This is a genomic window from Streptomyces sp. NPDC005811 (assembly GCF_040630405.1).
Lineage (GTDB): Bacteria > Actinomycetota > Actinomycetes > Streptomycetales > Streptomycetaceae > Streptomyces.
Genome location: NZ_JBEXXK010000024.1, coordinates 57,672 through 111,820, shown reverse-complemented (window position 1 = coordinate 111,820; position 54,149 = coordinate 57,672). Strand labels below are relative to the sequence as shown.

At 72.4% G+C, this 54,149-nt stretch carries 57 protein-coding genes and 2 pseudogenes (2 of these 59 cut by a window edge); 24 read left to right on the top strand and 35 right to left on the bottom strand.

Annotated elements, in window-relative coordinates; translation table 11 throughout:
* The 3 genes from ABZ490_RS25695 to ABZ490_RS25685 all read left to right on the top strand — a co-directional run.
* Positions 1–600 carry the 3' portion of a hypothetical protein gene (locus ABZ490_RS25695; protein WP_358994221.1) on the top strand. It extends 303 nt beyond the left edge of the window, so 600 of the gene's 903 nt are visible here — the last part of the coding sequence; the start codon falls outside the window, past its left edge; the stop codon is at positions 598–600.
* 66 nt (positions 601–666) lie between these two features.
* A complete protein-coding gene (locus ABZ490_RS25690) occupies positions 667–1,728 on the top strand; it encodes a hypothetical protein (RefSeq protein ID WP_358994218.1) in 1,062 nt (353 codons plus the stop codon).
* Positions 1,729–1,808: 80 nt separating this feature from the next.
* Positions 1,809–3,113: an MFS transporter gene (locus ABZ490_RS25685; RefSeq protein WP_358994216.1), complete on the top strand. Its 1,305-nt coding sequence runs from the start codon at positions 1,809–1,811 to the stop codon at positions 3,111–3,113.
* 12 nt (positions 3,114–3,125) lie between these two features.
* Here the strand turns inward: ABZ490_RS25685 and ABZ490_RS25680 are convergent, their stop codons facing one another.
* From ABZ490_RS25680 to ABZ490_RS25670, 3 genes are all read right to left on the bottom strand, one after another.
* Positions 3,126–3,917: a fused MFS/spermidine synthase gene (locus ABZ490_RS25680; RefSeq protein WP_358994371.1), complete on the bottom strand. Its 792-nt coding sequence runs from the start codon at positions 3,915–3,917 to the stop codon at positions 3,126–3,128.
* A 108-nt stretch (positions 3,918–4,025) separates the two neighbouring features.
* Complete coding sequence (tuf, locus tag ABZ490_RS25675) at positions 4,026–5,195, bottom strand: elongation factor Tu (protein ID WP_358994214.1); 1,170 nt, start codon at positions 5,193–5,195, stop codon at positions 4,026–4,028.
* A gap of 281 nt (positions 5,196–5,476) precedes the next feature.
* Complete coding sequence (locus ABZ490_RS25670; RefSeq protein WP_358994212.1) at positions 5,477–6,205, bottom strand: DNA alkylation repair protein; 729 nt, start codon at positions 6,203–6,205, stop codon at positions 5,477–5,479.
* A 49-nt stretch (positions 6,206–6,254) separates the two neighbouring features.
* Here ABZ490_RS25670 and ABZ490_RS25665 point away from each other — a divergent pair, with 49 nt between their 5' ends.
* Entirely contained in the window at positions 6,255–7,037 is a 783-nt protein-coding gene (locus ABZ490_RS25665) for a TVP38/TMEM64 family protein (protein ID WP_358994209.1), read from the top strand.
* 46 nt (positions 7,038–7,083) lie between these two features.
* Here ABZ490_RS25665 and ABZ490_RS25660 read toward each other — a convergent pair whose 3' ends face one another.
* Positions 7,084–8,253 carry a thiolase family protein gene (locus ABZ490_RS25660; protein ID WP_358994206.1) on the bottom strand — a complete coding sequence of 390 codons (1,170 nt, stop codon included), beginning with the start codon at positions 8,251–8,253 and terminating at the stop codon, positions 7,084–7,086.
* A gap of 114 nt (positions 8,254–8,367) precedes the next feature.
* Between ABZ490_RS25660 and ABZ490_RS25655 the strand changes: the two genes are divergently transcribed.
* Positions 8,368–8,847 (top strand): helix-turn-helix domain-containing protein, encoded by a 480-nt coding sequence (locus tag ABZ490_RS25655; RefSeq protein WP_358994203.1) that lies wholly within the window; start codon positions 8,368–8,370, stop codon positions 8,845–8,847.
* Positions 8,848–8,954: 107 nt separating this feature from the next.
* On the opposite strand, the gene ABZ490_RS25650 is transcribed toward ABZ490_RS25655, so the two are convergent.
* Genes ABZ490_RS25650 through ABZ490_RS25630 form a run of 5 tightly spaced genes read right to left on the bottom strand, consistent with a single transcriptional unit; the run spans position 8,955 to position 13,297 of the window.
* On the bottom strand, positions 8,955–9,743 hold the full coding sequence (locus ABZ490_RS25650) for an alpha/beta hydrolase (RefSeq protein WP_358994201.1): 789 nt from the start codon (positions 9,741–9,743) through the stop codon (positions 8,955–8,957).
* Positions 9,744–9,790: 47 nt separating this feature from the next.
* Positions 9,791–10,486: a hypothetical protein gene (locus tag ABZ490_RS25645; protein WP_358994198.1), complete on the bottom strand. Its 696-nt coding sequence runs from the start codon at positions 10,484–10,486 to the stop codon at positions 9,791–9,793.
* A gap of 29 nt (positions 10,487–10,515) precedes the next feature.
* Positions 10,516–11,223 (bottom strand): cupin, encoded by a 708-nt coding sequence (locus ABZ490_RS25640; RefSeq protein WP_358994195.1) that lies wholly within the window; start codon positions 11,221–11,223, stop codon positions 10,516–10,518.
* Positions 11,217–12,146, bottom strand: a complete 930-nt coding sequence (locus tag ABZ490_RS25635) for a PmoA family protein (RefSeq protein WP_358994192.1) — start codon at positions 12,144–12,146, stop codon at positions 11,217–11,219. The genes ABZ490_RS25640 and ABZ490_RS25635 overlap by 7 nt, the downstream gene beginning before the upstream one ends.
* Entirely contained in the window at positions 12,143–13,297 is a 1,155-nt protein-coding gene (locus ABZ490_RS25630; protein ID WP_358994189.1) for a Gfo/Idh/MocA family oxidoreductase, read from the bottom strand. The genes ABZ490_RS25635 and ABZ490_RS25630 overlap by 4 nt, the downstream gene beginning before the upstream one ends.
* A gap of 322 nt (positions 13,298–13,619) precedes the next feature.
* Here ABZ490_RS25630 and ABZ490_RS25625 point away from each other — a divergent pair, with 322 nt between their 5' ends.
* Positions 13,620–14,495: an undecaprenyl-diphosphate phosphatase gene (locus tag ABZ490_RS25625; RefSeq protein ID WP_358994186.1), complete on the top strand. Its 876-nt coding sequence runs from the start codon at positions 13,620–13,622 to the stop codon at positions 14,493–14,495.
* A 157-nt stretch (positions 14,496–14,652) separates the two neighbouring features.
* Entirely contained in the window at positions 14,653–14,835 is a 183-nt protein-coding gene (locus tag ABZ490_RS25620; protein ID WP_358994183.1) for a hypothetical protein, read from the top strand.
* A gap of 34 nt (positions 14,836–14,869) precedes the next feature.
* Here the strand turns inward: ABZ490_RS25620 and ABZ490_RS25615 are convergent, their stop codons facing one another.
* On the bottom strand, positions 14,870–16,006 hold the full coding sequence (locus ABZ490_RS25615; protein WP_358994180.1) for an AI-2E family transporter: 1,137 nt from the start codon (positions 16,004–16,006) through the stop codon (positions 14,870–14,872).
* A 64-nt stretch (positions 16,007–16,070) separates the two neighbouring features.
* Between ABZ490_RS25615 and ABZ490_RS25610 the strand changes: the two genes are divergently transcribed.
* The 9 genes and pseudogenes from ABZ490_RS25610 to lnt all read left to right on the top strand — a co-directional run bounded on the left by ABZ490_RS25610 (position 16,071) and on the right by lnt (position 25,647).
* Positions 16,071–16,280, top strand: a complete 210-nt coding sequence (locus ABZ490_RS25610; RefSeq protein WP_358994178.1) for a hypothetical protein — start codon at positions 16,071–16,073, stop codon at positions 16,278–16,280.
* Positions 16,281–16,329: 49 nt separating this feature from the next.
* Positions 16,330–16,787 (top strand): annotated as a pseudogene (locus ABZ490_RS25605) (TmrB-like protein).
* Positions 16,788–16,957: 170 nt separating this feature from the next.
* On the top strand, positions 16,958–19,018 hold the full coding sequence (locus ABZ490_RS25600; RefSeq protein ID WP_358994175.1) for a restriction endonuclease: 2,061 nt from the start codon (positions 16,958–16,960) through the stop codon (positions 19,016–19,018).
* Positions 19,019–19,367: 349 nt separating this feature from the next.
* Positions 19,368–20,687 carry an aminotransferase class I/II-fold pyridoxal phosphate-dependent enzyme gene (locus tag ABZ490_RS25595; protein WP_358994172.1) on the top strand — a complete coding sequence of 440 codons (1,320 nt, stop codon included), beginning with the start codon at positions 19,368–19,370 and terminating at the stop codon, positions 20,685–20,687.
* A 68-nt stretch (positions 20,688–20,755) separates the two neighbouring features.
* Positions 20,756–21,484 (top strand): hypothetical protein, encoded by a 729-nt coding sequence (locus ABZ490_RS25590; RefSeq protein ID WP_358994169.1) that lies wholly within the window; start codon positions 20,756–20,758, stop codon positions 21,482–21,484.
* Positions 21,485–21,524: 40 nt separating this feature from the next.
* Positions 21,525–22,499 (top strand): pyridoxal-phosphate dependent enzyme, encoded by a 975-nt coding sequence (locus ABZ490_RS25585; RefSeq protein WP_358994166.1) that lies wholly within the window; start codon positions 21,525–21,527, stop codon positions 22,497–22,499.
* 58 nt (positions 22,500–22,557) lie between these two features.
* Positions 22,558–23,415 carry an alpha/beta hydrolase-fold protein gene (locus tag ABZ490_RS25580; RefSeq protein ID WP_358994162.1) on the top strand — a complete coding sequence of 286 codons (858 nt, stop codon included), beginning with the start codon at positions 22,558–22,560 and terminating at the stop codon, positions 23,413–23,415.
* A 59-nt stretch (positions 23,416–23,474) separates the two neighbouring features.
* Positions 23,475–23,942: a nuclear transport factor 2 family protein gene (locus ABZ490_RS25575; protein ID WP_358994159.1), complete on the top strand. Its 468-nt coding sequence runs from the start codon at positions 23,475–23,477 to the stop codon at positions 23,940–23,942.
* 82 nt (positions 23,943–24,024) lie between these two features.
* On the top strand, positions 24,025–25,647 hold the full coding sequence (lnt, locus tag ABZ490_RS25570; RefSeq protein WP_358994156.1) for an apolipoprotein N-acyltransferase: 1,623 nt from the start codon (positions 24,025–24,027) through the stop codon (positions 25,645–25,647).
* On the opposite strand, the gene ABZ490_RS25565 is transcribed toward lnt, so the two are convergent.
* Both ABZ490_RS25565 and ABZ490_RS25560 read right to left on the bottom strand, forming a co-directional pair.
* Entirely contained in the window at positions 25,565–26,476 is a 912-nt protein-coding gene (locus tag ABZ490_RS25565) for a Gfo/Idh/MocA family oxidoreductase (RefSeq protein ID WP_358994153.1), read from the bottom strand. The genes lnt and ABZ490_RS25565 overlap by 83 nt on opposite strands.
* A gap of 11 nt (positions 26,477–26,487) precedes the next feature.
* Positions 26,488–26,799 (bottom strand): annotated as a pseudogene (locus ABZ490_RS25560) (monooxygenase); the annotation flags it as partial.
* 134 nt (positions 26,800–26,933) lie between these two features.
* On the opposite strand from ABZ490_RS25560, the gene ABZ490_RS25555 reads away from it, so the two are divergent.
* Together ABZ490_RS25555 and ABZ490_RS25550 are read left to right on the top strand one after the other, a co-directional pair.
* Positions 26,934–27,446, top strand: a complete 513-nt coding sequence (locus tag ABZ490_RS25555; RefSeq protein WP_358994150.1) for a DinB family protein — start codon at positions 26,934–26,936, stop codon at positions 27,444–27,446.
* 112 nt (positions 27,447–27,558) lie between these two features.
* Complete coding sequence (locus tag ABZ490_RS25550) at positions 27,559–28,050, top strand: hypothetical protein (protein WP_358994147.1); 492 nt, start codon at positions 27,559–27,561, stop codon at positions 28,048–28,050.
* 27 nt (positions 28,051–28,077) lie between these two features.
* Here the strand turns inward: ABZ490_RS25550 and ABZ490_RS25545 are convergent, their stop codons facing one another.
* From ABZ490_RS25545 to ABZ490_RS25515, 7 genes are all read right to left on the bottom strand, one after another.
* A complete protein-coding gene (locus tag ABZ490_RS25545) occupies positions 28,078–28,542 on the bottom strand; it encodes a hypothetical protein (RefSeq protein ID WP_358994144.1) in 465 nt (154 codons plus the stop codon).
* 144 nt (positions 28,543–28,686) lie between these two features.
* Positions 28,687–29,373, bottom strand: coding sequence for a uracil-DNA glycosylase (ung, locus tag ABZ490_RS25540; protein WP_358994142.1), 687 nt, complete (start codon positions 29,371–29,373; stop codon positions 28,687–28,689).
* 90 nt (positions 29,374–29,463) lie between these two features.
* Positions 29,464–31,047 (bottom strand): ABC transporter substrate-binding protein, encoded by a 1,584-nt coding sequence (locus ABZ490_RS25535; protein ID WP_358994139.1) that lies wholly within the window; start codon positions 31,045–31,047, stop codon positions 29,464–29,466.
* A gap of 199 nt (positions 31,048–31,246) precedes the next feature.
* Positions 31,247–32,002, bottom strand: coding sequence for an SDR family oxidoreductase (locus ABZ490_RS25530; protein WP_358994136.1), 756 nt, complete (start codon positions 32,000–32,002; stop codon positions 31,247–31,249).
* Positions 32,003–32,014: 12 nt separating this feature from the next.
* A complete protein-coding gene (gene fabG / locus ABZ490_RS25525; RefSeq protein WP_358994133.1) occupies positions 32,015–32,776 on the bottom strand; it encodes a 3-oxoacyl-ACP reductase FabG in 762 nt (253 codons plus the stop codon).
* Positions 32,777–32,901: 125 nt separating this feature from the next.
* Entirely contained in the window at positions 32,902–33,351 is a 450-nt protein-coding gene (locus ABZ490_RS25520) for a DUF3037 domain-containing protein (protein WP_358994130.1), read from the bottom strand.
* A complete protein-coding gene (locus ABZ490_RS25515) occupies positions 33,348–34,112 on the bottom strand; it encodes a HipA family kinase (RefSeq protein ID WP_358994126.1) in 765 nt (254 codons plus the stop codon). Before ABZ490_RS25515 ends, ABZ490_RS25520 begins: the two co-directional genes overlap by 4 nt.
* Before the next feature lie 191 nt (positions 34,113–34,303).
* Between ABZ490_RS25515 and ABZ490_RS25510 the strand changes: the two genes are divergently transcribed.
* Entirely contained in the window at positions 34,304–34,804 is a 501-nt protein-coding gene (locus tag ABZ490_RS25510) for a Rieske (2Fe-2S) protein (RefSeq protein WP_055635521.1), read from the top strand.
* Here ABZ490_RS25510 and ABZ490_RS25505 read toward each other — a convergent pair.
* Positions 34,791–35,438: a cysteine hydrolase gene (locus tag ABZ490_RS25505; RefSeq protein ID WP_358994123.1), complete on the bottom strand. Its 648-nt coding sequence runs from the start codon at positions 35,436–35,438 to the stop codon at positions 34,791–34,793. The genes ABZ490_RS25510 and ABZ490_RS25505 overlap by 14 nt on opposite strands.
* 110 nt (positions 35,439–35,548) lie before the next feature.
* On the opposite strand from ABZ490_RS25505, the gene ABZ490_RS25500 reads away from it, so the two are divergent.
* A complete protein-coding gene (locus tag ABZ490_RS25500) occupies positions 35,549–36,016 on the top strand; it encodes a pyridoxamine 5'-phosphate oxidase family protein (RefSeq protein ID WP_358994120.1) in 468 nt (155 codons plus the stop codon).
* 40 nt (positions 36,017–36,056) lie between these two features.
* Here the strand turns inward: ABZ490_RS25500 and ABZ490_RS25495 are convergent, their stop codons facing one another.
* The gene (locus tag ABZ490_RS25495) at positions 36,057–36,959 is read right to left on the bottom strand and encodes a LysR family transcriptional regulator (protein ID WP_358994117.1); all 903 of its coding nucleotides are present in this window, start codon (positions 36,957–36,959) and stop codon (positions 36,057–36,059) included.
* Positions 36,960–37,033: 74 nt separating this feature from the next.
* Between ABZ490_RS25495 and ABZ490_RS25490 the strand changes: the two genes are divergently transcribed.
* The gene (locus tag ABZ490_RS25490) at positions 37,034–37,960 is read left to right on the top strand and encodes a DMT family transporter (protein ID WP_358994114.1); all 927 of its coding nucleotides are present in this window, start codon (positions 37,034–37,036) and stop codon (positions 37,958–37,960) included.
* A 76-nt stretch (positions 37,961–38,036) separates the two neighbouring features.
* Here ABZ490_RS25490 and ABZ490_RS25485 read toward each other — a convergent pair whose 3' ends face one another.
* The gene (locus ABZ490_RS25485) at positions 38,037–39,368 is read right to left on the bottom strand and encodes an aminotransferase class I/II-fold pyridoxal phosphate-dependent enzyme (RefSeq protein ID WP_358994111.1); all 1,332 of its coding nucleotides are present in this window, start codon (positions 39,366–39,368) and stop codon (positions 38,037–38,039) included.
* A 36-nt stretch (positions 39,369–39,404) separates the two neighbouring features.
* Between ABZ490_RS25485 and ABZ490_RS25480 the strand changes: the two genes are divergently transcribed.
* Positions 39,405–40,088, top strand: coding sequence for a pyridoxamine 5'-phosphate oxidase family protein (locus tag ABZ490_RS25480; RefSeq protein ID WP_358994108.1), 684 nt, complete (start codon positions 39,405–39,407; stop codon positions 40,086–40,088).
* 37 nt (positions 40,089–40,125) lie between these two features.
* Here ABZ490_RS25480 and ABZ490_RS25475 read toward each other — a convergent pair whose 3' ends face one another.
* Together ABZ490_RS25475 and ABZ490_RS25470 are read right to left on the bottom strand one after the other, a co-directional pair.
* Positions 40,126–41,130, bottom strand: coding sequence for a DMT family transporter (locus tag ABZ490_RS25475; RefSeq protein WP_358994368.1), 1,005 nt, complete (start codon positions 41,128–41,130; stop codon positions 40,126–40,128).
* 64 nt (positions 41,131–41,194) lie between these two features.
* Positions 41,195–41,740: a Clp protease N-terminal domain-containing protein gene (locus tag ABZ490_RS25470; RefSeq protein ID WP_358994105.1), complete on the bottom strand. Its 546-nt coding sequence runs from the start codon at positions 41,738–41,740 to the stop codon at positions 41,195–41,197.
* A 236-nt stretch (positions 41,741–41,976) separates the two neighbouring features.
* Between ABZ490_RS25470 and ABZ490_RS25465 the strand changes: the two genes are divergently transcribed.
* On the top strand, positions 41,977–42,405 hold the full coding sequence (locus tag ABZ490_RS25465) for an SRPBCC family protein (protein ID WP_358994102.1): 429 nt from the start codon (positions 41,977–41,979) through the stop codon (positions 42,403–42,405).
* 107 nt (positions 42,406–42,512) lie between these two features.
* On the opposite strand, the gene ABZ490_RS25460 is transcribed toward ABZ490_RS25465, so the two are convergent.
* Complete coding sequence (locus ABZ490_RS25460) at positions 42,513–43,157, bottom strand: PadR family transcriptional regulator (protein WP_358994099.1); 645 nt, start codon at positions 43,155–43,157, stop codon at positions 42,513–42,515.
* 95 nt (positions 43,158–43,252) lie between these two features.
* On the opposite strand from ABZ490_RS25460, the gene ABZ490_RS25455 reads away from it, so the two are divergent.
* Positions 43,253–44,044, top strand: coding sequence for an SDR family oxidoreductase (locus ABZ490_RS25455; RefSeq protein ID WP_358994096.1), 792 nt, complete (start codon positions 43,253–43,255; stop codon positions 44,042–44,044).
* A 39-nt stretch (positions 44,045–44,083) separates the two neighbouring features.
* Here the strand turns inward: ABZ490_RS25455 and ABZ490_RS25450 are convergent, their stop codons facing one another.
* The 10 genes from ABZ490_RS25450 to ABZ490_RS25405 all read right to left on the bottom strand — a co-directional run.
* Complete coding sequence (locus ABZ490_RS25450) at positions 44,084–44,923, bottom strand: class II glutamine amidotransferase (RefSeq protein WP_358994093.1); 840 nt, start codon at positions 44,921–44,923, stop codon at positions 44,084–44,086.
* A gap of 32 nt (positions 44,924–44,955) precedes the next feature.
* Positions 44,956–45,369 (bottom strand): hypothetical protein, encoded by a 414-nt coding sequence (locus ABZ490_RS25445; protein WP_358994090.1) that lies wholly within the window; start codon positions 45,367–45,369, stop codon positions 44,956–44,958.
* Positions 45,370–45,409: 40 nt separating this feature from the next.
* Positions 45,410–45,853: an SHOCT domain-containing protein gene (locus ABZ490_RS25440; protein ID WP_358994087.1), complete on the bottom strand. Its 444-nt coding sequence runs from the start codon at positions 45,851–45,853 to the stop codon at positions 45,410–45,412.
* A 121-nt stretch (positions 45,854–45,974) separates the two neighbouring features.
* On the bottom strand, positions 45,975–46,568 hold the full coding sequence (locus ABZ490_RS25435; RefSeq protein ID WP_358994084.1) for a DUF308 domain-containing protein: 594 nt from the start codon (positions 46,566–46,568) through the stop codon (positions 45,975–45,977).
* Between the two features lie 56 nt (positions 46,569–46,624).
* The gene (locus tag ABZ490_RS25430) at positions 46,625–46,822 is read right to left on the bottom strand and encodes a hypothetical protein (RefSeq protein WP_067256180.1); all 198 of its coding nucleotides are present in this window, start codon (positions 46,820–46,822) and stop codon (positions 46,625–46,627) included.
* A gap of 126 nt (positions 46,823–46,948) precedes the next feature.
* Complete coding sequence (locus tag ABZ490_RS25425; protein ID WP_358994081.1) at positions 46,949–47,467, bottom strand: hypothetical protein; 519 nt, start codon at positions 47,465–47,467, stop codon at positions 46,949–46,951.
* A gap of 19 nt (positions 47,468–47,486) precedes the next feature.
* Complete coding sequence (locus ABZ490_RS25420; protein WP_358994078.1) at positions 47,487–49,094, bottom strand: MFS transporter; 1,608 nt, start codon at positions 49,092–49,094, stop codon at positions 47,487–47,489.
* A 164-nt stretch (positions 49,095–49,258) separates the two neighbouring features.
* The gene (locus ABZ490_RS25415) at positions 49,259–50,719 is read right to left on the bottom strand and encodes a DUF6519 domain-containing protein (RefSeq protein WP_358994075.1); all 1,461 of its coding nucleotides are present in this window, start codon (positions 50,717–50,719) and stop codon (positions 49,259–49,261) included.
* A gap of 38 nt (positions 50,720–50,757) precedes the next feature.
* Complete coding sequence (locus ABZ490_RS25410) at positions 50,758–52,962, bottom strand: hypothetical protein (RefSeq protein WP_358994073.1); 2,205 nt, start codon at positions 52,960–52,962, stop codon at positions 50,758–50,760.
* Positions 52,959–54,149 carry the 3' portion of a putative baseplate assembly protein gene (locus ABZ490_RS25405; protein ID WP_358994070.1) on the bottom strand. Its footprint extends 2,577 nt past the window's final position, so 1,191 of the gene's 3,768 nt are visible here — the last part of the coding sequence; its start codon lies off the right edge, out of view; its stop codon occupies positions 52,959–52,961. Before ABZ490_RS25405 ends, ABZ490_RS25410 begins: the two co-directional genes overlap by 4 nt.

Here is a 54,149-nt window from a genome sequence, read left to right as displayed (position 1 = left end):
GGGCCGACCGTCGCGGGCTGGAAGGTCGTGGTGAACCCGGAGCGGGGCATCGCCTTCGACGTACCGGCGGACTGGGCCCTGAAGTCGACGAGTTGGGTGTCGTACGTCGCGGAGGACGACGATCCGGACGACACCCCGCTGGTCGGGATGAAGGCCCCGGCCGTGCTCCGGGAGAAGTGGTGCACGTCCGACGACGACCGCGACGGCAAGGCGGACGACACCTCCCTGGCCAGCGCGGGCAGCCGGGGCAACGACGGCGCGAAGAGCACCGGGCAGATCGCGAAGGCCGACTCGGCGGCGTGGGTCTACGGCGCCTACGCCCAGCCCGACCACGCCAAGGTCACGACCGGTCCGGTGACGTCCTTCACCACCGCCTCGGGGCTCGAGGGCTCGGTCGCCACCTCCCGTTCCTCCGGCGTGGACCGGAAGGGCACGTGCGATTCGGACGGCAAGGCCACCACCTTCGCCTTCCGGACGCCGGACGGGGACCTGGCCTCGTGGTCGTTCGTCGGCGCGAGCGGGGTCGACGAGGAGGTCCCGGACGCCACCGTCCGGAAGATCATGGGCACGGTGCGCGTCTTCGAGCCGTCCGGTTCCTGAGGCGGTACGGCCCCGTCGAGGGGCGGTGACCACACCGCGCCCCGGACGGCACTAGGGTTTCAGGCCATGTGGCCAGGAAACCAGCCGCCCGGGGGAGAGCAGAACCCGCAGGCGCAGAACAATCCGTATCAGCAGCCGGGATACCAGCAGCCGAATCCGTACCAGCAGCCCGGCTACCAGCAGACCGGTCAGCCGGGGCAGCCCGGACAGCCCGGCCCCGGACAGCCCAACCCCTATGGTCAGCAACCCCAGTGGGGTGCGCCGACGGCCGTGGGCGGACCCCAGCCCGCACCCGGCGGCGGGGGTGGCGGCGGCGACCGCACGAAGCTGGTCGCGATCATCGCCGCGACGGCGGTGGTCGTGGCCGCCGGTGTCACCGGCTATCTGGTGCTGGGCGCCAAGGACGACGGCAAGGGCGACGTGGCCAAGGGCAGCGAGAGCGCGTCGGCGTCGGCGTCCGCCTCGGCGTCCACCGGCGGCGGCACCGACGACAACCCTCGTGACAACGAGGAGGAGAAGGCGACGATCTCGGGCTGGAAGGTCGTGGTGAACCCCAAGTGGGGCCTCGCCTTCGACGTGCCGGCCGACTGGGAGGTCGAGAAGCCGGGCGTCGGCCGGGGCTTCGAGTGGGAGGACAAGAAGGAGCCCAGCGGCTACGGCTCGATCCTGATGTCGGGGGTGGCCGAGTACAAGTCCAAATGGTGCGGCACGGACAGCGACAAGGACGGCAAGACCGACTACACGGCGCTGGCGATGGTCGGCACCAAGGGCGCCGAGGGTGCCAAGAACACCGACGAGATCGCCGTCAACACCCCGGCGTGGTGGGTCTTCGGCGGCTACACCGAGCCGGACAAGAAGAGCCTCACCTTCGACGAGAAGGCGACCCCGTTCACCACCGCCTCCGGCATCGAGGGCAGCTACGCCTGGGCCCAGTCGACGAACACGCCCCAGAAGGGCACGTGCGACAGCGACGGCAAGGCGATCACGTTCGGCTTCAAGAACTCCAAGGGCGACTACGTGTCGTGGAACTGGTTCGGCGCCAAGGGCGTCAAGGACGAGGTCCCGAAGGCGACGGTCATGCAGATCCTGAGCACCGTGCGCTGGCACGGGGAGCCCACGGCGAACTGAGCGGACGGCCGGATCCCCCGGGATGCGCCCGACGGACAATCCGTTTGGCACACCGGGGGCCGGGCGGGGATAGTCGGCCGGTGACCCCATCCGCCGACACCCCCCGCCGCCTGCGCAGACCCGCCTGGGCGGGCCGCAACTACAGCCTGCTGACCGCCGCCGCGTTCGTGACGAACCTGGGCAGCCACGGCGCGCTCATCGCCGCCGCGTTCGCCGTCCTGCAGTCGGGCGGCGACGGCGGTGACGTGGGGCTGGTGGCCGCCGCCCGCACCCTGCCGCTGGTGCTGTTCCTGCTGATCGGCGGCGCGGTCGCCGACCGGCTGCCCCGGCACCGGGTGATGGTCGCCGCCAACACTCTGAACTGTCTCTCGCAGGGCGCCTTCGCGGCCCTGGTCCTGCTCGGCGAGCCCCGGCTCTGGCAGATGATGCTGCTGACCGCGCTCGGCGGCACCGGCCAGGCGTTCTTCTCGCCCGCGGCCGAGGGCATGCTGCTCTCCTCCGTCCGGGGCGAACAGGCGGGGCGGGCGTTCGCGGTGTTCCGGATGGCGATGCAGGGCGCGGGCCTCGGCGGTGCCGCCCTCGGTGGGGCGCTGGTCGCCGTGATCGGCCCCGGCTGGGTCCTCGCGGCGGACGCGGCCGCCTTCGCGCTCGCGGGCTCCCTGCGCTCCTTCCTCGACGTACGGGACCTGCCCGCGCGCGAGGCGGGCGGCGGGATGCTCGCCGACCTGCGGGAGGGCTGGCAGGAGTTCCGGAGCCGGCCCTGGCTGTGGGGCATCGTCCTGCAGTTCTCGCTCGCGAACGCCGTCGTGGCCGCGGCGGACGCGGTCTACGGCCCCCTCGTCGCCCGGGACCACCTGGGCGGGGCGGGCCCCTGGGGACTGGCCCTGGGCTGCTTCGGCGCCGGCACGGTGGTCGGCGCTTTCCTGATGACCCGCTGGAAACCCCGCCGCCTCCTCCTCGTCGGCACCCTCTGCGTCTTCCCCCTGGCCCTCCCCTCCGCGGCCCTCGCCGTCCCCGTACCCATCGGCGCCCTGTGCGCGGTGATGTTCGCGACCGGGGTGACGCTGGAGGTGTTCGGGGTGTCGTGGATGACCTCGCTGCACCAGGAGATCCCCGAGGACAAGCTCTCCCGGGTCTGTGCCTACGACTGGTTCGGGTCGGTGGCGATGGTGCCGGTCGCGACGGCGCTCGCGGGGCCGGCCGAGTCCGCCTTCGGGCGTACGGCCGCCCTGTGGGGGTGTGCCGTCCTGGTCGTCGTGGTCACCGCGGCGGTGCTGTGTGTGCCGGACGTACGGAACCTCACCCGACGGGGCGGGAAGCCGGTGACGGGCGGGAGCGCGGCCGTGGACAGCGAAGCGGACGGCGACCGGAGTCCGGTGCGCTGAGGCCGGCCGGGCTCAGCCGATGCCGAACGCCCCGTCCGGCGGCTCGGGGGACGGTACGGCGTCCTCGTCCCGCACCGGACGCGCGTCGCCGACGAACCGCCGTACCCCGGGGCCGTGTTCCACCCGGGCGGGGAACGCGTCGGAGGCGGTACGGCGGGCCAGGGCGGTCACGTCGACGGGGTGGTGCGCGGCGACGAGGACGGCGTTGCCGAAGCGGCGGCCCCGCAGCACGGCCGGTTCCGCGATGAGCACGAGCTCCTCGAACACGGCGGCGAAATTGGCCAGTTGGGAGCGGAGGAAGCCGAAGGGCGCCGCGTCGGCGAGGTTGGCGAGGTAGACGCCGTCGTGGCGCAGGACCCGGCCGGCCTCCCGGGCGTAGTCCAGGGAGGTCAACTGCGCGGGAACCCGGGAGCCGCCGAACACGTCCGCCACCAGCGCGTCGGCCGAGTCCCCCGGCGCCGCCTCCAGCCAGGCGCGGGCGTCGGCCGGGTGCAGCGCGACGCCCGAGCCGGCCGGGAGCGGCAGCTGTTCGACGACCAGCTCCAGCAGCCCCCGGTCGGCCTCGACGACGTCCTGCCGGGAGCCCGGCCGGGTGGCGGCGACGTACCGGGGCAGGGTGAGCGCGCCGCCGCCGAGGTGCAGCACGTCCAGCGGCCGCCCGGGCTCCGCCATGACGTCGAGCACATGCCCGAGCCGCCGCGCGTACTCGAACTCGAGGTGCTCCGGCTCGTCGAGATCGACGTACGACTGCGGCGCCCCGTCGACCGTCAGCAGCCAGGCCCGCTGCCGGTCGACGTCGGGCATGAGCTTGGCGGTGCCGTGGTCGACGGCGCGGCTGACGGGTAGGGACTCCACCCGTTCATTGTGCCTGGTGGGCGGAGCCCCCGAACGGGCCCGGGCGACGGGCTCCGCTCACAGCACGGCCGTCACCGTGCCCGCCCCCACGGTCCGTCCACCCTCCCGGATCGCGAACCCCAGTCCCGGCTCCAAGGGCACCTCGCGCCCCAGCTCGACGGTCATGTCGATCCGCTCCCCCGGCCGCGCGACCCCCGCCGCCCCCAGGTCGACGTCCCCCACGACGTCCGCCGTGCGGATGTAGAACTGGGGCCGGTAGCCGGTGGCGATCGCCGTCGTACGGCCCCCCTCGCGCGCGGAGAGCACGTACACCTGCGCGGAGAACCGCCGTCGCGGCACGACGCTGCCCGGCGCCGCCACCACGTGCCCGCGCCGTACGGCGTCCCGTGGCACGCCCCGCAGCAGCAGCGCCACGTTGTCCCCGGCCTGGGCCTCCTCCATCGGCTTGCCGAAGGTCTCCAGGCCGGTGACGACGGACTCCAGGCCGGCGCCGAGCACGTCGATCCGGTCGCCCACCCGTACCGTGCCCCGCTCGACGGCACCGGTGACGACGGTCCCGCGCCCGGTGATGGTGAGCACGTTCTCCACGGACAGCAGGAACGGCGCGTCCAGATACCGCTCCGGCATCGGCACGTACGTGTCCACCGCGTCGAGCAGCGCGTCGACCGACGCCGTCCAGCGCGGGTCGCCCTCCAGGGCCTTCAGCCCCGACACCCGTACGACGGGGGCCGCGTCGCCGCCGTAGCCATGCGCGGTGAGCAGGTCGCGGACCTCCAGCTCGACGAGTTCGGCCAGTTCGTCGTCGGCCCGGTCGGCCATCGTCAGGGCGACGACGATGTGGTCGACGCCCACCTGGCGGGCGAGCAGCACGTGTTCGGCGGTCTGCGGCATGATCCCGTCGAGCGCGGAGACGACGAGGATCGCCCCGTCGAGCTGTGCGGCGCCGGTGACCATGTTCTTGACGTAGTCGGCGTGGCCCGGCATGTCGACGTGCGCGTAGTGCCGGGTGTCGGTCTCGTACTCGACGTGCGCGATGTTGATGGTGATGCCGCGGGCGGCCTCCTCCGGGGCGCGGTCGATGCGGTCGAAGGGCACGAACGTGCCGGCGCCGCGGTCGGCGAGGACCTTGGTGATGGCGGCGGTCAGGGTGGTCTTGCCGTGATCGACGTGGCCCATGGTGCCGATGTTGAGATGCGGCTTGGTGCGTACGTACGCGGTCTTGGACATGGCGGTACCTCGAAGCGTCTGCGTGGAAGATCTCCGATGGGAGAGGGGACCCCGGGGAACCGGCCGACCCTCCCCCTGCGGGGTCCGCCGGACGATCCGGGGAGGGTCAGCTTCGGGCGCCGTCGAAAGCGGCCGGGTACAGCGGGACGGCAGCCTTCGGAGCATCCGCGACGGCGAATGCTGCGACGACGAAGGCGTACCGGAACATGGTCCCGATCCTCGCCGATGGTTCGTTCGGCGTCGAATGGTTTTCGGGCGGGGGGGGAACGCTCCCCGGTCGGCTAGCCCGCCGCGCCGATGTTCTTCAGCGCCTCACGGACCGTCAGCGGGGCGAAGCGGCCCCGCTCGCGGGCGAGGAAGGCGCGGACGGCGTCCGGGTCGGTCTTGGCGTACTCGCGCAGGCACCAGCCGATCGCCTTGCGGATGAAGAAGTCCGGGTGGCCGGACTGGCGCAGGCAGTAGGCGAAGAGGCGCTCGGTGTCGGTGCGGTCCTTGTAGCGGAGCTGGTGGAGCAGGGCCGTGCGGGCGACCCAGAGGTCGTCGTCGGCGATCCAGTCGTCCATGGCGGCGGTGAGCCGGGGGTCGGCCTCGACGAGGGCGCCGACGACATGCGCGGCGAGCAGGTCGACCGTGTCCCACCAGGAGGTCGTGGTGATCAGCCGGCGGGCGACGGGGAGGAACGCGGACGAGCAGCGTCCGGCGTGCCGGCGCAGATAGTCGACGGCGAAGTAGTGGTACTCGCGCTCCGGCAGGGCCCAGCAGCGCAGGGCGACGGCCGCGCAGTCGGCCTCGGCGGGCCGGGGCGTGCCCGCGAGGACGGTCCGGGACAGGGCGCGGCGCTCGGGCGTGGGCAGGCCCAGGAAGGGGGCCACGTCCTTCATGTACGCCTTCATGGCGGCGGCCCGGGCGGGGTCGGCGGCGCCCGCGTACACGGCGGTGAGGCGTGCCAGCACGGTGTCGGCGAGGGCGCTGTGCGGTACGTCGACGGGGCCCGGGCCGGTCACGGTCATGAGACGAACCATACGGCGATCACACATGTTCTTCGGTTACTGTCGCGGAATGCTCGATGCCACCACCCGCTCTGGGGGCACCGCCGCGGCCACTCCCCGGGCCGTCGCCACGGAGCTCATGGTTCCCGTGCCCCTCGTCACCGCCACCGCGCCCGCCCCTCCCCTGGCGCGCCTCGGCAGAGTGCTGCTGTCGCCCTGGTCGCGGTTCTCGCTGCTCGTCGCCCTGCTCGCGCTGGCCGGTTCGAGCGTGCTGCTGTTCGAGCCCCAGAAACTCCTCGCGGACGGCTGGCCGCCGCAGGTGGGCGGGGTGACGGCCGCCGTGGTGTTCGCGGGGGCGTACGGGCTGTGCACGGTCGCGTTCGTGCCCCGGCCGCTGCTGAACCTGGCGGCGGGGGCGGTGTTCGGCTCGGCCGTCGGGCTCGGCGCGGCGCTGGCCGGCACCGTGCTGGGCGCGGGGCTCGCGTTCGGCCTCGGCCGGGTGCTGGGTCAGGACGCGCTACGGCCGCTGCTGCGCGGCCGGCTGCTGAAGGCGGCGGACGGTCAGCTGAGCCGGCACGGGATGCGGTCGATGCTGGGGGCACGGCTGTTCCCGGGGCTGCCGTTCTGGGGCGTGAACTACGCGGCGGCCGTCTCGAGGATGCGCTGGACGCCGTACCTGGTCGCGACCGCGCTGGGCTCGATCCCGAACACGGCCGCGTACGTCGTCGCCGGCGCCCGGGCCTCGACCCCGACGTCCCCGGTCTTCCTGATCGCGCTGGCCTCGATCGCCCTGCCGACGGTGGCGGGCGCGGTGATGGCCTGGCGCAAGCGCCACCACCTGCGCCGCCCGTGACCCCGTCGGCCGCGGCACCGCCGGGCCCGTCCTCCTACACCGCCTCCTACACCGCCTCCAGGATCATCGCGTTGGCCAGTCCGCCGGCCTCGCACATCGTCTGGAGGCCGTAGCGGGCGCCCCGTTCGCGCAGGGCGTGGACGAGGGTCGTGGTCAGGCGGGTGCCGCTCGCGCCGAGCGGGTGGCCGAGGGCGATCGCGCCGCCGTGGACGTTGACCTTGGCGAGGTCGGCGCCGGTCTCCTGACGCCAGGCCAGGACGACACTGGCGAAGGCCTCGTTGACCTCGAAGAGGTCGATGTCGTCGAGGCGCAGTCCGGCGCGGCGCAGCACCTTGTCGGTCGCCGGGATCACGCCGGTGAGCATCAGCAGCGGGTCGGAGCCGGTGACGGCGAAGCTGTGCAGCCGGGCGAGCGGGCGCAGGCCGAGGCGGGCGGCGGTCTCGGAGGAGGTGATGAGCACGGCGGAGGCGCCGTCGTTGACGGGGCTGGCGTTGCCCGCGGTGATGTTCCACTCGATCTGGGGGAAGCGGGCGGCGAACGCCGGGTCGTGGTAGGCCGGCCTGAGCCCGGCGAGGATCTCCGGGGTGGTGCCGGGCCGTACGCTCTCGTCGCGCGAGACGCCGTCGACAGGGGCCACCTCGGCGTCGAAGAGGCCCTGCTGCCAGGCGTCGGCGGCCCGGTGGTGGGAGGTCGCGGCGAAGGTGTCCAACTGCTCGCGGGTGATCGACCACTTGGCGGCGATGAGTTCGGCGCTGATGCCCTGTGGGACGAGTCCGTCGGGGTAGCGCTCGGCGACCCCGGGGCCGAAGGGGTCCTTGCCGGGCGGCACGTTGGACCACATCGGGACCCGGCTCATCGACTCGACCCCGCAGGCGACGACGAGGTCGTAGGCGCCGGCCAGCACGCCTTGCGCGGCGAAGTGCACCGCCTGCTGGGAGGAACCGCACTGGCGGTCCACGGTGGTCGCGGGGACCGACTCCGGGAAGCCCGCCGAGAGGGCGGCGTAGCGGGTGATGTTCATGGCCTGCTCGCCGACCTGGTCGACGGTGCCGCCGATGACGTCGTCGATCAGCGCGGGGTCGACGCCGGAGCGTTCGACGAGGGCGCGCAGGGTGTGGGCGAGGAGTTCGACGGGGTGGACGTGCGCGAGGGAACCGTTCGGCCTGCCCTTGCCGATCGGGGTGCGTACGGCTTCGACGATGACTGCGTCCCGCATGGACGGCCTCCGCGACTACTGGTGAGTAGGAAATTCAAACTCACCATAACCCTGTGAGTTTGAAAATCCAACTCACTGAGTCTGCTTTTCCAACCCTCCCCTAGACTGAGCGGCATGGCCGCCTCCCCGAGCTCCAGAGACCCGCGCCCCTGCTCGATCGCGGACGCCCTCGCCCTCGTCGGCGAGAAGTACTCCCTGCTCGTCCTGCGGGAGGTCTGCCTGGGCAACGGCCGCTTCGACCAGCTGGTCCGCAACATCGGCGCCCCGCGCGACGTCCTGGCCACCCGGCTGCGCCGGCTCGTCGACGCCGGGATCCTCACCAAGGAGGCCTACAGCGAACGCCCGCAGCGCTTCGCGTACCGGGCCACACCGGCGGGGCTGGAACTGGAGCCGGTCCTGATGACCCTGATGGCCTGGGGCGACCGCCACCTGCGCCGGGACGACGACCGGCCGATGGTGATCGAGCACATCTGCGGCCACGAACTGCTCCCGGTGGTCACCTGCCCGGCCTGCGGCGGTGAGGTCCGCCACGAGGACCTCACCGCCCATCCGCAGGCCCCGGGGTGGACGGTGTCGGGCCCGACGGCGGCCTAGGTCCCCGGGCACGGTCCCCCACGACGCCGCAGGGCCCGCCCTTCGGACGGACGACGGGACCTTGCGGACACGGCCCGGCGTCCGGGCGGGCGACCGGGGCGGTCGGTTCACGCGTGCGCGTGGCAGAACGCGCGCACGGCCCGGTTGAAGCGCTCCGGCGTCTCCAGGTTCGCGAGATGGCCCGCGCCCGGGAGTACCACCAGTTCACTGTGGGGCAGGGCCGCCCGGAAGGCACGGGCGACTCCCAGGGGTGAGCGCGCGTCGCGTTCGCCCCACACCAGCAGCACGGGCACGCCGATCGCGGGCAGCAGGTCGCGCTGGTCGGCCTCGGCCATCAGGGCCAGCTGCGCCCGAAGCGTCCCGGGCCGGACGTCCTCCGCCATCGCGTCGAGCAGCGGGACGGCGGCGGCGGGCGGGTCACCGGCGAACAGCCCCGGCACCGTCGGATCGAACCGCTCCGGAGGCATCGCGAGCATCCGCCGGACGCCCTCGACGCGGGCCGCGACCTCCTCGGGCGGCAGCGACCCCTTCCAGCCCGCGTAGGTGTCGGCCAGGATCAGCGCGCCGACCAGGTCCGGATGGTGCCGGTACAGCTCCAGGACGACCGTGCCGCCCCAGGACAGCCCCGCGACCGCGGCCGGGCCGAGCGCCAGCTCCTCGATCAGCGCGGCGAGGCAGTGCGCGAAGTCCGCGAGCCCGAAGCCGGCGGGCAGCTCGGAGGACCGCCCCGCGCCCGGTTCGTCCCAGGCGACGACCGTGAACGCGTCGGCGAGAGCGTCGAGTTGCGGCCGCCACATCCGCCCGTCGAGCCCCGCCCCGTGGACGAGCACGAGCGGCGGCCCGTGCCCCCGCCGCTCATAGGCCACCTCGACGCCACCGATCAGCACCGTCGCCATGGGACCAGGCTAGGACCCGGCCCCGCGCGACGCCCTCCGGGAAGGCGTCAGGCCCGCGCGGCGCTCTCCGCGAGGTCGAAGACCGTCTCGCACTCGGCGCACGTCACCCGGCCGAACAGACGGGCCAGCCACTCGGCCGCCTCGTCCTGCCCGGCCCGCAGGGCCATCGCGTGCAGCCGCGCGCCGATGCCGGTCAGCAAGCCGGGGTCGGCCGGATGGAACACGGCCGTGCAGTCGTCCAGGTACTCCCCCACCATGACCTCGGTGAGGGCCTCGCACTCCGGGCACTCGGCCTCGAACTCGTCGACGAGCCGCTCCAGTTCCGCTCCCCAGAACGGCACCCCCTCGAAGGCGAGCAGGAACTGCACGAAGTAGACGAACTCCTTCGGGTCGTCGGCCGGCACCTGCGCCATGCACTCCCGGCACACCGTGAGCAGCTCGGCGATCTCGTCCTCGTGCCGGCGCCGGTCCTCCGGCTCGGCCTCGCCGACGATGAACCCGGCCAGCGACACCGCGTCGACGCGGTCGCCGGCGGACCGCCCCGTGGCCACGTCCGCGAGCAGGGGCAGCGCGGCGAAGCTCGCCCCGTACACACTCCCCTGGTGGTACAGGTCGGACCAGATGGCGTCCCAGATCTCCTTGTCGCCCGGCCCGCCGTCGAGCCGCGCGAAGAGCGCCGGTATGTCGTCCGCGGGTCCGGCGGCGTGACTGAGCGTCGACCAGTCGGTCGTGGGGTGCGTCATGGCCGGCATTGTGCACCGGCGAGATGACGTCAGCCCTGCGGATACACGTCCAACCGCCCGCACATTCCGAACTTCCCGTGCTGGGAGGGCTGTTCCGCCCGTACGACGGCGTCGGCGAGGTGGGTGGCGTCGCCCCGCGCCAGCCGGTCGAGGTGCTCCCCCGTGTCCTCGGCCGCCGCCAGTGCACCGCGCCGCCAGCGTTCCCGCCATGCGTCGATCCGGGGCCGTACGAGCGCGGCGGCGGCCCGGTGGAAGGCGGCCAGCCCCTCGGGGGCCTCCCGCAGCGCGCGGTATCCCTCCAGGGCGAGGTCGCGCCGGGCCAGGGCGATCCGGGCCTGCTCCTCCTCGGGGGCGTCGGCCGGGATCGTGGTGGCGGCGGCGTACGCCCGCGGGTCGGCCAGGTACTCCGGGGGCAGGGTGAGGACCGCGTCGCCCGCCTCCGGCAGGCCGCCGTTCTGCATCAGCACGGTGATGCGCAGTTCGCCCTCGTCGACCAGCCGGTGGACGGTGCCCGGCGTGAACCAGGCGACGGTGCCGGGCGCGAGCGGCGTGACCTCGTACCCGGACGAGGTCAGCGTCTGCACGGCACCCCGGCCGCCCGTGACGACGTACGCCTCCGAACAGGCCAGATGCAGATGGGGGGTGCCGCCGCGCAGGCCGTCGGCGGCCGGCCAGTCGTACACGCACAGTTGCGAGAGCCCGACCCCGCCGGGCAGACCGCCGTACGCGGTCACCACGGGTGGGTGTCCAGGTACTTGGCGATCTCCTCCCGCTCCCAGGCGCCGTCGGCCACGACCACGCGGTAGCGGCGGGTGAGGGTGTCGCCCGGGGCGAGTTCCAGCTCGTCGAAGTAGGACCAGGACGGGGCGATGCCCGCGAAGGGCTCGTTGCGGACGAACCAGTGCGCGGGGTGGGCGCCGTGCGTGCCCGCGTGGTCGTTCTCGGGGGCGTGCGCGAAGACGACCGTGGCGTGGCCGTCGGTGCCGTCGTGCTCGCCGGAGAGGGCGAGCCAGGGGCTCTGCGAGGCCATGAGGCCGGGGCCCTCGCCGGCGGGGCCGATGATCCGGCCGTCACGGAAGGCCCGCGGCCCGCGCCAGAACAGGCCGGTGTAGCCGGCCAGCTCACGTCCGGCGGTGGTCGGGCTGCCGAAGCGCAGCGGCTCCTCACGCCGGTTGGTGATCGCGCTGGTCCAGGTCAGCGCCCAGGACCCGGACTCGGCGTCCACGTCGTGGATCTCGATCCGGCGGCTCTCCTCGGCCCACAGCTCGCCGCTGTACGGGTGCCAGGTCAGCCGCTCGGCGATCACGGCGCGTCCCTCGGCGGCGGAGACCTCGTCGAACCCGACGTGCGCCATCGAGCCCACCCGCTCGGGGATCGCGACGTACCCCTCCCCGTGGACGTACGAATTGCCGCCCCACAGGTTCGCGCCGGAGAGGTGCGAAGCGGTCAGCGACAGGCCCTTGTGCCAGCGGTGGTCGTTGGGCCGGTAGTCGGTGACGACGTCACCGGCGAGGGTGCGCAGCGGGTGCAGATAGGGCCGCGGCGCCTCCCAGGCCGCCTCCGGGCGGTAGACGTAGGCCAGCAGCTGGACGCCGGTGGCCGGGTCGGTCACCGTGATCCGGTCGCCGTGGGCGTGGACGAGACGCAGGGCGCCGCTCATGCGGGTACCTCCGCGTCCACCGCGGCCGTGCGGGGCGCCCAGCCGGGGGCTCCGCCGTGCAGGGCCGTGTAGTACGGGTCGCCGGGGCCGATCTCCCCGCGCCGGACCGTGGTGTCCGTGAAGGCGGACTTGTACAGCGCGGTGATCAGCTCCAGGCTGGTCCGCCCGTCCGCGCCGCTGCTGCGCGGCCGCTCACCGGCGCGCATGCTGGCGACCAGCTCCCGCAGCTGCGCCAGGTGCGAGCTGGGCACGTCGGTGCCGAAGTCCTGCCAGGCGGCCACCTCGTCACCGCTCACACCCGGGGCCGGGGTGATGCGCCAGTCGGCGTTGGAGTGGCCGTAGAGGTGGGTGAGCTCGACGGTGGCGCGCTCGCAGTCGATGCGGATGCGGCTGACCTCGTCCGGGCTCAGGACGCTGTTGACGACCGTCGCCATGGCGCCGTTCTCGAACCGGAGCAGGGCCGTCGACACGTCCTCGGTCTCGACGTCGTGGACGAGCCGGCCGGCCATGGCGCGCACCTCGCTCCACGGCCCGAGGATGTCGAGCAGCAGATCCATCTGGTGGATCCCGTGGCCCATCGCGGGACCGCCGCCCTCGGTCTGCCAGCGGCCCCGCCAGGGCACCGCGTAGTAGGCGGTGTCGCGGTACCAGGTGGTCTGGCAGTGCGCGACGAGCGGCCGCCCGAGGGCGCCGTCGGCGAGGAGCCGCTTCACATGCCGGGTGCCGGAGCCGAACCGGTGCTGGAAGACGATCGAGGAGTACGGCCCGTGCTCCACGCCCTCCTCGGCCTGGACGGCGTCGTAGTCGGCGAGGGTCGGCACCGGCGGCTTCTCGCACCACACCCAGGCACCGGCCCGCAGCGCGGCGACGCTCTGCTCGCGGTGCAGGGTCGGCGGGGTGCAGATGGTCACCAGATCGGGGCGCTGCTCGGCGAGCATCCGCTCCAGATCGGTGTAGCCGTGCGGAACCCCGCCCTCCGCGCAGAACGCCTCGACCGCCGCGGCATCGATGTCAACGGCCGCGACCACCTCGGTCTCCCCCTCGGCGGCGAGCTGCCTGAGGGCCGAGAGATGGGAGCCGCGCCCGATGGCACCGGTCCCGACGACGGCGGCCCGGACGGGACGGCCGGAGAGCGGTGTGGTGGGGGACATGGGCGTGATCAGCACTCCTCCGAGGTACGGCCCGAAGGACCGGTGAGCGGCAAACGGAGCAGCAAGCACGCTCAGCAAGCGCTTTCCGCTCGGCAGCAACGTATGCGGCGCCCCTGGGGGCGGTCAACCATCTGCGGTTCCGGTCGCCTCCTGGCGAGGGGGTGATCTGCCGGAACTCCTCCCCCGGGCGCCTACGAAACCCCTGTGGCGGTGCTGTCTTCCGGGACCGCTACGCTTCCCCCTGGCACACCCTTGATCACCGCGCGCGGGCGGCCGTCGCCCCGTCGCCTCGCTCCGATCGGCGCTTGGACTCCTTAACCTCATGTCTTGGTTTGAATCGCTCATCCTCGGACTCGTCCAGGGGCTGACCGAGTTCCTCCCCGTCTCCTCCAGCGCACACCTGCGGCTCACCGCAGCCTTCTCGGGCTGGAAGGACCCCGGCGCCGCCTTCACGGCGATCACCCAGATCGGCACGGAGGCAGCCGTGCTGATCTACTTCCGCAAGGACATCGGCCGGATCATCGCCGCATGGTCGAAGTCCCTGTTCGACAAGACGATGCGCAAGGACCACGACGCCCAGATGGGCTGGCTGGTCATCGTCGGCTCGATCCCGATCGGTGTGCTGGGCCTCACGCTCAAGGACCAGATCGAGGGCCCGTTCCGCGATCTGCGGGTCACCGCGACCATGCTCGTGGTGATCGGCATCGTGATCGGCATAGCCGACCGGCTGGCCGCGCGGGACGAGACGGGCGGAAAGCACCGCGCGCCCAAACAGCGCAAGCAGCTGGAGAACCTGGGTGTCCGGGACGGTCTGATCTTCGGCCTCTGCCAGGCCTGCGCGCTGGTCCCGGGCGTCTCCCGCTCCGGCGCCACGATCAGCGGCGGCCTGTTCATGGGGTACAAGCGCGAGGCGGCGGCCCGCTACTCGTTCCTGCTCGCCATTCCGGCCGTCCTCGCCTCCGGAACCTTCGAGGTGAAGGACGCGCTGGAGACCGGCCATGTGGCGTGGGGCCCGACACTGTTCGCGACGGTGATCGCGTTCGCGTCCGGTTACGCCGTGATCGCCTGGTTCATGAAGTTCATCTCCACCAAGTCCTTCATGCCGTTCGTGTACTACCGCGTCGCCCTCGGCGCCGTGATCATCGCCCTTGTCGCGACCGGCGCGCTCAGCCCGCACGCGGCGGAGTCGGCGGGCTGAACCGGAGGGCCGAGCCGGGCGGCCACCGGCCGCTCGGAAGATCCACGAACTCCCGGGCGGAGCCGTCCGGTTGATCGATCAACCGTGACCAAGCCCATAACGGTTCACGTGGCGGGGGCATGGCGCGCTGTCAGTTGCTCCCCCTACGCTGACAGCCATGTCCCCCAACCATGCTGATGCCCCTGGTTCCGTGCGGTCCGCTTCCGAGGTGAACGAGCGGATCCGCTCCCTGTGGCTGCGGACGGGCGGCTCGCTCTCCGCCCAGGAGCGGGAGGAGTACGAGCTGTTGGTGGTCGAGTGGGCGACGGCGATCCGCGGCGAGGTGGTCACGGCGGCCTGAGCGCCGACCGCCTCCGGGGCGGGGCCGCCAGGCCTCAGCCGGCCACCACGGGCACCGCGGCACCCTCGCCTTCCCCGTCAACGTCTCCCACATCCTCTCCCGCTTCCGTCGGCTCCCCGAGCTGCTCCCGTACGTAGTTCCAGACCACGCCGATGAGTGCGGCGACGGGAACGGCGAGCAGACTGCCCACGATTCCGGCGAGACTGCCGCCCAGCGTCACCGCGAGCAGGATGACCGCCGCGTGCAGACCGAGTCCCCGGCTCTGGATCATCGGCTGGAACACATTGCCCTCCAGCTGCTGCACCACGACGATGATCGCCAGCACGATGAGGGCGTCCGTCGGACCGTTCGACACCAGCGCGATGAGCACGGCCACGAATCCGGCGAACAGGGCGCCCACGATCGGCACGAACGCGGAGACGAACGTCAGCACCGCCAGCGGGAGCACCAGCGGTACCCCCAGGATCCACAGCCCCAGGCCGATGAAGACGGCGTCGAGCACACCGACGAGCGCCTGGGAGCGGACGAACGAGCCGAGGGTCTCCCAGCCGCGCAGGGCCACGATCGGGACGTCGGTGGCGAACCGGCCGGGCAACTGGCGGGTGAGCCAGGGCAGGAAGCGCGGGCCGTCCTTGAGGAAGAAGAACATCAGGAAGACCGCCAGGACGGCGGTGACCACACCGTCGAGCACCGTGCCCACGCCCGAGGCGACCGTGCCGACCAGGCTGCCGACGCTGCTCTGCACACGGTCGACCGCCGCGTCGAAGGCGCCGGCGATCTGGTCGTCACCGATGTTCAGCGGCGGCCCCTCGGCCCACTCGCGCACCCGCTGCATCCCGGCGACGACACCGTCGGTCAGCTCACCCGACTGCGAGGCGACCGGTACGGCGATCAGCGCCAGGATGCCCAGCACGACCAGGACGAACAGCAGGGTCACCAGCGAGGCCGCGGCAGCCGGCCGCCAGCCGCGCCGACGCAGGAACCGGGCCGGCGGCCAGGTCAGGGTGGTGAGGAACAGGGCGACGGTGAGCGGCCACACCACCGACCACATCCGGCCGAGCACCCACAACGCCACCGTGAGCATCACGAGGACCAGCAGCAACTCACCGGAAACCCGCGCCGATCCACGCAGCGCGGCACGGCTTCTCGCGGAACTCAACGGCTCAGACATGCGATCACCCTATGTCCGAGCTCGACCCCACCTGCGCCCAGGCCCGGACGACCCGTCTGTCGTCGTGATCGCAGCGTCGTTCTTCTTCGACCTCGTACGTGCGTGCTTCCACCGCTCGCCGCCACGGGTCTGGAACGCCATCGAGCCGTACATCCTCACCCGCCGGGCGGACGCCTCCCCTCTCGAAGGAGTGCACTTCGAACGGCTGGTCCGGCGTTACCGCGACTCCCCCGCCCTTCCGGCCGACTACTGGGATCGCCAAAGCGTGCTGTAGTACGCCTACTGACGCGGGGGTGCAGGGCAACGGGGCGGGAGGATCGGCGTTGATCGTCTGGGTGAACGGTGCGTTCGGCAGCGGAAAGACCACGTTGGTGGAGGAGTTGCGGCCGCGCCGGCCCGAGGCGCTGGTCTACGACCCGGAGATGGTCGGCTTCGTCCTGCGGAGTACGACCGCCCGCTCCTGGTTCCGATGACCTTGGTCGACCCCCTCTACGTGAGCGAGATCTTCGGCGCGTTGCAGCACGCCGGCGTCGAGACCCACCACTTCTTCCTCAAGGTCTCCCGGCAGGAGCTGGAAAGGCGCATCGAGGGCCGTTCCTTCTTCCCCGACGATCCCGGACGAGACGACCGCATCCGGACCTGGACCAAGGACCGGATCACCCCCTGCCTGGCCGCGGCCGACACCCTGCCGACCGACACCGTGTTCCTGAACGGCGAGCTGCCCCCACGGAACCTGGCCGACCAGGTGCTGGCCCGAGTGAGGCCCGTACCCGACCCGTGACGGGCACGGCGCACCGGCGCTGGACCTGCGAGGATGTCCGACCGATTCACCTTTGACGAGTGGATGTGCCATATGCCGATTGCTGGATAGAGTCGTCCCGTTACAACTGGTTGCGGGGACAACCAAAGTGTCTTTCGGCTGCCCCCGTCCCTGGGGAGGGCCTGCAGCACATGAGTCGTCGCTCTACCGGTTCTGTCGGTGTCTGGGCTGAGATGCAACGGCAGCAGCAGCGCCAGTGGGAAGCCGAGGCCAGACGGCGGAGACAGCAGGAACAGGAAGCGCGGGCCTACCAGCGGCGAGCTGCCCGGAGTCACCGCGAGTACCGACAGGCGGAAGCCCTGCGCCGTACGGAGGAGCTGGACGCGCAGGTCGCCTCGCTGCAAGGACTGCTCGCCTCGGGTTGCCGGGCTCCGGTGTTCCGGGCTGCCTCGCTCATGCGGGCCGAGGAGGTTCAGCCCTTCGCCCCGGGCCCCTTGGCACAGCCGGTGCCCATGCCGGACTTCAGCCATTACCAGACGCAGAGCGGCTGGACCGCGAGCCGCAGGGCACAGGCGCAGGCCGAGGCACGGGCGCGCTTCGAGCGCGACTGGCAGGCCGCCCAGGCCGCGGAGACTCAGCGACAGCGACAACTGGCTTCGTATCAGCGGGAGTACCAGCAGGGGGTCGAGACACAGCTGGCCGACGTACGGCGCCACAACGCGGGGATCGCCGCGGTCACCGAAGGGGTCGGGCGCCGGGACCCCGATTCCGTCATCGAGTACTTCTCCGCCGCCCTCTACGCCTCGACGGCGTGGCCGGACGGATTCCCCCGTCAGGTGGCGGCAGCCTACGACCCGGCAGCGCGGCAATTGGTGCTGGACTGGGAGTTGCCCGCCTACGGCATCGTGCCGGAGGCCAAGGCTGTTCGGTACATGGCCGGGGTGGACCAGGAGAAAGAGACCCCCCGCCCGGTGGGCCAGCGCCGCTCTCTGTACAGGGAGGTTCTGGCCCAGTGCATGCTGCTCGTTCTGCACGAGCTGTTCGGCGCGGACGAGCTGGGCGCGCTGGAGTCGGTGACCTTGAACGGGTTCGTCGACGGGCATGACCCGACGACGGGCCGACCGGGCCACATCTTCCTCGCCACCGTCATGGCCTCGCGTGCCTCGTTCCGCGACTTGCACCTGGCGCAGGTCGACGCGACCAGCTGCCTGGCCGACGCGCTCCGCGGCCAGCTCTCGGCCCGGCCGGACCAGCTCACACCGGTACGGCCGAGCAGGCGACCGCATGACGTCGGGAACCGCGTGATCGCCCACGGCGGCGATGAGGACCCCGACCTGTTCGCCATGGACCCGATCGCCTTCGAGAACCTCGTCGCCGAGCTCTTCCGGGCCATGGGAATGCAGGCGGTGACGACCCAGCGCTCCAACGACGGCGGCGTGGACGTCGACGCGCTGGATCCGACGCCGATCAGAGGCGGCAAGATCGTCGTGCAGGTGAAGCGCTACCGCGGCACGGTACCGCCCACCGCTGTGCGCGACTTGTACGGAACCGTTCAGGACGCCGGCGCCAACAAGGGGGTCCTCGTGACGACGTCGGGCTTCGGCCCCGGCTCACACGCCTTCGCCAACGGCAAGCCGCTGGAACTCGTCTCGGGCGCCGAACTCGTCGACCTGTTGCATCGCCATGGACTGCGCGGGCGGCTGGGCGAGGCCGGTCAGCGGGCCTCGGCACAGACGGCCCCCTCGGGGCCGGGCGCTCAACTGCCTGACGACTACAACATCTTGGGTATGTCGTGGACGGGAAGCGTCGCCCTGGACGTCTGCGCTCTCGTCTGCCGTGGCAATCGAGTCCTCGGCGACGACCACTTCGTCTTCTTCAACAACCCGCGGACGCCGGACGGATCCGTGCGCGCTCTTCCCCCCACCCCACCGGACAAGGCCGCCATCTGTGTCTCGTTCGACGGGTTGCCCGACGAGGCCGACCGTTTCGTACTGGTGGCGGCCATCGACCCAGAGGTCGACCCGGACGCCGACCTCACTGGTTTCACGGACGCCCGTATCCGCCTCCTGGACCCCGGGCTCACCGAACTGGGACAACTCGAAGTATCCGACGGCCGGCCCCTCGAAACCGCTCTGGTACTCGGCTCGTTCCGCCGAAGGGCGAACGGGGACTGGGACTTCGTCCTGGGTGGCAGGGGCTACACGGGCGGCTTGGAGGAACTCGTTCAGGACTTCGGCATCGAGGTGGAGTAGAACTCCAGCGGTCCGGGACCGCTGTGCTGGATGAGGACATTCCGTTCGGCGCCGTCGCCGTAGCCGTCGCCGTCACGGAAGAGCAGGGGTCCGGTCGTGGGCCCGGGACCCGCCGCAGAGTCGGGGTCGCGATCCTGGGCGGTCTTCTCTCCCGTGACGGCGCAGCAGAGGCCGTGCCCGTCGTGCGAGACGAACCATCACCAGGTCGTGGCCGGTGCCGGGGTGTGAGGCGAGACCGATCCCGGGAATGGCGGCGACGCGCGGGCAGCGCATTTGTCCTATGACATATTTTTATTGTCCTAGGTTCAATGCTAGGGTTGGGCTCAGTCGGGCTCCGGAGGTGAACGGCATGCCGATCAGCGGGACGAGTGCGGCGGAGATCGCCGGGAGTGTGCGGGACCTGATCGCGTCGGGTGAGCTGGCGCCGCAGGACCCGTTGCCGCCGGTCCGTGCGCTCGCGGAAGAGCTCGGCGTGAACCGGAACACCGTGGCCTCGGCATACCGGCTGCTGGTGACCGCCGGCGAGGCCGTGACGCGCGGGCGTGGCGGGACGGTGGTCGCCGGAGTGCCGCAACTGGCCAGCGAGGGGGCGTGGTTCGGGGGCCGGCTGACCGATCTGGCCAGCGGCAATCCGGACCCGGAGCTGCTGCCCGACGTACTCCGGGCGCTCCGTGGCGACGGGTACCGGCCGGCCCTGTACGGTGCGCCGCCCGTCGACGAGCGGCTGGCCGGGTGGGCTGCCGAGCGGTTCGCACCCGACCTCGGGGGACGGCCCTTCCGTGTCCTGATCACGCACGGCGCGGTCGACGCGACGGAGCGGCTGCTGAACGCCTACCTGACCCGCGGGGACGCCGTGGCGGTCGAGGACCCCTGCTTCCTGGCGAGCATCGGCACCCTGCGGCTGAACGGTTTCCGGACGGTGGCGGTGGCGGTCGACGGACAGGGGATGCGCCCGGACGCCCTGCGCGCGGCCCTGGAGGGCGGGGTGCGGGCGGTCGTGTGCACGCCCCGCGCGCACAACCCGACCGGTGTCAGCATCACCGGGGAACGGGCCGCCGAGCTCCGGGCGGTCCTCGCGGACCATCCGACGGTGCTGGTCATCGAGGACGACCACTTCTGGGCCGTCTCCCGCGCCTCCTACCGCCGGGTCACGGCGCCCGAGAACACGCGGTGGGCGCTGGTGAGATCGGCGTCGAAGTTCCTCGGCCCGGACCTGCGTCTGGCCCTGCTCGTCTGCGACGAGGAGACCGCCGTACGACTCGAGACCCGCCTCAACACGGGTACGACATGGGTGAGCGGGCTGCTCCAGCACGCGGCCCACGCCCTGCTCACGGACCCGGAGGTCACCGACCTCACGGCACGGGCACGCTCGCTCTACGGGGAGCGCAGCGCACTGCTCCTGACGCGGTTGGCCGAGCAGGGGATCGACCCCCCGGACGGCTACCGGCCGGACGGACTGAACGTGTGGATCCCCCTGAGGACACCGGCCCGGCAGGTCACGGACGCACTGGCGCGGCGGGGCTGGGCCGTACAGCCCGGTGACCTCTTCACCTCGGCGACGTCCACCGCTCAGGCCGTGCGCGTGACGACCTCCATGCTCACCGAGGACCGGGCCGCGCGGTTCGCCGCCGACCTCGCCGCCGTCCTCCACCGCTCCGAACGGCGCTGACCGGCCACGCCTACGGCGTCACCCGCACACACACTCTCCCCTTGTTGATCAGAAAGGCCGGCTCAGCCATGCGTACACACTTCGTCGTCCACGAGTCCTTCGAGGCGCCGGGAGCCTATGAGGACTGGGCCCGGGCCCGGGGTCACGAGATCGGCCACTCGCGCATCCACGAGGGCGACGCGCTGCCCGCGAGCGCGGACGGCATCGATCTGCTGATCGTGATGGGCGGCCCCCAGCAGCCCAGTACGACCACCGAGGAGTACCCGTACTTCGACGCGGCCGCGGAGACGGCCCTCATCGCCGCCTGTATCGAGGCCGACCGGGCCGTCATCGGGATCTGTCTGGGCGCCCAGCTCGTCGGAGAGGCACTCGGTGCCGCCTTCGACTCCAGCCCGCACACCGAGATCGGCTCCTTCCCCGTCTCCCTCACCGCAGCGGGTCGCGAGCACCCCTTCCTCGCGGGCGTCGGGGACACCTTCGACACCGGTCACTGGCACAACGACATGCCGGGCCTGACCGAGGACGCCACCGTGCTGGCCACCAGCGCGGGCTGCCCCCGCCAGATCGTCGCCTACGGCCGGTACGTGTACGGCTTCCAGTGCCACATGGAGTTCACCCCGGCCTGCGTCGACGCCCTGATCGCACACTCCGAGAAGGAACTCGCCGCACTCGCCGACCGCCCCGACCACCCCTACGTCCAGCAGCCCGACCAGCTGCGCGCCAACGACTACACCGCGATGAACGACCGGCTGGCGGTGTTCCTCGACCGCCTCGCCGCGGACTACGCGGGCCGCTGAACGGATCGCTTCGCCCCCGGCGGCGCTACGCTCCTGTGCCGTGCAGAAGACGCGTCTCGACACTGCTCGGATCCGGGCGGCACGGCGGCTGATCGACCCGGTCTTCCTCGACACTCCGCTGTACCGCTGTGAGGCACTGGAACCCGTACTCGGGTGCACGGTGAGCATCAAACTCGAAACGGCGAACCCGGTCCGCAGCTTCAAGGCCCGCGGCACCGAGGTCGTCGCGAGCCGGCTCGCCGCCGGTGACGCGCGAGCCGTGGTGTGCGCCAGCGCGGGCAACCTCGGCCAGGCCCTCGCCTGGTCCGGCCGCGGTCGGGGGCTCGACGTCACCGTCGTGGCATCCCGCTTCGCGACCGTGGCCAAGCTCGATCGCATCCGCGCACTGGACGCCAGGCTGGAACTGGTGGACGGCGACCACGAGATGGCGCGCGAGCGGGCGGCGGCCCTCGCCCGGCAGGACGGCATCCGGCTGGTCGAGGACAGCCTGGACATCGAGACCTGCGAGGGCGCGGCGACCATCGGGCTGGAACTGGTCGACACCGCGCCGTCGTTCGACACCGTCCTGATCGCGCTCGGCGGCGGGGCCCTGGCCACCGGCGTGGGTCACGTACTGAAGGCGTTGGTACCCGAGGTCGAGGTGATCTGCGTCCAGCCACAGGGCGCACCGGCGATGACCCGCTCGTGGCACCGACGACGCGTCGTCACCACCGACTCGGCCGACACCATCGCCGACGGCGTCGCCGGCCGGCGCCCCATCCCGGCCGTCCTGCGCGACCTGCTCCTGGTGGCCGACGACGCCGTCCTGGTCCAGGAGGCGTCGATCGTCGCCGGCATGCGCACCCTCCTCGACCACGCCGGCCTCGTCGTCGAACCCTCGGCGGCCCTCGGCATCGCAGCGATCCTGGAAGACCGCCCCCGCTTCGCCGACCGACACGTCGTCACCCTCGTGTGCGGCAACAACGTGGACATGGACGCGTATCACCGCTGGGTCGGCGTCAGCGGGCACGCCTAGAGGGCTGGACGAAAACCCCTTGCGGTCAAGGGTGGTGGTCGCCCTACGGTTGCTCGCCGTGAGCATCGACGTGCCCTACCAGCCGCTCCCGATCGACCAGTCCGACGTGCGGTATGTCCACGGACCCGATTCCGTTCCACGGCCGGGTGTGCCCGCCGGGGAGACGGTCGCGTTCGAGTGGACGGGCAGCGCGGTCTACCCGGGGACCTTCCGGAGGTTCTGGGTTCATGTGCCGGCGCGATACGACCCGGCGGAGCCGGCCTCATTGTTGGTGTTCCAGGACGGGTGGTGGTACCTGGACCCCGCGGGGGAGGTACGCGGCGCGATCGTCCTGGACAACCTCGTCCACCGCGGCGACATACCCGTCACCATCGGCGTGTTCGTCGATCCCGGCGTCTTCCCCGACGCGGAGCACCCCAAGAACCGGAACAACGAGTACGACGCCTTCGACGACCGGTACGTCACCTTCCTCCTCTCCGAGATCATTCCGCAGGTCGCGGAGCGTTACTCCCTCGCCGAGTCGCCCGAACGGTGGGGCATCTGCGGCGGGAGCAGCGGCGGCAACTGTGCGTTCACCGCCGCGTGGCTGCGTCCGGATGCGTTCGGCCGTGTCATCGGATATCTGTCCAGCTTCGCGCAGATGCCGGGCGGCAACCCCTACCCGGACCTCGTCTCGCGCGTCCCCCGCAAGCCGCTGCGCGTCTTCCTGCAAGGCGGTCACCGCGACCTGCGCTGGAACGAGCCACAGGGGAACTGGCTCGCCGAGAACCTGCGGGTGGCGGCCGCTCTCGCCGAAGCGGGCTACGACTTCCGCCTCGTCCTGGGGGACGGCGGACACAGCCCCAACCACGGCGGCGTCCTGCTTCCGGACGCGCTGCGCTGGCTGTGGCGTCCCGATGAGGACGGCAGCCGGTGAATACCGCCGTTCGCCGCACGCCCCTTGGCTCCGCGGCCCCCATGCCCAACACTCGGCCCATGACGCAGCGTGTGGAGCTCGCCACGGTGATGGATCGGCTGGCCGTAGACGGACTGGTCACCGAGTACGCGGTGGCCGTGGACGACGGTGACTGGGCGGCGTACCGGGAACTGTTCACGCCGGACGGACGGGCGGACTACCGTTCGGCGGGCGGGATCGAGGGGGACGTGGACAGCGTCGCGGCGTGGCTCGCGGAGAATCTGCGCCTGTTCTCGATGCGGCAGCACCTGATCGTCAACCGGCGGGTGCGGTTCGGGGTCCTGGAGCAGGACGCGGGCGACACCGCCCGGGTCGGCGCCGACTACGTCAATCCGATGCGGCTGGCCCGCGAGGGGAACGACGGTGGCGGGGCACCCGACTTCGTCTGTGGGGGACGCTATGCGTTCGGGCTGCTGCGCACCCACGACGGCTGGCGGCTGCGTGAGGTGGTCGTCGAGGAGAAGTGGCGGCGCCTGCCGACGGCGTGACGCCGGGCGTGCCCGAAAGCGCCCTGTCGGAGATCGTCCGCCGGGGCGCACACTGGAGGCACCACCGGGTAGGAGGTGCCGCATGAACGCGTCCGATCACTGGCACGCCTCCCGACCGGCCCTCTCCCGACCGGCCTTCTCCCGTCTGCTCGCCTCACCTTGGCGGCGTTCGGCACTCGCGGCCGGGGCGGGTGCCCTGCCGGTGCTCGCCTTTCCGGCGCCCGCGCTGTGGTGGTGGGCGTACGTCGCCCTCGTCCCCTGGATGCTGCTCGCCCGTTCCGCGCCGACCGGGCGGTGTGCGGCCCGGGACGGCTGGTGCGGGGGGTTCGGCTTCATGCTGGCGATGCATCACTGGCTGCTGCCTAGCCTGAATGTGTTCACGCTGGTGATCGCCGCGCTGCTCGGTGCCCTGTGGGCGCCCTGGGGCTGGCTGGTACGGCGATTTCTCGCCCCGCACGGATCCGGGACGCCGGGCCGGGGTCGGGTCGCCGGTGCGCTCCTCGTGCTGCCGTCCGCCTGGCTGGTCGTCGAACTCGTCAGGTCCTGGCAGGGGTTGGGCGGGCCCTGGGGAATGATCGGCTCCAGTCAGTGGCAGGTGGAGCCCGCGCTGCGGCTCGCCTCGGTGGGCGGGGTGTGGCTGCTGAGCTTCCTGGTGGTGGCGGTGAACGTGGCCGTGGCCGTGATCGTCTCCGTGCCCGGCTCGCGGACCCCGGCCCTCGCCGGGCTCGTCGCGACGGCGGCCACCGCCTCGGCGGCCTGGGTGTGGGCGCCGCGCCCCGAGGTCGAGGGACGGGCCCGGATCGCCGTCGTCCAGCCGGGCGTGGTGGACGGGGTGCAGCGCCGGTTCGACGTCGAGGAACGGCTCACCCGGCGGCTGATCGGGCAGGACGTCGATCTGATCGTCTGGGGGGAGAGCAGTGTCGGGTACGACCTCGGCGAGCATCCGGAGCTGGCGGCGCGCATAGCGGAGCTGTCGCGGTCCACGGGTGCGGACATCCTCGTCAATGTCGACGCGCGCCGCTCGGACCGGCCCGGTATCTACAAGAGCGCGATCCTGGTCGGCCCGCACGGCCCGACCGGTGACCGGTACGACAAGATGCGGCTGGTGCCGTTCGGGGAGTACATACCGGCGCGTTCGCTGTTCGGCTGGGCGACCTCGGTCGGCAAGGCGGCCGGTGAGGACCGGCGGCGCGGCAGCGAGCAGGTGCTGATGAACATCGGGCCGGGACTGCGGATCGGGCCGATGATCTGTTTCGAGACCGCGTTCCCCGACATGAGCCGGCATCTCGCGGAGGACGGCGCGGATCTCCTCGTCGCGCAGTCCTCGACCTCCACGTTCCAGCACAGCTGGGCGCCCGCGCAGCACGCCTCCCTGGCCGCGCTGCGCGCCGCGGAGACCGGCAGGTCGTTCGTGCACGCCACGCTGACCGGCGACTCCGCGGTGTACGACGCGAGCGGGCGGCGCCTCGGCCCGTGGCTGGGCACGGAGGCGAGCACCGCGGCCGTGTACGACGTCCCGCTGGCCGACGGCGTCACCCCGTACGTCCGCTACGGCGACTGGCCGGTCCACGGGGCCCTGCTGGTGCTGGTCGGGCTGGGACTGGCGGAGGGGGCCGGGGCGATCAGGCCGCGGCGGAGCGTTCCCGCACCGCTCGGACCACCCGCTCGCACAGTTCATGGGTCGCCAGCGCGTCCCGGGCGCTGAGCACCTTGCCCGCCCGCACCGCGTCCAGGAAGGCCAGCACCGCCTGCTCCATGCCGCGCTGACGGGCCACCGGCACCCAGTCGCCGCGCCGCCGCACGGTCGGCTGGCCCTTGTGGTCGATCACCTCGGCGAGGTTGACGACCTGGCGCTTGGTGTCCTGGCCGGAGACCTCGAGGATCTCCTCGTTGGAGCCGCTGAGCCGGTTCATCACGCCGAGCGCGGTGAAGCCGTACCCGGAGAGCTGGAGGACGACGTGGTGCAGCAGCCCGTCCTCGACGCGGGCCCGCACGGTGACGTCGTCGACGGGGGCCGGGGCCAGGAAGCGCAGGGTGTCGACGACGTGGATGAAGTCGTCGAGGATCATCGTGCGGGGTTCCTCGGGCAGTCCGACCCGGTTCTTCTGGAGGAGGATCAGGTCGCGCGGGTGGTCGGCGCACTGGGCGTAGCCGGGCGCGAAGCGGCGGTTGAAGCCGACGGCCAGGGACACGCCGCGTTCCTCGGCGAGTTCCACGAGCCGCTCGGAGTCGGCGAGCCGGTACGCGAGCGGTTTGTCGACGTACGTCGCGACGCCCGCCTCCAGCAGCCGGGCGACGATCTCGGGGTGGGCGCCGGTGGGCGCGTGCACGAAGGCCGCGTCGAGACCGGTGCCGAGGAGTGCGTCGAGGTCGCGGTGGCGCCGGTCGGCGGGCAGCCGGTGGGCGTCGGCGATCCGGTCGAGCGTGGCCGGGGTACGGGTCTGCAGGTGCAGCTCGATCCCGGGCAGCGCGCCGAGGACCGGCAGGTACGCCTTCTGCGCGATGTCACCGAGTCCGATGCAGCCGACCTTCACGGGGCGCTCCCTCACCTCGAACCGCGTGCCTCCACCGCAGCATACGGGGGCTGCGGCGGCCGCCGGTCGGCGATGCCGTCGAAGCCGCGCAGGAACCGCGCGGGTGCCGCCGCCGACAGCGCGGCGATCAGGGTGTCGCGTACGGCGACGGCGGTCGTCCGGGGCGGCCGGGCCGCCGTGTGAGCGGGAAGGTCGGTGGCGTCGCCGAGCAGGGCGACCCGGCCGTGGTGGAGGGCGGGCAGGGGGCGGGCGAGGTGGTGCACGTGGTGCCGCAGGATGTCCTCGGGGCGGAGCGCGGCGAGGATCTCGGGGATCGGGTGGTGTGGTGCGCACGGGCGTGCGGGAGCTGCTCGGCGGGATGCCGGGCGGCTGAGGCGCCCGCGGCGCCGGGTCGCCGGGTCGCCGGGTCGCCGAAAACCCTTGGTGGTGGCGAGGCACGGTGAGCGATCATGCGGGGATGACGACTCAGCGCACCGAGCCGGCCCAGAACGCCGGCGAACGCGCCATGCTGGAAGGCTGGTTGGAGTACCACCGCCAGACGCTCGCGTGGAAGTGCGAGGGGCTCACCGACGCCCAGCTGCGCACCGCCGCCGTGCCACCCTCCGAACTGTCGCTGCTGGGGCTGGTCCGGCACATGGCGGACGTGGAGCGCGGCTGGTTCCGCACGGTGCTCGTGGGCGAGGACCTCGGTCCGCTCCACTACAGCGAGGCCGACCCCGACGGCGAGTTCCATCTCACCGAGGAGGACACCTGGGAGGCGGCGCACGCCACCTGGCAGACCGAGATCGCCGAGGCCCGGCGGTGCGCGGCCGGTTTCGGCCTGGACGATCTCTCGCGGGGCGTCAGCCGGAACACGAAGGAGCCGTTCAACCTGCGCTGGATCTACACGCACATGATCGAGGAGTACGCCCGTCACAACGGCCACGCCGATCTGCTGCGCGAGCGCATCGACGGGGCGACCGGCGAGTGACGTCAGCGCCGACGGGCCCCTGCCCTCCCTGAGGGGGAGGTGTTCACCCGTGCGGGGCAACCTGTGCCCGTCCGATGTCGTGCGCCCGGCCGGAACCAGCAGAGTTGCGCGGGTGCATCGAACGACGACGACAACCGCGGCGCTCCTGGTGTTGGCCCTCTCGGCCCTCTCCGGTTGCGTCACCGTCCAGCACCCGTCCGCGCCCGGACCGCCGGCCGCCGCGCCGTCCCCGGCACCGGCGCCGCGTCCGAGGGCGGACGCCGAGCCCCAGGTCGTGCAGGCGCCGGCCCGTGAGGCGCTGGAGATGGTCGGGCCGGACACCCGGGAACGGGCCGCCACGACACTCCGGCAGCGGCACCGGCCGGCCCCGGCCGCCGCCCCGGAGGGACACGCCCCGCCGCGCCGGGCCCACCCCCCGCACCCGCGCCCCGGGCCGGCGCATCCGGACCCGCGCAGGCGGGTGACGCCGCACCCCGACGTCCCGGACGCCGGGACGGACATCCGCCGGAACACCGATGTGTGCGCCCTGGGCCGAAAGTACGGCGGCTGGCGCAGGGACAGCCCGGAGGCGGTGGCCTGCCGACAGGTGTACGGCCACCGCTAGGCCGTGTCCGCAAGGTCCCAACGGGCCCTAGCCCTCCGTGCCGCCCTCGCCCAGGCGGAGTTCCATCCTGCTGATCGCCGCCCGCACGCCGTCGCCGTAGCTGTCGTCCCCGAGGACCCCGGCCGCCTCGCGTGCCCTGCGCACATGGGTGCGGGCGGCACCGGCGCGGCCGAGCCGGACGTAGTCCGCCGCCAGGTTCAGATGGAGCGAGGGGTACAGGGCCCGTACGGCGGGCGACTCCTCGTGCTCCTCGGCGGCGGTCAGGGCCCGCAGGTCCCAGGCGAGTTCGTCGAACGGGTCGTCCTGGGTGTCGGCCAGATAGTGCGCGAGGGTGCAGCGGTGCAGCGGATCGCCCTCCTCGCCCAGCTCGGTCCACAGATCGAGAAGTCTGCGCCGGGCCTCCTCACGGTCGCCCCCGTGGTGCAGCATGACGACCTGCCCGATCCGCGTCAGCACGGCGTCGGGCGCCGTCCGTTCCTGTCGCTCCGCCACCGCGTCCTCCTTCGCGTCGTCGCGACGACACCGCATCCCCGGGACGGCACCGCGCCCATGGCACGACGCTAACGGCAGCGGGCGGCGATCCCGGTCAGGCGGCACCGGACCGGTCCCCGGAGGAACCGGCCCGGCGGCACGGGCTCAGTCGGCCAGGTTCGGGATCGTCCAGTCGACCGGGGTGTGGCCCTGCGCCGCGATCGCCTCGTCGATCTGCGTGAACGGGCGGGAGCCGAAGAACTTCTTCGCCGACAGCGGGGAGGGGTGCGCCCCCTTGACCACGATGTGCCGGGACTCGTCGATCAGCGGGAGCTTCTTCTGCGCGTAGTTGCCCCACAGGACGAAGACCGCCGGGTCGGGCCGGTCGGCCACGGCGCGGATCACCGCGTCCGTGAACTTCTCCCAGCCCTTGCCCTTGTGCGAGTTCGCCTCGCCGGAGCGGACCGTGAGGACCGCGTTGAGCAGCAGCACGCCCTGCCGGGCCCACGGCATCAGGTAGCCGTTGTCCGGGACGGGCGTGCCCAGCTCCGCGTGCATCTCCTTGTAGATGTTGCGCAGGGAGGGCGGGATCTTGACGCCCGGCCGCACGGAGAAGCACAGGCCGTGGCCCTGGCCCTCGCCGTGGTACGGGTCCTGGCCGAGGACGAGGACCTTCACCTGGTCGTACGGCGTCGCCTCGAGCGCGGCGAACACCTCCTCGCGCGGAGGGTAGACGGGACCCTTCGCTCGCTCCTCCTCGACGAACTCGGTCAGCTCCTTGAAGTAGGGCTGCTGCAGCTCGTCGCCCAGGACCCCGCGCCAGGACTCGGGCAGCATGGCGATGTCGGTCACGTCAACGTCCTCCGTTGTGCGGTCACTTACTCACCACAGAACCTACAGCCGACCACTGACAACGGGCCCACGGACCGTGCTTTCGGCCCGCTACCAGCTGGTCTTGCGGGAGAGCGTCCACATCATCATGATCGTCGACGGGTCGAGGGAGCGCTCGGCACCGGAGATGTCCTCGTTCCCGGCGAGGTACTGCTTGCCCTGCCACAGCGGCAGCAGCCGGGCGTCGTTCACCAGGATCTGCTGGGCGTCCTCGAACTCCTTGACCACGTTGGCGCGGTCGCTCTCCTCGCGGGAGCGCGGCAGCAGCACCTGGGTGATCTGCTTCACCGGGTACGGCGTGCCGAGCGCGTTCTGGTCGCCGACGAACGGGGCGATGAAGTTGTCGGGGTCGGGGAAGTCGGGGGCCCAGCCACGGCCGAAGACCGGGTACTCGCCCTTCTGGTAGCCCTGCACGTAGTCGTTCCAGGGGCGGCTCTTGAGCGTGATCTTGAACAGCTTGGAGGTCTCCAGCTGGCGCTTGAGCTCCTTGAACTCCAGCGCGGTGTCCGAGCCGTAGCGGTCGGAGGTGTACCAGAGGGTGAGCTCCACGGGCGAGGAGATGCCGGCCTCGCTGAGGATCTTGGCGGCCTTGTCGGCGTCGGGCCGGCCGAAGTCGTCGAAGAAGCCGGTGGTGTGGCCGGTCAGACCCGACGGGACCATGGAGTACAGCGGGTCGACGGTGTCCTGGTAGACCTTGTGGGCGATCGCCTCACGGTCGACGAGCTGGGCGACGGCCCGGCGCACGGCGAGCTTGTTGGCGTTGGGGTCCTTGGGGTTGAACACCAGGTAGTTGATGTTGCTGCCGGCGCCCTCGATGAGCTGGAGGCCCTCGTTGGCGCCGCCCTTGGTCTCGAGGTCGACGATGTCGTCGGCGGCCAGACCCTGGTAGGTGAGGTCGATGTCCCCGGCACGCAGTGCCTGGACCATCTTGCCGGAGTCCTGGAAGTAGCGGATGGTCACCGCGTTGTTCTTGCGGTCGGCGAAGCCCTGGTAGTTGTCGCTGCGGACCAGTTCCGCCTGCTTGCCCTCGGTGTACGACTGCAGCCGGTACGGTCCGGAGCCGACGATCCCGTCGCCCTTGTGCAGCGCCTTCGCGGGGTAGTCGTCGGGGTCGACGATCGACATGCCCGGGGTGGCGAGCACGAACGGGAAGGTGGCGTCGGACTGGTTGAGGTGGAAGGTCACCTCCTTGTCGCCGCTCGCCTCGACGCTGTCCAGGCTGCCGAGGAGTCCGGCGGGGCCGGTCTCGGCGTTGATCGCCTTGATGCGGTCGATCGAGTACTTGACGGCCTTGGCGTCGAGCGTGTCGCCGTTGGAGAACTTCAGCCCGTCGCGCAGTTCGCAGCGGTAGGTGCGGCTGTTGCCGTCGGTGAACGCACAGCTCTTGGCGGCGTCGGGCTGGGGGGTCGTCGCGCCCACCGGGTAGGACAGCAGGGTCTGGTAGATGTTGCGGAACAACTCCCAGGAACCGTCCCAGGCCGCCGCGGGGTCCAGCGTGCTGGGAGCGCTGGTGGTGCCCACGACGATCGGTCCGGCGTCATCGGAGCTCTCGTCTCCCAGAAGACCGCATCCGCTCACCAGGGATATGGACGCGATCACCGCCACATGCTGCAACGATCGATTCCGGTAGAACACGCACACGCTCCTCGTAAAAGCCATGCCAAGAGTGGCCAGACCATACCGCAGGCATGGAAAGGCTCAATGGGTGAGGGGAAAGCGTTATTGATCAGGGAGAAATCGTGACGACGTTGTCATGCCCCTGGGCGGGTCCGGGAATGGACACGGGCCCCGGTTCCGTCAAGGAACCGGGGCCCGCGGCGGTGTGCGATGAGACTCAGGCCACACCGGCGTTGAGCAGGATGCCGCCGTCGACGACGAGCGTCTGACCGGTGATCCAGTCCGACTGCGCGGAGGTGAGGAACGCGGCGGTGCCGCCGATGTCGGACGGCACACCGAGCCGGCCCAGCGGGTAGCCGGCGGCCGCCTCGGCCTCCCGGCCCTCGTACAGGGCCTGGGCGAACTTGGTCTTGACGACGGCCGGAGCGATCGCGTTGACCCGTACGCGGGGCGCGAACTCGTGCGCCAGCTGCTGGGTCAGGTTGATCATCGCGGCCTTGCTGATGCCGTACGCGCCGATGAAGGGCGAGGCCGACAGGCCCGCGAGGGAGGCGATGTTGACGATCGCGCCGCCGTTGTCCTTCTGCCAGGCGTGCCAGGTCTTCTGGGCGAAGCCGAGGGCGGAGACCACGTTGGTCTCGAAGACCTTGCGCGCCACCTCGAGGTCGAGGTCGGCGATCGGCCCGAACACCGGGTTGGTGCCCGCGTTGTTGACGAGGTAGTCGACGCGGCCGAAGGCCTCCATCGTCGCCTCGACGGCGGCCGTCTGGTGGTCGAGGTCGTGCGCCTTGCCGGCCACGCCGATGACCCGGTCGGCGCCGAGCTGCTCGACGGCCTCCTTCAGCGCGTCCTCGTTGCGGCCGGTGATGCAGACGCGGTCGCCGCGGGCGACGAGCGCCTCGGCGACGCCGTAGCCGATGCCGCGGCTGGCGCCCGTGACGAGCGCGACCTTGCCGGAGAGTTCCACGGTCATGGTTCCTGATCCCTAGTCGAGCGGTCCGCCGGCGACGTACAGCACCTGGCCGGAGACGAAGCCGGCGGCCTCGTTCGTGAAGAAGGCGATCGCGTTGGCGATGTCGTCGGGCTCACCGACACGGGCCACGGGGATCTGGGTGGCGGCGGCGGCCTTGAACTCCTCGAAGCCCATGCCGACCCGGGCCGCGGTGGCCGCGGTCATGTCGGTGGCGATGAAGCCGGGGGCGACGGCGTTGGCGGTGATGCCGAACTTGCCGAGCTCGATGGCGAGGGTCTTGGTGAAGCCCTGGAGACCGGCCTTGGCGGCCGAGTAGTTGGCCTGGCCGCGGTTGCCGAGCGCCGAGGAGGAGGACAGGTTGACGATCCGGCCGAAGCCCGCGTCGACCATGTGCTTCTGGATCGCCTTGGACATCAGGAACGAGCCGCGCAGATGCACGTTCAGGACGGTGTCCCAGTCGGAGACGCTCATCTTGAACAGCAGGTTGTCGCGGAGCACGCCCGCGTTGTTGACGAGGATCGTCGGGGCGCCCAGCTCCGCGACGACCCGGGCGATCGCCGCCTCGACCTGGGCCTCGTCGGAGACGTCGGCGCCGATCGCGACGGCCCTGCCGCCGGCCGCGGTGATCTTCTCCACGGTGTCCTTGCAGGCGGCCTCGTCGAGGTCGATCACGGCGACCGCGCGGCCCTCGGCGGCCAGCCGTACGGCGGTGGCGGCTCCGATGCCGCGCGCCGCGCCCGTGACTACGGCGACCCGCTGTTCAGTGGTGGACATTCCTGTGTCTCCTCGCCCTTGAGAGAACCTGTCGCGCGGTGAGCGACCGCTTAGTACCTTCGTCGGACGTGACGCTAGAAGCCCTGGCACCCGGTGTCAACGCCACACGGCGCCGGTGTGATCCATTACCTCACCAGGAGGCCCAGCAACCGCTCCGTCTCGGCCGCCGGATCGGTGGTGAGTCCGGTGTGCACCGGCCCCGGCTGCACCATCGCCGAGCGCGGCGCGACCAGCCAGCGGAACCGCCGCCCGGGGTCGTCGCCCGCCGCCTGCCCGGCGGCCGCGCCGCCGCCGCACACGCCCTCGACGGCCGCCAGCGCGGCCCTGATCCCGGCCACGTCGGCGCCCGGGTCCAGGGCGAGCAGCCGCGCCTCGTCCAGATGGGTGCGGGCGCCGACGTAGGCCCGGGCTCGGCAGTAGACCAGCACGCCCGCGTTGATGCACTCGCCGCGCTCCACCCTCGGTACGACCCGCAGCAGGGCGTACTCGAAGACGTCCCGGTCGCCGCCCTGGCCGGACCGGGTGATGTGACGCTCGGCCACATGGCCGGCCATGTGGATGTGGCGCTCGCTCACTTGTTCTCCTCGATGCCGGTGATGCGGTCGGCGATGACGGCCGCCCGGGCGAGCAGCGGCCGGGCGTAGGCCCGTCTGAGGTCGTCCGGGGTGTCGAAGCCCGGTTCGTCCGCGAGCCAGACGTCGGGGATCTCGGCGGTGACCTCGGCGAGCAGCTCGGCGGTGACCAGCGGGGCGAGCCGCTCGGCCGCGCCGGAGATGTCCGGGGCGAAGGAGGCCAGGGCGTGGTCGGAGGCGTCGTAGGGGCGGGCCGCGGAGGTCTCGACCGTGGGCCAGTTGTGGTGCCAGATCAGGGTGGCGCCGTGGTCGATGAGCCACAGGTCGCCCTGCCGGAGCAGCAGGTTGGGGTTGCGCCAGGAGCGGTCGACGTTGTTGACCAGCGCGTCGAACCAGATGATCGCGCCGGCCTCCGCGGGGCTCACCGGGAAGGCGAGGGGGTCGTAGCCGAGGGCGCCGGAGAGGAAGTCCATGCCGAGGTTGGTGCCGCCGCTGGACCTGAGCAGCTCCTGCACCTGCGGGTCGGGTTCGCCGAGGCCGAGGACGGGGTCGAGGGCGACGGTCACGAGCCGGGGCATCCGCAGGCCGAGCCGGCGGGCGAGTTCGCCGCAGACGACCTCCGCGACGAGGGTCTTGCGGCCCTGTCCGGCGCCGGTGAACTTGATGACGTACGTTCCGAGGTCGTCGGCCTCGACGAGTCCCGGCAGCGAGCCGCCCTCACGCAGTGCCGTGATGTAGCGGGTGGCGGTGACTTCCTTGAGCATCGCCCCAGGTTACTGGGGCCTGGTGAGGAGGCGGTCGACAGCTCCGTGACAGCTCTGGCTTACGCGGGTCTGATCTCGAAAAGGTCAATATCTCGACACTGTCCGGACTTGGCGGGGGTTCTGAACAAGCGGCGCCCACCGCCCGTACCTCTCGGCAGATCCACGCACCCCCCTGGAAGGAAATCCTCAGCATGACCAGCGCATCGATCAACTCCGCGTCGAAACCCGCCCGCCGTACGGTCATGGCGGCCGCCGGAGCCGCGGGGCTCTCCGTCGCGCTGACGGCGTGCGGAGGGTCCGACGACGACTCCTCCTCGTCGGCCTCGACCGGCGGGACGACGGGCTCGACGGGGGCCAGTGAGGCCGCGAGCACCGGTGGCACGGGCGGCGGCGACAGCGCGGCCGGCGCGGCGCTGGCCGCGACCGCCGACATCCCCGAGGGCGGCGGCAAGATCTTCGACTCGCAGAAGGTGGTCGTCACCCAGCCGGCGGCGGGTACGTACAAGGCCTTCTCGGCCGTGTGCACCCACCAGGGCTGTGCGGTGAAGACCATCGCGGACGGGGTCATCAACTGCCCCTGCCACAACAGCAACTTCTCGATCGAGGACGGCAGCGTGAAGAGCGGTCCGGCGACCCAGGCGCTGCCCGAGGTGAAGATCACGGTGAGCGGCGACTCGATCACGCTGGCCTGACGTCCGGCCGTCGGAGGGCCGTCAGCACCTCGTCCGTGGTCGCGACCGTGGCGACCAGCGCGAGGGTGTGGCGGATCATCGCGGGGGTGTAGTCGGCAGGCACCCCCGCGATGGCGTCCGAGGGCACGACGGCGGTGTAGCCCCGGTTGACCGCGTCGAAGACGGTGTTCGGGATCGCCACGTTGGCCGAGACCCCGGTCACGACCAGGGTGCGGCAGCCGAGGTTGCGCAGCAGGGCGTCGAGGTCGGTGCCCTGGAGGGGCGACAGCCCGTGCAGCCGCCGTACGACGAGATCCTGCCCGGCGACCTCGATCGGGGGCGCGACACGGGTCGCGTCCGTCCCGGCGAGCTGCTGGACGGGCAGGCGCTCGGCGGCGCGGAAGAGGCGGGCGTTGCGGTTGGCGCCCAGGCCGTCGGGGCGGCGCTCGGCGATGGCGTGGACGACCTGGACGCCGTTCTCGTGCGCGGCGCCGACCAGTCGGGCCACCCGGGCGAGGACACCCGACTCCCGTGCGGCGGCGGCCAGTTGGGGCAGCGCGGCACCAGGGCCGACGACGCCCCGCTGACATTCCACCGTGAGCAGCACGGTGGAATCGGGGTCGAGGAGGTCCCGGAGCTCTTCGGACGACGGCACGGCTCCCCCTGGTGTCGGGATACTTGCTTTTCTGACACAGTGTCAGAAAAGTCGTACTGGTAAGCAGTACACGGGAAGCAGTGACAAGAGAAGAAGGATGAGGGGGCCGGATGACCGTCACTCAGCGCCGGGGCCGGAAGATCATGATGTCGCCGGGGGAGCTGGACGCGTTCCTCACCACCCAGCGCACCTGCCGGGTGGCCACCGTGTCCGCCGACGGCGCCCCGCACGTGAGCGCGCTGTGGTTCCTGTGGGACGGCAGCGCGCTGTGGCTGTACTCAGTCGTGCGCAGCAAGCGCTGGACGCAGCTGTGCCGTGATCCACGGGTCGCGATCGTGGTCGACACGGGCGAGGAGTACGACTCGCTGCGGGGCGTCGAGCTGTCCGGCGCCGTGGAGTTCGTGGGCGAGGCTCCGCGCACGGGTGAGCTGTGCGCCGAACTCGACGCCGTGGAGACGCTGTTCGCGCGCAAGAACTTCGGCCTGGACGCGATGCCGCACGACGGGCGGCACGCGTGGGTGCGCCTGCGGCCGGAGAAGGTCGTCTCCTGGGACTTCCGCAAGCTGGGCGACGGATAGCCGGGCGACGGACAGCCGGGCGACGGACCGCACCCTCCGCTCAACTCAAGGCGGCTCCTGCCGACTTGAGGGCCTCGACCGCCGCCCGGATCGACGGACGGCGGTCCGCGTCCGCCCGCCAGACCACGTACACATGGCGGCGCACCCGCTGCTTGAGCGGGACCATGACGACCCCTTCGGGCACCGGGTCGCGTCCGAGCAGCGGCACGATGCAGACGCCCAGCCCGGCGGCGACCAGCCCGAGTTGGGTGTGGGTCTCGGCGGCCCGGTGGCCGACGATCGGTTCGACGCCCCGCGAGCGCAGGGTGAACATCAGCCACTCGTGACAGAACTCGCCCTCGCCCCAGGTGATCCACTCGTCCCCGGCGAACTCCCCGAGATCCACCTCGTCCCGGCCCGCGAGCGGATGCCCGGCCGGCATGGCGACATCGGCAGGGTCGTCCAGGACGGGCGCCTTGACCAGCCCCTCCGGCACGGGCATCGGCTTGTTGTACCAGTCGAGGACGACCGCGAGATCGAGGTCGCCGCGGACGACACCCGCGACACCGTTCTCCGGCTCCAGCTCGCAGGAGCGCAGCCGCAGCCCCGGGTGCGCCTTGCGCAGCTCGGCGAGGGCGACGGGGAACAGTCCGCGCGCGGCGGTCGGGAACGCGGAGATCCGCAGCTCCCCCGCGACCTGCCCGCGCCGGGCCTCCAGATCGGACTGCGCCAGCTCCACCTGGGACAGGATCCGCGCCGCGTGCTCGGCCAGCAGCCGCCCGGCGTCGGTCAGCCGCACCCCCCGGCCGTGCTTGGCCAGCAGCCGCTGCCCGACCTCCCGCTCCAGCTTGGCCAGCTGCTGCGAGACGGCCGAGGTCGTGATGTGCAGGCCCGCCGCGGCGGCACTGACCGAGCCGTGCCGGGCGAGGGCGTCGAGGGTCCGCAGGCGCTCCAGGTTCAACATGTAAGCAATGCTACGAGGTATCGGGTGCGAATTCTCGATTGTGCTACGAGATACTGTGCCGCATCGTTACGGCCATGACCACCGCCGCCACCCGCGCCTCCGCCCCCGCGACCCCCCGTGTCCGCCGCACGCTCGACTGGCGTCTGCGGTTCGGCGTGCTCTCGCTGATCTGGGGCTTCAGCTTCCTGCTCATCAAGGTGGGCACCCGGGGCTACGCGCCGTTCCAGGTCACCCTGGGCCGGCTGGTGTTCGGGACGGCGGTGCTGGCGGTCGCGATGGCGGTGCGGCGGGAACGGCTCCCGCGCGGGGCCCGTACCTGGGCGCATCTGACGGTGGCCGCGTTCCTGCTCAACGCCCTGCCGTTCTCGCTCTTCGCCTACTCCGAGCTGACGATCCCGTCCACCCTGGCCGGGATCTGCAACGCCACCTCGCCCCTGTGGGGCATGGCCCTCTCCCTGGTCGCCCTGTCCGAGGACCGGCCCACCCGGGTCCGGGTGGCGGGCCTCGGTCTGGGCTTCCTCGGGGTCCTGACGGTCCTGGGCGCCTGGCAGGGCTTCCACGGCCTGGACGCCCGCGGCACGGCGATGGCCCTGCTCGCCTCGCTGAGCTACCCGATCGGCTGGATCCACGTCCGCCGCACCCTGGCCGGCACGGGGGCCTCGGCCCTGTCGATGACGGGCGCCCAACTGGGCGTGGCGAGCCTCCAACTGGCGGTCGTCACCCCGCTGTTCGCCGGCGTCCCGGACCACTTCGCCCTGCTGCCGCTCCTGGCCATAGCCGCGCTGGGCACCCTCGGCACGGGTCTGGCCCTGCTGATCCAGTACGGCCTGGTCGCCGAGGTGGGCCCGACGACCGCGCAGATCGTCACGTACTTCATCCCGGTGATCGCGACGGGGGCGGGGGTCGCCCTCCTGGGCGAGACCCTGAGCTGGTCGACGCCGGTGGGGGCGGTGATCGTGCTGGCGGGGGCGGCGCTCACGCAGGCGAGGGCCAAGTCGTAGGCCGCGGTCGGGGCGGGTCCGTCGTGGCTGGTCGCGCAGTTCCCCGCGCCCCTGAAGCGGGACAACCCGCCGGTGTCTACACGTAACTCCGCGCCGGGGCCGGGCCCATCGCCGAGGCCACCGCGTCCGCCAGCGGTTCCGCCTCCTCACCCCGCAGCGTCGACACGGTGATCCGGATGCCCGGCCCGGCGCTCAGCCGGAAGCGCGCCCCCGGCGACACCGCCCACCCCGCGTGCAGCAGCCTCGCCACCACCCCGGTCTCGTCGGGTACGGGCACCCACACGTTCATCCCACTGCGCCCGTGCGCGGCGACCCCCCTCTCGGCCAGCGCGGCGATCAGCGCCTCCCGCCGCCCCCGATAGGCCGCGGCCACCGCGTGGCCGTCCACCGCTCCGTCGGCCCACAGCCGTTCCACGGCCCGCTGGACGAGCAGGCTCACCCACCCGGGGCCCAGCCGCTGCCGCCCCCGGACCCGGTCCACGGTGACCTCGTCGCCGGTCAGCACGGCGAGCCGCAGGTCGGGGCCGTAGGCCTTGGCGACCGAGCGGACGAAGGCCCAGTGCCGGGTGCCGCCGGCGAGGGGATGCAGGGGCAGGTCGACGATGCCGTGTCCGTGGTCGTCCTCGATCAGCAGGACCTCGGGATGGTCGGCGAGGACCGTGCGCAGCGCCCGCGCGCGTGCCTCGGTCACGGAGGCGCCGGTGGGGTTCTGGGCGCGGTCGGTGATCAGCACGGCACGCGCCCCGCCCTCCAGGGCCGCCCGCAGACCGTCCGGGAGCGGGCCCTCGTCGTCGACGCCGACCGGGACCGTGCGCAGCCCGAGCGCCGGGACGAGGTCGAGGGTGCGTCCCCAGCCGGGGTCCTCCACCGCGACGCCGTCGCCCGGCTTGAGGTGGGCGGCGAGGACGCGTTCGACGGCGTCCAGGGAGCCGGAGGCCACGGCGAGCGGTCCGGCGGGCACGCCGTCGGCGTCGAGCGCGGCGCGGGCCGCGCGGGCCAGGCCGGGGTCCACGGGATCGGCGCCGTACAGGACCGGCTCGCGGTCGGCGCGTGCGGCGGCCGCCGCGAAGGCGGGGGCGAGCGGGGGCAGCAGGGCCGGATCGGGGTTGCCGTCCGCCAGATCGCGGACCCCCTCCGGCACGTCGAGGCGCACCTTCTCCCGGCCGGTGGTGGCGGGCTTGGGACGCACCCGGCTCCCCCGGCGCCCGTGCGTCTCGATGACCCCGCGCTCACGCAGGGTGCGGTACGCGGCCGCGACCGTGTTCGGGTTCACGCCGAGCGTGACCGCCAACTCCCGCATCGGCGGCAGCAGTTGCCCCGGTTCCAGGGCGCCCTCGCCCACCGCGCGCTCGATGCTCGCGGAAATGTCCGCTGCGCGCCGACCTTCGATCGGATACTCTCCTAGCACAAAGTAGATTATGCACTAGTGCAATGGAGAACGCCAATGCAGGGGACGCCCCAGCCGACACCGCAGCCCGCCGCGTATCCCGCGACCGACCGCACGGTCCCCACGCGTGCCGCGCAGAAGGCCTCCTACGACAAGGAGCTGGTGCACGCGATACTCGACGAGGGGTACGTCTGCCACCTCGGCTTCGTCCGCGACGGCGCGCCCGTCGTGCTGCCGACGCTGTACGGACGGGTCGGCGAGATCCTGTACGTGCACGGCTCGACGGGTTCGCGTCCGCTGCGGATGACGGGCCAGGCCGACCCGGGGCTGCCGGTGTGCCTGACGGTGACGCACGTGGACGGTCTGGTGCTGGCCCGCTCGGCCTTCCACCACTCGATCAACTACCGCTCGGTGGTGGTGCACGGCCTGGCGTACGACGTCACCGACCCGGAGGAGAAGCGCGCGGCCCTCGACGCCCTGGTCGACCATGTCGTGCCGGGCCGCGCCGCCGACTCCCGCCCGGCGAACAAGAAGGAACTGGCGGCGACCGCGGTGATCCGCCTCGACCTGAACGAGGTCTCCGCCAAGACCCGCACCGGCGGGGTCAACGACGAGCCCGAGGACCTGGCGCTGCCGCACTGGGCCGGGGTGCTCCCGCTGAGCAAGGGGTTCGGCGCCCCGCTCCCGGAGGCCGATCTGGCTCCGGGCACGCCGTTCCCGGACTACCTGGCGGCCCTGTGACGCGCTGACGCGGCCCGGACGCCCTCCCCCGCCCGCGTCAGGCCGTGGCCTCGTGGGCGGACGGATCCCGCTCGGGTTCACCGCCGGCGACCGGCTGCGGGGAGCCCTTGGCGGGCGCGGACGACTGGGCGATGTACGCGCCGAGCAGCACCAGCGCGCCGCCCGCGAGCTGCGGCGCCGAGAGGTGCTCGCCCAGCAGGACCCAGGCCAGCACGGTCGCGACGACCGCCTCCATGCAGGCCACGACCCCCGCGACCTGAGGGGAGAGCCGGCGCACGGAGAGCACCCCGGTGACGTACGCGACGACCGTGGCGATCAGCACGATCCAGCCGAGCAGCAGCCAGGCCGGGACCGGGGTGCCGTTCAGGTCGGCGGAGCCCGTGAGCACGGAGAAGTCCAGGTGCCACGGGCGGGCCACGACGGTGAGCACCAGCGCGCCGATGAGCAGACCGTAGGCGATCACACCGAGCGGATCGGGGGCGTCGTCGCCGGCGTCGCCGCCCTGGTCGGCCAGCACGAAGTAGCCGACCTGGCAGCAGGCGGCGGCCAGCGCGAGCAGCAGCCCGAGGGCGTCGAAGCGGAGCCCCGACCACACCTCGACGACACAGGTGAGCCCGCCGACGGCGAGGACCACCCCGAGCGCGGCGGCGCGGGTCACCGGCCGCCGCTGCACGAACCGCACCCAGCCCAGCACCAGGGCGGGCGCGAGGTACTCCAGGAGCAGGGAGACCGCGACGGGCATCCGGGAGATCGAGGCGAAGTAGAAGGCCTGGACGCCGGCCACCGCGAGCAGGCCGAACCCGGCGAGGAGCGCGGGGCGGCGGCGCAGCAGCGCGCGGTGGCGCACGGCGAGCGGCAGCATGACCAGGGCGGCGCCGGTCACCCTCAGCCAGACCACGTGCAGCGGGTCGAGCCCCGCCTCGATCAGCGGCTTGGCCGCGACCCCCGATCCGCCGAAGGCGATCGCCGACCCGACCGCCAGCCCGAGCCCGATGCCCTTGCCGCGGCTGCCCTGACTGCTTCCAGAGGTGCGCACCGGCACATGATGACAGGCCATGACAGCACCGTCATCCCCGATGACACCTGTCTCGGGTACTGGACGGCGGTCAGCGCAGCTCCTCCGGTTCCCGTGCCGTCAGGCTCTCCTCGACGCGGGTGCGCAGGTCGTGCAGGTCCACCCCGGCGTGGGTGAGGACCTCGACGGCCCGCGCCTGCGGGTCCGCGACGAGCGCGGTGAGGAGGTCGAGTCCGGGGGCCCGGACGCCGCCCGGCCGGACGCCGCGCGCGCCCGCCCGCTCCAGCGCGGCGGCGGCGAGCGGCGAGAACCCCTCCACCGCCGGGACGACGGGCAGCGCCCCGGAGTCCTCGACACCGCTCTGCCAGCGCAGGCCGTAGCCGATGCTGCGCTGGACGAGGTAGCCGAGCAGCCGGGCGAGCTGGGGCCCGTCGCCGAAGGCGGCGCGGACCTGGGGGTCGTGTTCGAGGAGGGAGTGCAGCAGATGGGCGGTGTCGATCTGGCGGTCGCCGTCGCGCACCGCGCGGCGGCGGGCGGCGGCGAGCACCGCGGCGGACCCGTCGTCGAGTCTCAGGTCGTCGTCCGTCCCGTGCGTCGCCTGGTCACCTGTCGACTGCCGGGGAATACGGGGTTGCACCTCCCCACCTCATCAGCCCCGCCCCGTCGCGTCATCCCCGGAGGGAAGCATCTGCGCGTCCCACGCAGAGCGGACACCGGTGGACGGAATCTCCTCCTTACGGATGAGATCAGGCCACACACCCGTCGGGGGCGCGCGCCGCCTTGACGGTTCATCAGTATTGAATGTTCGAGGTCCTGGGGTTACGTTCCGCGACACCGCAGCGCCCAGTTGCCCTATACGAGGAGGGTGGTCTCATGGCCGAAGTCAGCGCGGAGGCACGCATCCAGGCACCGGCCGAGAAGGTGTGGGCCCAGCTCACCGACTGGCCGGCGTACGGGGAGTGGAACGCGACGCACACCAACTTCCCCCGGGGCGGCCCCGAGACCCTGGAGGTGGGCGCGACCTTCCAGGAGAACATGAAGCTGATGGGCTTCCCGGCCGAGGTCGAGTGGACGGTCGCGGAGCTGGAACCGGCGCGGGTGCTGGTGATCCGCGGCAAGGGCCCGATGGCGGTGTCCGTGGCCACCCGCTACACCCTCACCCCGGACGGGGACGGCACGACGGTCCGTATCGACGGCGAGTTCACGGGCGCGGCCGTGTCGCTGATGGCGGGCAAGCTGAAGGACTCGGGCACGGCCGCCCTGAACGAGTCGCTGCGCAAACTGGGCGGTCTGGTGGCCTGACCCGGCCACGGCCACGGCCGCCGTACGGCACGCCGAAGGCGCCCCGCGGATCGCTCCCCGGGGCGCCTTCCTCGTCGTACGACCGCCGCGGCGCCGTACGAGTGCCGTCAGTCCTCGTCGGCGAGGATCAGGTACAGCTTCTTGCGGGCCTCGTTGATGACCGTGAGCGCCTTGTCGCGCTGGTCCTTGCTGCCGGTCTTCCAGACCTGCCCGAAGGCCTCCATCAGACCGAACCCGGCCTGGCGGATCTCGCCGAGCGCCTCCCAGTCGACGCCACGCGTGGCCTCCTCCCAGGGGGCTTCCGGGCCCTCCTCGGCCGCCGTGCGGCCCTCCTCGGTGAGCGAGAACAGCTTCTTGCCGCCTTCGCTCTCACTGCTGATCAGGCCCTCGTCCTCGAGGAGCTGGAGGGTCGGGTACACCGAGCCGGGGCTGGGCTTCCACGCCCCGCCGCTGCGCTCGGCGATCTCCTGGATCATCTCGTAGCCGTGCATCGGACGGTCCTTGAGCAGGGCCAGGATCGAGGCCCGTACGTCACCGCGCCGCGCCCTTCCCCTGGGTCCGCCGCGCCCTCGTCCACCCCAGGGGCCGGGACCGAAGCCCGGTCCGCCCGGGCCGAACCCGGGACCGCCGGGGCCGAAGCCGGGGCCACCCGGACCGAAGGGCCCGAAGGCCGCACGCCGGCCGCCCCGTCCACCGCGGCCGCTCCAGGGGCCGTCCTCACCATGTCCACGCTCGAATCCGTGGGTACGCATCGCCCATCACTCCATTCCATCGTTGATCTGTCGCGATGCGTCAACGATATATCGGAACAGTTCGCTTGGCAAGGCTCCGCCGATAGGGTGCCGACATGACGTCACCGCGCGGCCCGCACGCCTACCTCTCCGACCTGTTCTCGCTGGACGGCCTGGTCGCCGTGGTGACGGGCGGCAGTTCCGGCATCGGACGGGCCATCGCCGGCGCGCTCGCCGGGGCCGGGGCGCGGGTGGTGGTCGTGGCCCGCCGGGAGCCGGAACTGGTCGACACCGTCGAGGAGCTGACCGCGGCGGGCGGCCGGGCGGCCTGGGTCAGCGGGGATCTGAGCACCCGCGACGGGGTGCGCGCGGCGGCGGAGGCGGCGGCCGCCGTGTTCGGCGAGCCGGACATCCTCGTCAACAGCGCGGGCGTCAACCTGCGGCCGCCGATGAGCGAGCTGGGCGAGGACGTGTGGGACACGACGATGGCCGTGAACCTGGAGGCGCCCCATCTGCTGGGCCTGCGGTTCGGCCCCGGCATGGCCGAGCGGGGCTTCGGGCGGATCATCCACCTCACGTCACAGCAGGCGCACCGGGCTTTCGTCCAGAGCGGCGCGTACGGGGTCTCCAAGGGGGCGCTGGAATCGCTGGCCCGTTCCCAGGCGGAGGCCTGGTCGCCGCACGGCGTCACCTGCAACACCCTGGTGCCCGGCTTCGTCATGACCCCGCTCAACACACGGCTGTCGGCCGACCCGGAGCGCGTGGCCGCACTGGCCGCGCGCACCATGGTCGGCCGCAACGGGCTGGCCGAGGACTTCGCCGGGGCGGCGGTGTTCCTGGCCTCCCGCGCCTCCGCCTATGTCACGGGGCAGTCGCTCTTCGTCGACGGCGGGTTCTCCGTCCACTGAACCGCCCGCCCCGCGACCGCCCGGCCGGCGGACGGGAGGCTAGGCCGCCTGGGGGGTGAACTGGTGCAGCTGGTCGTTGCCCGGTTCGACGATGCCGTAGCTGCTCTCGGGCACCTCGTTCCAGGCGCCCGGGAGGTCGCCCAGGGGCTCGGAGACGACGAGCCGGGTCTCGTCGGAGACCCCGCGCAGAAAGGCGAGGTCGGGGTGGAGCTGGCGCAGGGTCTCCACCGCGGTGCTGTAGAAGAGCGAGCGGGACTGGCCCTGGCTGGAGTAGCGGAAGCCCCACAGCCGCTCGCCGTCGGCGACGGACACCGTCATCTGGAGCGGGAACTCCACGTCGTGGTCGTGCCCGACCTGCTCCACGAACCCCGCCATCCGCTCGACGGCGGCCGGCGGGTCCTTCTCCAGCCCGAAGGTGAGGGCCAGGTAGAACATCATCTCGGAGTCCGTCGAGCCCTCCATGTCGAGGAACAGCTCCGGGTCGACGGCGAGGGCGAGGTCACGGCGTATCCGGTGGAAGTCGTTGATCGCCCCGTTGTGCATCCACAGCCAGCGGCCGTGCCGGAAGGGGTGGCAGTTGGTCTGCTGCACCGCCGTGCCGGTCGTCGCCCGGATGTGGGCGAAGAACAGCGGCGAGCGGACATGACGGGCGATCTCCCGCAGATTGCGGTTGCTCCACGCCGGTCCGACGTCCCGGAAGACCGCCGGGACCTGGTCGTCCGACTCGGGCGCGTACCAGCCGATGCCGAAGCCGTCGCCGTTGGTCGTCTCCACGCCCAGCCGGGAGTGCAGGCTCTGGTCGATCAGCGAGTGCTGCGGCTTGTACAGGATCGTGTCGAGAAGGATGGGGGTCCCCGAGTAGGCCAGCCATCGGCACATGTCGTCAGCCTTCCTGTGCGCGCTCCAGGGGGTCAGGCGTACCGGTCGGGTCGTACGACGCACAGCGCCCAGATGACGAACGCGGAGAACGCGATCATCACCACCGACCAGACCGGGTAGTACGGCAGGGAGAGGAAGTTGGCGATGATGATGAGGCTCGCGATGGCCACACCGCCCACGCGGGCCCACAGGGCCGTCTGGAACAGACCCAGGCTGACGATCACCGCGACCGCCCCGAGGATCAGATGGACCCAGCCCCAGCCGGTGACGTCGAAGCGGAAGACGTAGCTGCGCGTCGTGACGAAGATGTCGTCCTCGGCGATCCCCATGATCCCGCGGAAGATGTCCAGCACCCCGGCGATCATGAGCGTGACCGCGGCGAACGCCGTCAGACCCTCGGCCCAGTGCCGCCCGGTCTCGTGCGCGCGCGTCGGATTGGTCGTCATGCCCTGCCTCGATTCGGTGTCTTCGCTGTCGTCCGGCGGCTCAGTGCCGGCTCGCGGAGCCGTGTCCGCTCAGGACCAGCTGCTTGGCCCGGTCGAACTCCTCGTCCGTGATGTCCCCGCGGGCCTTGATCTCGGACAGCCTGGCGAGTTCGTCGACACTGCTGGTCGGGCCGCCGGTGCCCTTGGCGGTCTCCCGGATGTAGTCGTCGAACTGCTGCTGCTGTTCCCTCGCCTGCGCCTTCTCCCGGCGGCCCATGTTCTTCCCGCGTGCCACGACGTAGACGAACACGCCCAGGAAGGGCAGGCAGATGCAGAACACCAGCCAGCCGGCCTTGGCCCAGCCGCTGAGGTCGTCGTCGCGGAAGATATCCACGATCACGCGGAACAGCAGCACGAACCACATGATCCACAGGAAGAAGATCAGCATGGTCCAGAAGGCGCTGAGCAGCGGATAGTCGTAGGCGAGGTACGTGTCCCCGGTCATCTCGGTCCTCCGTTCCGGGCGTGCGCCCGATCGTCCCGGGCAGGTGCCCGTCGGTTTCCGGGCCTGGGCCCGTCGGCCGTTGACTGCGTCTTCAGCGTGCGCACGGCAAGCGCCGGGCGCCTCACCCCGAGCGGGTGAGACCTGCGCGGCGGAGAGCCGCCCGCCAGGAGAGGGCCAGCGCGACCTCCGCGAGGCCCAGCAGCACCAGCCACAGCCCGAGCAGCCGGGTCAGCGCCCGGGCCGACTCGGTGGGCAGGGCCAGCACGACGATGCCCGCGACGACGGCGAGCAGGGCCGCGGCCAGGACGAAGCCCCGGTGCGGCAGGTCCCGGGCCGCCAGGGCCGTGTAGAGGGTGAGGACGCCCGACACCAGCCAGACGACCCCGACGATCAGGGAGAGCGCGGCGATGGTCTGCAGCGGGTTGCGCAGACACAGCACACCGGCCAGGACGTACAGCACCGACAGCAGCAGTCCGGGCAGCCGTTCGCCGTGGTCCTCCCGGGCGAAGAGGGCGACGAACCGGAACAGCCCGGTCACCAGCAGATACAGCCCGATCAGCACCGCGAGGACGTGCAGGGTCTCGTCGGGCCAGACCAGCACCAGGATGCCCGGCACGAGCGTGGCGACGGCCGACCCGAGCAGCCAGGTCCAGGAGCGGCCGAGGGCGGAGAGTACGGCGGCGGGGTCCCCGCCGGGCGACGACGGCACGGTCATGGCTTCTCCAAACGGGGTCGGTCCGGCAGGTCGGTCCGGCAGGTCGGTCCGGCAGGTCAGTCCGGCATCTGGCGCATTTCCAGGACACGCAGTCCCAGGGACTGGCAGCGGGCCAGCAGGCCGTACAGATGCGCCTCGTCGACGACGTGCCCGAACAGGACCGTCTGGCCGGACATCACGACGTGGTCCAGCTCGGGAAACACCTTGATCAACGTCTCCGACATCTGTCCGTCGACACGGATCTCGTAGCGCATGAGCCTTCCTAGTGGTCTCCCTGCGATGGTCCGTCGCGGCGGGCCGCGGAGCCTCACCCACCAGAGGTGAGACGCCACCCGGGCCACTCGGCTGATCTGCGGCGATGCCTCCCGAGCACCTCCCGGTCAATGGGTGATGAGCAACTTGAACGCGATGATCGCCAGACCCAGCACCAGGTTCACCGCGGCCGTGACGGCCACCAGCGGCCAGCCGGCCCCGGCCCGTCGTGCCGCCGCCACCGACCAGCCGACCTGGCCCGCCACGGCGACCGACAGCGCGAGCCACAGCGTGCCCGTGAGTTCGAGGCCGAGGAGGGGGCTGACGGCCACGGCGACCGCGGGCGGGACGGCGGCCTCGACGATCGGCCACTCCTCCCGGCACACGTGCAGCAGGACCGCGCGGCCCGGCCGCCGCCGGACCAGCCGCTCCCCGAACATCTGGGCGTGCACATGGGCCAGCCAGAACGCCACGCCCGTCAGCAACAGCAGCCCCACCAGCTCCAGGCGCGGGAAGTCGCCCAGCGCTCCGGCGCCGACCACGACGGACGCGGCGAGCATCGAGCCGTAGACGCCCCCCGTGTAGTCGGCTCGGGACCGCCGTCCGACGGTGGGCTCCCTGGCCCTGAGGTGCTCGGTGTCGGACATGGTCCGGCTCCTTCGCGGGTCAGGCCGCGCCGGCGCGCGACGGCTGCGGACGACGGGTGGACGGCCGGCTCGGCAGATGCGAGGTGACGAGGAAACTGGCCAGGGTGATGCCTCCGGCGGCGAGGATCCCCGCCTTCAGACCGTCGAGCTGGGCCGAGGCGTAGGACTCGGTGAGCGCGTCGACCTCGGCGGGCGGCAGCCCCGCCTGCTCGGCCGCCGAGCGCACCTGGTCGGTCGGCACGAAGGAGATCCCGGCCTCCAGGGCGACGCTCGTGCGCTGCACGGCCTCCTCGGACAGCCGGGGGTCGTTCTCCACCTGGGTGGTGAAGGCCTGGGCGAGGGCGCCGACGAGCAGGGACCCGATGAGCGCGGTGCCCAGCGCGGACCCCAGGTTCTGGGCGGTGAACTGCAGGCCGCCGGCCTCGCTGCGCTCCTCCTCGCCCACGCTGGACTGGACGACGTTGCCGAGCTGCGAGGCGAGCAGGCCCATCCCGATGCCCAGGAGCCCCATCGCACAGCCGAACTGCACGTCGTCGATGTCCGGGTCGATGGTGGCCAGCAGCCACACGATGGCGGCGAGCAGGGTCAGCAGGGCGAGCCGTACGACCATGCGCGCGCCCGCCTTCCGGCCGAGCCGTGCGGCGAGCGTGGACGCCGCCAGCATGGTGACGGACACGGGCAGCAGGCGCAGTCCGGTCTCGAAGGCGTCGAAGCCCTGGACGACCTGGAGATAGAGCGGGATGGCGAAGAACAGCCCGAGCAGGATGAGGTTCTGGCTGAGCAGACAGAGCAGGCCGGAGCGCAGGGCGGGGTTGTGCAGCAGGTCGAGATGGACCAGGGGGTCGGTGTGGCGCCGCTCCCGGTGCCGTTCCCAGCGGACGAAGGCGGCCAGGACGGCGGCTCCGAGGCCGATCACGAAGAGGGTCGGCGCGAACCCCAGGACGGTGAAGGGCGGGTTGCGCGGCTGCACCCAGCCCCAGGTGCCGCTCTGGAGCACCCCGAGCACGCCGAGCGCCAGGCCCACCGCCGAGAGCGCGGCGCCGATCCCGTCCAGCCGCGGCCGGGGCCCGGTCTGCGGGATGTCGGCGATCACACGGCGGAAGGCGAGGATCGCGAGGACGACCACGACCTCACCGGCGAAGACCAGCCGCCAGGTGAGGTACGTCGTCACCCAGCCGCCGAGCAGCGGTCCGACCGCGATGCCCGCGCCGGCCAGCCCGCCGACGACGCCGTACGCGACGGCCCGGTCCCGCCCCCGGTAGGAGGCGGCGACCAGGGCGGCCATGGCGGGCAGCACCATCGCGGCGCCCAGCCCCTCGATGACCGACCAGCCCAGGGCGAGGACCCAGACGGTGGGGGCGGCGGCGGTCAGGGCCGAGCCGGCCGCGTAGACGACGAGGCCGAGCAGGAACATCCGGCGCCGTCCGAGGATGTCCCCGAGCCTGCCGCCCACGATCATGAAGGCCGCCATGACCAGGGCGTACAGCGTGATGACGGCCTGGATGGCGGTCACCTCGGTGTCGAAGTCCTCGACCAGCTGGCTGATGGAGACGTTCATGACGGACGTGTCCAGCACCATCAGGAACTGGGCCGTACCGAGGACGATCAGAGCCCGCCAGTGTGCCACGGTGTCCACCTCGCCGAGTCGGCCCGGGACGCCGACGGGCGTCGGCCGGGTGGCGACCGCGACCGACCGGCCGCCCTTCCATCGCAGCTCAGGGGCGCGTGCGGTGCCTCACCCGTGACGGGCGAGTCTGCGCGGGCCCTTCCCGGGCGGGCCGCTCCGGCGGGTCATGCCGTGAGCGGCCTGAAGACCTTCCTCAGGTCCTGGGCCTGGCCGTCGTCGATCCACGCCAGCGGCGCGTAGTGGTAGGCGATGCCTGCCGGACGCGCCAGCAGGGGCCGCCCCACGGGGTCCGTGGGCCATTCGACGGCGCCGGTGACGGTGCGGGCGGCGAAGGTCCAGTAGTCGCCGGAGACATACCGTCCGCAGGGCGCGAAGTAGATCTGCACCCCGTCCTCCAGGTCGGTCCACTCGCCCTCGACCAGCTTCACCGCGCCGCCCTCCAGCCTGGGCGCGCCGCGGCGGCGGCTCTCCAGCTGGTCCCAGCGCCGCAGATACGGATGGCGCCCCGGCTGCCGCCCGACCGTCGGGTCCGGCTCGTCGGACAGGCGCACCCGCCGCCCGGGCAGGTCGATCTCGACCACCTGGAGCAGGTCGTGGATCTCCCCGCGCCCCACGGAGGCGTCGTCGCCGACCTCGACGAAGTCGCCGACGTCCAGGTCGAGTTTGTCGTCGCGGCCCAGCGCCTCCAGGGTGACCCACTCGTCGACCCCGGTCAGCGGCAGCACCACCGACCCGTTCTCGCGCGACCACTTGTACGTCGCCTCGCCGGCCTCGCCGCCGCGGTGGATCTCCACCCGGTAGAGCTGGTTCTCCGGTCCCCTGTAGCGCGCGTCCGGCGCGACCAGGCAGGGGTCGTTCTCGGTCCGCGCCGGCCGCTCGGCGCGCGCGGCGAGCCGGCAGGTGCGGTCCTGCTGCTCGGCGACCCACGCGTCGAACGCCCCCGCGGGATCACTCCGGTCCTCCCCCAGTTCCAGGGGCAGCACCTCCCAGTCGACCCGTACCCGTGCCGTGGTGTCGGGCAGCGCGGCGCCGAGCGCGGTCTCCCGCAGCAGGGGGTCCTGTACGGCGGTCACGAGCCGGTCGTGCACCCGCAGGTAGGCCAGGAACGGGCCGGAGGGCAGCTCGTCCTCGTCCCGCTCGACATCGCGGTAGGCGTAGGGCTGGTCCCAGTAGGTCCAGGCCCGGCCGCTGTCCGTGCTGTCTCCAGTCCTCGCCCCGGCCTTCGCTCCCGTCTGCGCTGTGGCTTTCGCGGGCGCCGTCCTCTGCGCCGCCGTGTCCGGGTGGGTGTGCCCGGTGTCCGTCGGACGGCCGCCGCACTCGTCCACCGCGGGCAGCGGCTCGGGACGGGTGGCGTCGACCGCGATGCCGTCCACGTAGTACCGGCCGGGCGCGATCGTGAGCGAGGCCTTCTCGCCCTCGGACTGCGCGCCGTACTCGATCCTGAAGCCGTCACCGGGCCCGCCGTGCCGGCCGATCAGGTCGGCGGCCAGGGCCCGGTCGGCCGCCAGACCCAGCTCGGCCTGTTCGTTGGCCTCGGCGTCGAGCAGCACCCTGCCCTGCTGGCCGACCACCGCGGCATAGTGCTCCTCCGGCCGGTGTGTCCGCCGCGAGAAATCGCCGTGCATCCTTTCCCTTCCCTCCCGAATCGTCGATCGACGCCGTGTCAGTTGACCGGGACGATCCCGGCGTCCAGACCGGCCGGTGAGAACTCCGCGAGCCGCGCCCGCAGGTTGTCCTCCCGCTGCGGCTGGAACAGGTCGTGCAGGACCCCGAGCTCGGAGCCGTCGTCCGCGCCCCGGGCGATCTCCACCGCGCACGACGGCGCGAGCTGGAGATAGGCCGGTGCCCCGTACCGTCGGTCGGTGAACCGGGGCCGCACCCGCGCCGCCTCCAGCGCACGCAACCGCGGCAGGTCCGCCGCGTCCACGTCGCCGGACTCGGCGAGCCGCCGCAGGTCCTCCGCGACCAGGTCCGGCTGGCAGTGGTAGCGGGGCGGCGTCCGTGAGCCCGGCGGTACGGAACAGAACCGCAGGCACCCGATCCCCCGCCGCGCCACGTGCATCAGACCGTCGAAGAGCGCGTTCTCGCCCAGCCGGACCGCGTGCGCGTGCACCTCGCCGATCACCGTCGACCGCCGTACCGTCAGCTCCGCGTGCGCGTGCCGGCAGTCCGGCGCCGACACCGCCTCGCGGTCCGCGGCGGTCGCGTCCAGCACCGAGTCGGTGAGGCACACCGTGACGGGATCGGTGCGGACCTCGTCGTTGACCACCAGGATCGATCCGAGGACGCTGTGCGCGATCTCCACGCACGCCGTGGTGTTCTCCAGCACCAGGCTGGGCTCCTCCGGGTGGGTGGGCCGGCAGTGCGGCTCCAGCGACCAGCCGGGCACCAGCGTCGAGTGCCGTACGACGACCGCGCCCATCGGCCCGGTCACGCTGACCCCGCGGCCGGTGACCAGCAGCCCGTCGAGCACGAACCGAGGCGGCGGCCGGTCGTCGCCCTCCTCCGCGCGGAGCGCCCGGATCTGCAGCGAGTCGGGCCGGTTGCTGTACCAGTCCAGCAGCCGCAGCACCGGCCGCCTGCGCTCCGCGCCGCGCACCTCCAGGCGGTCGCCCGGCGCCAGCACGAACTCCAGCTGCTCCTGGTACGCCCCGGAGTCCGCGATCTCGATCACCGCCTCCGGCCGGCCGCCGTCGCGGTTGTCGCGCTGCCAGGCCGTGTAGGCCTGCTGGATCCGCTCGAACTCCTCGTCCGGCCCCACCCGGTACACCGTGGCCGAGCCCGGCGTCGTCACGTCCCGCGGGTACTCCCCGCCACCGAGCTCGGACGGCTGGAGGTGGTGGTAGCTCACCCACACACCGCGGCGCGGCGCCGACCGCGCGCCGAACACGATCCGCCCGAGCTCCGGGTCGACCACCACCTGGCCGCGCCGCGCCCGGTAGAACCAGCCGGACAGGTCGGCCACCACGATGTCGTTCACCGGCACCGGGTCGCGGTGCCCGTCCCGCCAGATCGCGAAGCTCTTGTCGCGGCCGTAGAAGTCCGGCAGCCGGTCGGCCAGTTCGCGCCGGGTGATCGGCGCCGGCACGTGCTCCCGTCCCGCGAGGTGCTCCGGGGAGGGCTCGGGCACCGGCCTGGTCGCCAGCGGCACGTCGTTGCCGAGGATCGAGAACGTGAACTGGTTGCGCGCCCGGTCGATGCAGTACGCCGGCGCGTGGGTCAGCGGCTGCGGCTTCAGCCGCCACACGTACGCCCCGACGTTCGCCGGCCCGTAGCGGCCCCGCCGCCGCGCCGAGCCGATGCGCGCGGCCTCGGCGACACGGCCCTGGGTCTCGAACGGCCCGCCGATCCCCACCAGCGCCGCGTCGTCGCGCACGTCGACCAGCCCCGGCGCCGCCCGCGCCCGCCGCACCGCGTCCTCGTCCGAGGACGGGTACAGCCGGATCGGCTGGTCGCGCAGCAGCAGCCGGTGGAACTCGACCGCCCGCGACGGCCAGTCCGCCACCGACGACGCCAGTTCCTCCAGCAGGGGCAGCGTGCCCTTGCGCCGCCTCGACCCCACCGTCGCGGCGACGTCCCGGCGCGGCGCCAGCCGGGCCACCAGCCGGTCGGTGGCCGCCGTCGCGAGCGCCTCCTCGTGCCCGGGCAGCAGCCGGTAGCCCACGAGGTCGCCCAGATAGGGGACCGCCCAGGTCTCGGCGGTCTCCACGAACCAGTTGTCGTACAGCCGCTCCAGGTCGCTCTGCACCAGGTCGACCTGCTCGCCGATCACCGCGAGCAGCGCCCGCAGCGCGGACCCGTTCCCGGCGTCGGCCGTGCGGACGTGCAGCGCGATCAGCTCGCTCAGTCGGTCCGGCCTGCGGCTCATCCGCGTACCTCCTTCAGGATCAGCGTGGTCGGGACGGCGGGGGACAGCAGCACCAGCTGGGCGGGCCTGACGCCGGCGAACACCACCACACGGGTGCCTGCCGGCAGCGGCTCGGCCGGGGGCAGCCCGGGGTTCAGCCGCAGCAGCTCGGCGACCGTGATGCCGCCCTGCGCGGCGACCGAGGTCAGCGACTCGCGGTACGACGCGGGGTCGCCGCCGTCGGGCGGCCGCACGTCGTGGTACTCGACGGCGTAGGCCGCCGGCCGGGCGGGCACCGTCGGGTGCGGCGTGGTCAGCGTGGACGCCAGTCTCTGGAGCCCGGCCGGCGTCAGGCTGCCGGGGACACCGGCGAACACGTCCACGTCTACGTACTCGACGCCCGGCACCGTCTGCGCGGCGGCGATCGCCTCGGACAGATGGGCCGGCTGGCCCAGCTCGCGGTTGTCGAAGCCGAGCCGTTCCAGCAGCGCGCGCCGTACCTTCGGCTCCACCAGGTCGTAGGAGTGGTCCGGCGCGATCTTCAGCCCGGCCGACATCACCAGCAGCACCAGCTCGCGGACGTCCACGCGGACCGGCAGCTGGGGGTCGCCGTACAGCGCGAGGCCGGAGCGCAGCGACCGGACGATCTCGCCGTCCTCGTCGAGGGTGATGTCACCGGCGCCCGCGATGGTGACGTGCATCAGCTCGCGGCCGGCGAGGATCCGCCGTGCCGCGGCCCGGCCGATCCCGGCCCGCGACCTGGTGAAGTCCTCGTAGTCGGTGATCCCGACCAGCCGGTCCAGCGCGGCCACGGCGAGCGGGATCTGCCGTCGGGTCTGCCGCAGCCCGTCGGGGTCGGCCCCGCCGCCGGCCGGCAGCGGGTTGGTGACCGCGGTGACGCCGAGCGGGCGGGTCAGCGGCGTGGTCACGGTGTCGGCGGCGACATTGCCCGCGGCACCGATCCCGACCCGGTAACGGGCCCGCACGTTCTCGTGGCCGGTGGAGAGCCGGGCGCCGTGCACGCCGTCGCCGAAGCCTACGGTGGTACGGCCGTCCTCGCCGGTGGCGGTGACGTAGACCTTCGCGGTGGGCGGCTGCCCGGCGAGGCTGTCCACCTCCTGCCACAGCACCCCGTCGACCCGCACCTGGAGCGTGCTGCGGGCGCCGCGCGGGGTGTCGGCCGGCAGCCAGCTCAGCGGCGAGGCGAA

Excerpts from the sequence above, each read along its gene's own strand:
- ABZ490_RS25440 (WP_358994087.1), bottom strand. The coding sequence starts at position 45,853 with ATGACCGGGGACACGTACCTCGCCTACGACTATCCGCTGCTCAGCGCC.
- ABZ490_RS25620 (WP_358994183.1), top strand. The coding sequence starts at position 14,653 with ATGTCCCCCAACCATGCTGATGCCCCTGGTTCCGTGCGGTCCGCTTCC.
- ABZ490_RS25680 (WP_358994371.1), bottom strand. The coding sequence starts at position 3,917 with ATGCCCGACGTCGACCGGCAGCGGGCCTGGCTGCTGACGGTCGACGGG.
- ABZ490_RS25555 (WP_358994150.1), top strand. The coding sequence starts at position 26,934 with ATGACGACTCAGCGCACCGAGCCGGCCCAGAACGCCGGCGAACGCGCC.
- ABZ490_RS25510 (WP_055635521.1), top strand. The coding sequence starts at position 34,304 with ATGACCAGCGCATCGATCAACTCCGCGTCGAAACCCGCCCGCCGTACG.
- ABZ490_RS25615 (WP_358994180.1), bottom strand. The coding sequence starts at position 16,006 with ATGTCTGAGCCGTTGAGTTCCGCGAGAAGCCGTGCCGCGCTGCGTGGA.
- ABZ490_RS25645 (WP_358994198.1), bottom strand. The coding sequence starts at position 10,486 with ATGACGCACCCCACGACCGACTGGTCGACGCTCAGTCACGCCGCCGGA.
- ABZ490_RS25670 (WP_358994212.1), bottom strand. The coding sequence starts at position 6,205 with ATGACCGTGACCGGCCCGGGCCCCGTCGACGTACCGCACAGCGCCCTC.
- ABZ490_RS25415 (WP_358994075.1), bottom strand. The coding sequence starts at position 50,719 with ATGCACGGCGATTTCTCGCGGCGGACACACCGGCCGGAGGAGCACTAT.
- tuf (WP_358994214.1), bottom strand. The coding sequence starts at position 5,195 with ATGTCCAAGACCGCGTACGTACGCACCAAGCCGCATCTCAACATCGGC.
- ABZ490_RS25665 (WP_358994209.1), top strand. The coding sequence starts at position 6,255 with ATGCTCGATGCCACCACCCGCTCTGGGGGCACCGCCGCGGCCACTCCC.
- ABZ490_RS25630 (WP_358994189.1), bottom strand. The coding sequence starts at position 13,297 with ATGTCCCCCACCACACCGCTCTCCGGCCGTCCCGTCCGGGCCGCCGTC.
- ABZ490_RS25530 (WP_358994136.1), bottom strand. The coding sequence starts at position 32,002 with ATGACCGTGGAACTCTCCGGCAAGGTCGCGCTCGTCACGGGCGCCAGC.
- ABZ490_RS25590 (WP_358994169.1), top strand. The coding sequence starts at position 20,756 with ATGCGTACACACTTCGTCGTCCACGAGTCCTTCGAGGCGCCGGGAGCC.
- ABZ490_RS25450 (WP_358994093.1), bottom strand. The coding sequence starts at position 44,923 with ATGTGCCGATGGCTGGCCTACTCGGGGACCCCCATCCTTCTCGACACG.
- ABZ490_RS25495 (WP_358994117.1), bottom strand. The coding sequence starts at position 36,959 with ATGTTGAACCTGGAGCGCCTGCGGACCCTCGACGCCCTCGCCCGGCAC.
- ABZ490_RS25575 (WP_358994159.1), top strand. The coding sequence starts at position 23,475 with ATGACGCAGCGTGTGGAGCTCGCCACGGTGATGGATCGGCTGGCCGTA.
- fabG (WP_358994133.1), bottom strand. The coding sequence starts at position 32,776 with ATGTCCACCACTGAACAGCGGGTCGCCGTAGTCACGGGCGCGGCGCGC.
- ABZ490_RS25460 (WP_358994099.1), bottom strand. The coding sequence starts at position 43,157 with ATGCGTACCCACGGATTCGAGCGTGGACATGGTGAGGACGGCCCCTGG.
- ABZ490_RS25410 (WP_358994073.1), bottom strand. The coding sequence starts at position 52,962 with ATGAGCCGCAGGCCGGACCGACTGAGCGAGCTGATCGCGCTGCACGTC.
- ABZ490_RS25625 (WP_358994186.1), top strand. The coding sequence starts at position 13,620 with ATGTCTTGGTTTGAATCGCTCATCCTCGGACTCGTCCAGGGGCTGACC.
- lnt (WP_358994156.1), top strand. The coding sequence starts at position 24,025 with ATGAACGCGTCCGATCACTGGCACGCCTCCCGACCGGCCCTCTCCCGA.
- ABZ490_RS25480 (WP_358994108.1), top strand. The coding sequence starts at position 39,405 with ATGCAGGGGACGCCCCAGCCGACACCGCAGCCCGCCGCGTATCCCGCG.
- ABZ490_RS25490 (WP_358994114.1), top strand. The coding sequence starts at position 37,034 with ATGACCACCGCCGCCACCCGCGCCTCCGCCCCCGCGACCCCCCGTGTC.
- ABZ490_RS25635 (WP_358994192.1), bottom strand. The coding sequence starts at position 12,146 with ATGAGCGGCGCCCTGCGTCTCGTCCACGCCCACGGCGACCGGATCACG.
- ABZ490_RS25425 (WP_358994081.1), bottom strand. The coding sequence starts at position 47,467 with ATGTCCGACACCGAGCACCTCAGGGCCAGGGAGCCCACCGTCGGACGG.
- ABZ490_RS25690 (WP_358994218.1), top strand. The coding sequence starts at position 667 with ATGTGGCCAGGAAACCAGCCGCCCGGGGGAGAGCAGAACCCGCAGGCG.
- ABZ490_RS25595 (WP_358994172.1), top strand. The coding sequence starts at position 19,368 with ATGCCGATCAGCGGGACGAGTGCGGCGGAGATCGCCGGGAGTGTGCGG.
- ABZ490_RS25500 (WP_358994120.1), top strand. The coding sequence starts at position 35,549 with ATGACCGTCACTCAGCGCCGGGGCCGGAAGATCATGATGTCGCCGGGG.
- ABZ490_RS25435 (WP_358994084.1), bottom strand. The coding sequence starts at position 46,568 with ATGACCGTGCCGTCGTCGCCCGGCGGGGACCCCGCCGCCGTACTCTCC.
- ABZ490_RS25515 (WP_358994126.1), bottom strand. The coding sequence starts at position 34,112 with ATGCTCAAGGAAGTCACCGCCACCCGCTACATCACGGCACTGCGTGAG.
- ABZ490_RS25600 (WP_358994175.1), top strand. The coding sequence starts at position 16,958 with ATGAGTCGTCGCTCTACCGGTTCTGTCGGTGTCTGGGCTGAGATGCAA.
- ABZ490_RS25445 (WP_358994090.1), bottom strand. The coding sequence starts at position 45,369 with ATGACGACCAATCCGACGCGCGCGCACGAGACCGGGCGGCACTGGGCC.
- ABZ490_RS25655 (WP_358994203.1), top strand. The coding sequence starts at position 8,368 with ATGGCCGCCTCCCCGAGCTCCAGAGACCCGCGCCCCTGCTCGATCGCG.
- ABZ490_RS25430 (WP_067256180.1), bottom strand. The coding sequence starts at position 46,822 with ATGCGCTACGAGATCCGTGTCGACGGACAGATGTCGGAGACGTTGATC.
- ABZ490_RS25465 (WP_358994102.1), top strand. The coding sequence starts at position 41,977 with ATGGCCGAAGTCAGCGCGGAGGCACGCATCCAGGCACCGGCCGAGAAG.
- ABZ490_RS25650 (WP_358994201.1), bottom strand. The coding sequence starts at position 9,743 with ATGGCGACGGTGCTGATCGGTGGCGTCGAGGTGGCCTATGAGCGGCGG.
- ABZ490_RS25660 (WP_358994206.1), bottom strand. The coding sequence starts at position 8,253 with ATGCGGGACGCAGTCATCGTCGAAGCCGTACGCACCCCGATCGGCAAG.
- ABZ490_RS25455 (WP_358994096.1), top strand. The coding sequence starts at position 43,253 with ATGACGTCACCGCGCGGCCCGCACGCCTACCTCTCCGACCTGTTCTCG.